This is a genomic window from Isoptericola sp. NPDC057559 (assembly GCF_042801555.1).
GTDB lineage: Bacteria > Actinomycetota > Actinomycetes > Actinomycetales > Cellulomonadaceae > Isoptericola.
In genome coordinates this window covers 59,341-115,907 of the sequence record NZ_JBHVFQ010000002.1, presented here as the reverse complement: position 1 = coordinate 115,907, position 56,567 = coordinate 59,341, and the positions used below count along the sequence as shown (strand labels likewise).

At 74.7% G+C, this 56,567-nt stretch carries 52 protein-coding genes (1 of these 52 running past the window's edge); 26 read left to right on the top strand and 26 right to left on the bottom strand.

The genetic code is table 11. From position 1 onward, the window contains the following. Together ACFU5J_RS03475 and ACFU5J_RS03470 are read right to left on the bottom strand one after the other, a co-directional pair. Positions 1-458 carry the 5' portion of a gamma carbonic anhydrase family protein gene (locus tag ACFU5J_RS03475; RefSeq protein ID WP_430574003.1) on the bottom strand. 142 nt of this gene lie to the left of the window's left edge, so the window shows 458 of its 600 coding nt (coding positions 1-458); it begins with the start codon at positions 456-458; its stop codon lies beyond the left edge, outside the window. Positions 459-486: 28 nt separating this feature from the next. Further along, the gene (locus ACFU5J_RS03470) at positions 487-2,379 is read right to left on the bottom strand and encodes an FAD-dependent monooxygenase (RefSeq protein WP_430577839.1); all 1,893 of its coding nucleotides are present in this window, start codon (positions 2,377-2,379) and stop codon (positions 487-489) included. Between the two features lie 127 nt (positions 2,380-2,506). Between ACFU5J_RS03470 and ACFU5J_RS03465 the strand changes: the two genes are divergently transcribed. Continuing rightward, entirely contained in the window at positions 2,507-3,211 is a 705-nt protein-coding gene (locus ACFU5J_RS03465; RefSeq protein ID WP_430574001.1) for an IclR family transcriptional regulator, read from the top strand. Between the two features lie 21 nt (positions 3,212-3,232). On the opposite strand, the gene ACFU5J_RS03460 is transcribed toward ACFU5J_RS03465, so the two are convergent. Next, a complete protein-coding gene (locus tag ACFU5J_RS03460; protein WP_430577838.1) occupies positions 3,233-4,729 on the bottom strand; it encodes a carboxylesterase/lipase family protein in 1,497 nt (498 codons plus the stop codon). A 90-nt stretch (positions 4,730-4,819) separates the two neighbouring features. Continuing rightward, on the bottom strand, positions 4,820-6,211 hold the full coding sequence (locus ACFU5J_RS03455) for an MFS transporter (protein ID WP_430573999.1): 1,392 nt from the start codon (positions 6,209-6,211) through the stop codon (positions 4,820-4,822). Positions 6,212-6,311: 100 nt separating this feature from the next. Here ACFU5J_RS03455 and ACFU5J_RS03450 point away from each other — a divergent pair, with 100 nt between their 5' ends. From ACFU5J_RS03450 to ACFU5J_RS03420, 7 genes are read left to right on the top strand one after another with little or no spacing between them, the layout of a single operon-like run. After that, a complete protein-coding gene (locus ACFU5J_RS03450; protein ID WP_430577837.1) occupies positions 6,312-7,760 on the top strand; it encodes a fumarylacetoacetate hydrolase family protein in 1,449 nt (482 codons plus the stop codon). Further along, complete coding sequence (locus ACFU5J_RS03445) at positions 7,757-8,452, top strand: GntR family transcriptional regulator (protein WP_430573997.1); 696 nt, start codon at positions 7,757-7,759, stop codon at positions 8,450-8,452. Before ACFU5J_RS03450 ends, ACFU5J_RS03445 begins: the two co-directional genes overlap by 4 nt. After that, the gene (hpaE, locus tag ACFU5J_RS03440) at positions 8,452-9,951 is read left to right on the top strand and encodes a 5-carboxymethyl-2-hydroxymuconate semialdehyde dehydrogenase (protein ID WP_430577836.1); all 1,500 of its coding nucleotides are present in this window, start codon (positions 8,452-8,454) and stop codon (positions 9,949-9,951) included. Before ACFU5J_RS03445 ends, hpaE begins: the two co-directional genes overlap by 1 nt. A gap of 30 nt (positions 9,952-9,981) precedes the next feature. Further along, positions 9,982-11,130 (top strand): 3,4-dihydroxyphenylacetate 2,3-dioxygenase, encoded by a 1,149-nt coding sequence (hpaD, locus tag ACFU5J_RS03435; protein WP_430577835.1) that lies wholly within the window; start codon positions 9,982-9,984, stop codon positions 11,128-11,130. Between the two features lie 8 nt (positions 11,131-11,138). Further along, positions 11,139-11,951 (top strand): 2-oxo-hept-4-ene-1,7-dioate hydratase, encoded by an 813-nt coding sequence (gene hpaH / locus ACFU5J_RS03430; protein WP_430575336.1) that lies wholly within the window; start codon positions 11,139-11,141, stop codon positions 11,949-11,951. Then, positions 11,936-12,778 carry an HpcH/HpaI aldolase/citrate lyase family protein gene (locus ACFU5J_RS03425; RefSeq protein WP_430577834.1) on the top strand — a complete coding sequence of 281 codons (843 nt, stop codon included), beginning with the start codon at positions 11,936-11,938 and terminating at the stop codon, positions 12,776-12,778. Before hpaH ends, ACFU5J_RS03425 begins: the two co-directional genes overlap by 16 nt. Continuing rightward, complete coding sequence (locus ACFU5J_RS03420) at positions 12,775-14,262, top strand: NAD-dependent succinate-semialdehyde dehydrogenase (RefSeq protein ID WP_430577833.1); 1,488 nt, start codon at positions 12,775-12,777, stop codon at positions 14,260-14,262. Before ACFU5J_RS03425 ends, ACFU5J_RS03420 begins: the two co-directional genes overlap by 4 nt. 90 nt (positions 14,263-14,352) lie before the next feature. Here the strand turns inward: ACFU5J_RS03420 and ACFU5J_RS03415 are convergent, their stop codons facing one another. From ACFU5J_RS03415 to ACFU5J_RS03395, 5 genes are all read right to left on the bottom strand, one after another. Continuing rightward, on the bottom strand, positions 14,353-15,846 hold the full coding sequence (locus ACFU5J_RS03415) for a dihydrolipoamide acetyltransferase family protein (RefSeq protein ID WP_430577832.1): 1,494 nt from the start codon (positions 15,844-15,846) through the stop codon (positions 14,353-14,355). Between the two features lie 20 nt (positions 15,847-15,866). Next, positions 15,867-16,868, bottom strand: a complete 1,002-nt coding sequence (locus ACFU5J_RS03410; RefSeq protein ID WP_430577831.1) for an alpha-ketoacid dehydrogenase subunit beta — start codon at positions 16,866-16,868, stop codon at positions 15,867-15,869. Then, a complete protein-coding gene (pdhA, locus tag ACFU5J_RS03405) occupies positions 16,865-18,028 on the bottom strand; it encodes a pyruvate dehydrogenase (acetyl-transferring) E1 component subunit alpha (protein WP_430573990.1) in 1,164 nt (387 codons plus the stop codon). Before pdhA ends, ACFU5J_RS03410 begins: the two co-directional genes overlap by 4 nt. Before the next feature lie 213 nt (positions 18,029-18,241). Then, a complete protein-coding gene (locus tag ACFU5J_RS03400; RefSeq protein WP_430573989.1) occupies positions 18,242-18,508 on the bottom strand; it encodes a hypothetical protein in 267 nt (88 codons plus the stop codon). A gap of 73 nt (positions 18,509-18,581) precedes the next feature. Continuing rightward, entirely contained in the window at positions 18,582-18,860 is a 279-nt protein-coding gene (locus ACFU5J_RS03395) for a hypothetical protein (protein WP_430577830.1), read from the bottom strand. Positions 18,861-19,012: 152 nt separating this feature from the next. Between ACFU5J_RS03395 and ACFU5J_RS03390 the strand changes: the two genes are divergently transcribed. From ACFU5J_RS03390 to ACFU5J_RS03345, 10 genes are all read left to right on the top strand, one after another. Further along, positions 19,013-19,411: a RidA family protein gene (locus ACFU5J_RS03390; RefSeq protein ID WP_430577829.1), complete on the top strand. Its 399-nt coding sequence runs from the start codon at positions 19,013-19,015 to the stop codon at positions 19,409-19,411. Positions 19,412-19,443: 32 nt separating this feature from the next. Then, positions 19,444-19,704, top strand: a complete 261-nt coding sequence (locus tag ACFU5J_RS03385) for a hypothetical protein (protein ID WP_430577828.1) — start codon at positions 19,444-19,446, stop codon at positions 19,702-19,704. A 107-nt stretch (positions 19,705-19,811) separates the two neighbouring features. Beyond that, on the top strand, positions 19,812-22,079 hold the full coding sequence (locus ACFU5J_RS03380; RefSeq protein WP_430577827.1) for an alpha-galactosidase: 2,268 nt from the start codon (positions 19,812-19,814) through the stop codon (positions 22,077-22,079). 105 nt (positions 22,080-22,184) lie between these two features. Continuing rightward, on the top strand, positions 22,185-23,132 hold the full coding sequence (locus tag ACFU5J_RS03375; protein ID WP_430577826.1) for a DUF1214 domain-containing protein: 948 nt from the start codon (positions 22,185-22,187) through the stop codon (positions 23,130-23,132). Between the two features lie 255 nt (positions 23,133-23,387). Further along, positions 23,388-24,314 carry a carbohydrate ABC transporter permease gene (locus ACFU5J_RS03370; protein WP_430577825.1) on the top strand — a complete coding sequence of 309 codons (927 nt, stop codon included), beginning with the start codon at positions 23,388-23,390 and terminating at the stop codon, positions 24,312-24,314. Continuing rightward, positions 24,311-25,246 carry a carbohydrate ABC transporter permease gene (locus ACFU5J_RS03365; RefSeq protein WP_430577824.1) on the top strand — a complete coding sequence of 312 codons (936 nt, stop codon included), beginning with the start codon at positions 24,311-24,313 and terminating at the stop codon, positions 25,244-25,246. The genes ACFU5J_RS03370 and ACFU5J_RS03365 overlap by 4 nt, the downstream gene beginning before the upstream one ends. Positions 25,247-25,308: 62 nt before the next feature. Further along, the gene (locus ACFU5J_RS03360; RefSeq protein ID WP_430577823.1) at positions 25,309-26,631 is read left to right on the top strand and encodes an extracellular solute-binding protein; all 1,323 of its coding nucleotides are present in this window, start codon (positions 25,309-25,311) and stop codon (positions 26,629-26,631) included. A gap of 71 nt (positions 26,632-26,702) precedes the next feature. Continuing rightward, on the top strand, positions 26,703-28,607 hold the full coding sequence (locus ACFU5J_RS03355; protein WP_430577822.1) for a BNR-4 repeat-containing protein: 1,905 nt from the start codon (positions 26,703-26,705) through the stop codon (positions 28,605-28,607). An 89-nt stretch (positions 28,608-28,696) separates the two neighbouring features. Then, on the top strand, positions 28,697-30,991 hold the full coding sequence (locus ACFU5J_RS03350) for an FAD-dependent oxidoreductase (protein WP_430577821.1): 2,295 nt from the start codon (positions 28,697-28,699) through the stop codon (positions 30,989-30,991). A 71-nt stretch (positions 30,992-31,062) separates the two neighbouring features. Then, positions 31,063-31,917, top strand: a complete 855-nt coding sequence (locus ACFU5J_RS03345; protein WP_430577820.1) for a LacI family DNA-binding transcriptional regulator — start codon at positions 31,063-31,065, stop codon at positions 31,915-31,917. A gap of 38 nt (positions 31,918-31,955) precedes the next feature. Here the strand turns inward: ACFU5J_RS03345 and ACFU5J_RS03340 are convergent, their stop codons facing one another. Beyond that, positions 31,956-32,753, bottom strand: a complete 798-nt coding sequence (locus ACFU5J_RS03340) for a DeoR/GlpR family DNA-binding transcription regulator (RefSeq protein ID WP_430577819.1) — start codon at positions 32,751-32,753, stop codon at positions 31,956-31,958. 127 nt (positions 32,754-32,880) lie between these two features. Between ACFU5J_RS03340 and ACFU5J_RS03335 the strand changes: the two genes are divergently transcribed. Next, entirely contained in the window at positions 32,881-33,921 is a 1,041-nt protein-coding gene (locus ACFU5J_RS03335; protein WP_430577818.1) for an acetylxylan esterase, read from the top strand. Here the strand turns inward: ACFU5J_RS03335 and ACFU5J_RS03330 are convergent. From ACFU5J_RS03330 to ACFU5J_RS03295, 8 genes are all read right to left on the bottom strand, one after another. Next, positions 33,893-35,158: an alpha/beta hydrolase gene (locus ACFU5J_RS03330; protein WP_430577817.1), complete on the bottom strand. Its 1,266-nt coding sequence runs from the start codon at positions 35,156-35,158 to the stop codon at positions 33,893-33,895. The two genes, ACFU5J_RS03335 and ACFU5J_RS03330, sit on opposite strands and share 29 nt — an antisense overlap. A gap of 67 nt (positions 35,159-35,225) precedes the next feature. Further along, positions 35,226-35,915 (bottom strand): response regulator, encoded by a 690-nt coding sequence (locus ACFU5J_RS03325; RefSeq protein WP_430577816.1) that lies wholly within the window; start codon positions 35,913-35,915, stop codon positions 35,226-35,228. After that, a complete protein-coding gene (locus tag ACFU5J_RS03320; protein ID WP_430573974.1) occupies positions 35,912-37,096 on the bottom strand; it encodes a sensor histidine kinase in 1,185 nt (394 codons plus the stop codon). Before ACFU5J_RS03320 ends, ACFU5J_RS03325 begins: the two co-directional genes overlap by 4 nt. Before the next feature lie 97 nt (positions 37,097-37,193). Continuing rightward, complete coding sequence (locus ACFU5J_RS03315; protein ID WP_430573973.1) at positions 37,194-37,637, bottom strand: SRPBCC domain-containing protein; 444 nt, start codon at positions 37,635-37,637, stop codon at positions 37,194-37,196. Positions 37,638-37,642: 5 nt separating this feature from the next. Then, positions 37,643-37,996 carry an ArsR/SmtB family transcription factor gene (locus tag ACFU5J_RS03310; protein WP_430577815.1) on the bottom strand — a complete coding sequence of 118 codons (354 nt, stop codon included), beginning with the start codon at positions 37,994-37,996 and terminating at the stop codon, positions 37,643-37,645. Then, on the bottom strand, positions 37,993-38,451 hold the full coding sequence (locus ACFU5J_RS03305; protein ID WP_430577814.1) for an SRPBCC family protein: 459 nt from the start codon (positions 38,449-38,451) through the stop codon (positions 37,993-37,995). Before ACFU5J_RS03305 ends, ACFU5J_RS03310 begins: the two co-directional genes overlap by 4 nt. Before the next feature lie 239 nt (positions 38,452-38,690). Continuing rightward, on the bottom strand, positions 38,691-39,917 hold the full coding sequence (locus ACFU5J_RS03300; RefSeq protein ID WP_430575335.1) for a pyridoxal phosphate-dependent aminotransferase: 1,227 nt from the start codon (positions 39,915-39,917) through the stop codon (positions 38,691-38,693). After that, positions 39,917-40,837: a helix-turn-helix transcriptional regulator gene (locus ACFU5J_RS03295; protein WP_430573970.1), complete on the bottom strand. Its 921-nt coding sequence runs from the start codon at positions 40,835-40,837 to the stop codon at positions 39,917-39,919. The genes ACFU5J_RS03300 and ACFU5J_RS03295 overlap by 1 nt, the downstream gene beginning before the upstream one ends. A 114-nt stretch (positions 40,838-40,951) precedes the next feature. Here ACFU5J_RS03295 and ACFU5J_RS03290 point away from each other — a divergent pair, with 114 nt between their 5' ends. Both ACFU5J_RS03290 and ACFU5J_RS03285 read left to right on the top strand, forming a co-directional pair. Then, positions 40,952-42,454, top strand: a complete 1,503-nt coding sequence (locus ACFU5J_RS03290) for an MFS transporter (RefSeq protein ID WP_430577813.1) — start codon at positions 40,952-40,954, stop codon at positions 42,452-42,454. Positions 42,455-42,699: 245 nt separating this feature from the next. Next, positions 42,700-43,380: an SDR family oxidoreductase gene (locus ACFU5J_RS03285; protein ID WP_430573968.1), complete on the top strand. Its 681-nt coding sequence runs from the start codon at positions 42,700-42,702 to the stop codon at positions 43,378-43,380. A 28-nt stretch (positions 43,381-43,408) separates the two neighbouring features. On the opposite strand, the gene ACFU5J_RS03280 is transcribed toward ACFU5J_RS03285, so the two are convergent. Further along, complete coding sequence (locus ACFU5J_RS03280) at positions 43,409-44,020, bottom strand: class I SAM-dependent methyltransferase (protein ID WP_430573967.1); 612 nt, start codon at positions 44,018-44,020, stop codon at positions 43,409-43,411. A gap of 113 nt (positions 44,021-44,133) precedes the next feature. Next, positions 44,134-44,751, bottom strand: a complete 618-nt coding sequence (locus ACFU5J_RS03275) for a TetR/AcrR family transcriptional regulator (protein ID WP_430577812.1) — start codon at positions 44,749-44,751, stop codon at positions 44,134-44,136. A 68-nt stretch (positions 44,752-44,819) separates the two neighbouring features. Between ACFU5J_RS03275 and ACFU5J_RS03270 the strand changes: the two genes are divergently transcribed. Then, positions 44,820-45,272 (top strand): DUF952 domain-containing protein, encoded by a 453-nt coding sequence (locus ACFU5J_RS03270; RefSeq protein ID WP_430577811.1) that lies wholly within the window; start codon positions 44,820-44,822, stop codon positions 45,270-45,272. Here ACFU5J_RS03270 and ACFU5J_RS03265 read toward each other — a convergent pair. Both ACFU5J_RS03265 and ACFU5J_RS03260 read right to left on the bottom strand, forming a co-directional pair. Beyond that, entirely contained in the window at positions 45,253-46,215 is a 963-nt protein-coding gene (locus tag ACFU5J_RS03265) for a transketolase family protein (RefSeq protein ID WP_430577810.1), read from the bottom strand. The genes ACFU5J_RS03270 and ACFU5J_RS03265 overlap by 20 nt on opposite strands. Next, positions 46,212-46,946, bottom strand: a complete 735-nt coding sequence (locus tag ACFU5J_RS03260; protein ID WP_430577809.1) for a thiamine pyrophosphate-dependent enzyme — start codon at positions 46,944-46,946, stop codon at positions 46,212-46,214. The genes ACFU5J_RS03265 and ACFU5J_RS03260 overlap by 4 nt, the downstream gene beginning before the upstream one ends. 130 nt (positions 46,947-47,076) lie before the next feature. On the opposite strand from ACFU5J_RS03260, the gene ACFU5J_RS03255 reads away from it, so the two are divergent. Beyond that, a complete protein-coding gene (locus tag ACFU5J_RS03255; protein WP_430573962.1) occupies positions 47,077-48,816 on the top strand; it encodes a pyruvate dehydrogenase in 1,740 nt (579 codons plus the stop codon). A gap of 10 nt (positions 48,817-48,826) precedes the next feature. Here ACFU5J_RS03255 and hisC read toward each other — a convergent pair whose 3' ends face one another. Beyond that, positions 48,827-49,927 (bottom strand): histidinol-phosphate transaminase, encoded by a 1,101-nt coding sequence (hisC, locus tag ACFU5J_RS03250; protein ID WP_430577808.1) that lies wholly within the window; start codon positions 49,925-49,927, stop codon positions 48,827-48,829. Positions 49,928-49,996: 69 nt separating this feature from the next. Between hisC and ACFU5J_RS03245 the strand changes: the two genes are divergently transcribed. Continuing rightward, positions 49,997-50,395 (top strand): phage holin family protein, encoded by a 399-nt coding sequence (locus ACFU5J_RS03245; RefSeq protein WP_430573960.1) that lies wholly within the window; start codon positions 49,997-49,999, stop codon positions 50,393-50,395. Between the two features lie 16 nt (positions 50,396-50,411). Here ACFU5J_RS03245 and ACFU5J_RS03240 read toward each other — a convergent pair whose 3' ends face one another. The 3 genes from ACFU5J_RS03240 to ACFU5J_RS03230 form a co-directional block, all read right to left on the bottom strand. Further along, entirely contained in the window at positions 50,412-52,115 is a 1,704-nt protein-coding gene (locus ACFU5J_RS03240) for a hypothetical protein (protein ID WP_430577807.1), read from the bottom strand. Continuing rightward, entirely contained in the window at positions 52,112-52,378 is a 267-nt protein-coding gene (locus ACFU5J_RS03235; protein WP_430573958.1) for a hypothetical protein, read from the bottom strand. The genes ACFU5J_RS03240 and ACFU5J_RS03235 overlap by 4 nt, the downstream gene beginning before the upstream one ends. A 111-nt stretch (positions 52,379-52,489) precedes the next feature. Next, positions 52,490-53,374 carry a sigma-70 family RNA polymerase sigma factor gene (locus tag ACFU5J_RS03230; RefSeq protein ID WP_430577806.1) on the bottom strand — a complete coding sequence of 295 codons (885 nt, stop codon included), beginning with the start codon at positions 53,372-53,374 and terminating at the stop codon, positions 52,490-52,492. A 119-nt stretch (positions 53,375-53,493) separates the two neighbouring features. Between ACFU5J_RS03230 and ACFU5J_RS03225 the strand changes: the two genes are divergently transcribed. Both ACFU5J_RS03225 and purB read left to right on the top strand, forming a co-directional pair. Continuing rightward, positions 53,494-54,879 (top strand): FAD-binding oxidoreductase, encoded by a 1,386-nt coding sequence (locus tag ACFU5J_RS03225; RefSeq protein WP_430577805.1) that lies wholly within the window; start codon positions 53,494-53,496, stop codon positions 54,877-54,879. A gap of 56 nt (positions 54,880-54,935) precedes the next feature. Beyond that, positions 54,936-56,432: an adenylosuccinate lyase gene (gene purB / locus ACFU5J_RS03220; RefSeq protein ID WP_430577804.1), complete on the top strand. Its 1,497-nt coding sequence runs from the start codon at positions 54,936-54,938 to the stop codon at positions 56,430-56,432. The last annotated feature ends 135 nt before the right edge of the window (positions 56,433-56,567 follow it).

The window sequence follows — 56,567 nt, the reverse complement described above, 5'->3', positions numbered from 1 at the left end:
TCGTCGTGGCTCCCGGGCGGCAGGATCCGGGCCGGGTCGCCCACGGCGACCCACCCGATCGGCACGACCGCGCCCGGCGGGAGGACGGTGTTGACGTGCACGACGCCGTGGATGCGCACCTCCGCGCCGGCGCCGACCCGGCTCCCCGGGAACAGGGCGGCACCGGTCGCGACGAACGCCTCGTCCTCGACCACGCTGCCGTTGACGTGCGCGTGCGGGCCCACCAGCACGGCGTCGCCCAGCCGCGCGTCGTGGCCGCGGCGGCCGCGCACGAGCGCCTGCTCCATGACCACGGTGTCGCGGCCGACGACGACGGCGCCGTCCTCCGCGGTGAGGACGGCGCCGTGCAGGATCCGGGCCCCGGCGGCGACGCGCACGTCGCCGACCAGCACCGCCGTCGGCGCGACGTACGCCGACGGGTCGACGGTGGGCGCGGTTCCTCGATGACGGATCAGCATGGCCCGGAACGTACCAGCGGGGACGGCGTCAGCGGCCGACGAACACCCCCGCGAAGAACTCGGCGAGCTCGTCGGTGGCGTCGAGCGGCAGCACGTGCGCCACGTACTGGTCGGGGCGCACGACGACCACCACCCCGTCGCGGGAGAGCTCTCGCTCGGCGAAGATGTCGTCCCCGGTCCAGACGGTGGGCCCGGCGGCGTACACCTTCTCCCAGTCGGTGAGCCCCAGGGGTCCGGTCTGCGGCCGGAACACCTCGGGGACCTCCGCGAGGTCCACGTCCTGGAAGGCCTGCTGGTAGACGACCTTCACGTCGAGGACGGCGTCGACGTCGGCGCCGTCCGGCGTGCACCGGGCCACGGGGGACTCCGGCGACGCCAGCCAGGCCGCCCACGAGTCGAGCGCGGACCGCGCCCCCGGGGCGGCGGCGTCGGCGAACGCGTAGACCCGCCACCGGCCGTCCGCCTTGGCGTGGTGGCCCAGGTGCACGGCGTTGCCGTCGCACACGCGCGTCACCTCGGCGGACTTGAACCGCTTGCCGAGCGGGAAGCCGGCCGCCAGCTCCTGCCGCGCGCCGCCGGCCACGATCGACGACGACCCGTACTGCGTCATGAACCCGGAGGGGAACTCCGACGTCGCGAGGTAGTAGTGGGCCAGCTCCTGCGGGTCGGAGATCTCCTCGGGCTTGCGGGCCATGAGGCTCGACCACTCGCGGTCGAAGTCGATGAGCTGCTGCGCCACGGGCTGCCGCTCGGTGGTGTAGGTGGCCAGGAGGGACTCGGGGCTGAGGCCGGTCAGCACGGACCCGAGCTTCCAGCCCAGGTTGAACCCGTCCTGCATCGACACGTTCATCCCCTGCCCCGCCTTGGCGCTGTGGGTGTGGCAGGCGTCGCCGGTGAGGAAGACGCGCGGGGTGCGGTGCTCCTCGCCGTCGGGCACGTCGTCGAACTTGTCGGTGACGCGGTGGCCGACCTCGTACACGCTGTGCCAGGCGACCTCCTTCACGTCCAGCGTGTACGGCGTGAGGATCTCGTTGGCCCGGCGGACGATCTCCTCGATCGGTGTCGTGCGCACCCGGTGGTGGTCGTCCGCGGCGACCTCGCCGAGGTCCACGTACACGCGGCAGAGGTACCCGCCCTCGCGCGGGATGAGCAGGATGTTCCCGGCCTCGGAGTTGATGGCGCACTTGGTGCGCCAGTCGGGGAAGTCGGTGTTGACGAGCACGTCCATCACGCCCCAGGCGTGCGCCGCGAACTCGCCGACGTGCTTGCGGCCGATCGCCTCGCGCACCGCGCTGCGGGCGCCGTCGCACCCGGCGACGTACCTGGCGCGTACGGTGCGCTCCTCGCCGGCGCGGTCGCCCGCGACGTGCCGCACGCGAACCTCGACGGGGTGCTCGTCGCCGTCGTGCACCGTGAGGCCGAGGAACTCGACGCCGTAGTCGGGCACGATGCGGGCCGGCCCGTGCGCGGCGGCCTCGGCGAAGTAGTCGAGCACGCGCGCCTGGTTGACGATGAGGTGCGGGTACTCGCTGATCTTGAGGCCGTAGTCCTCGGTGCGCGTGGTGCGCACGATGTGCTCCGGGTTCCGGGGGTCCGGGCCCCAGAAGTTCATCCAGCCGATGTTGTACGCCTCGGCGACGATGCGCTCCGCGAAGCCGAACGCGTCGAAGGTCTCGACGCTGCGCGGCTGGATGCCGTCGGCCTGGCCGAGCACCAGCCTGCCCTCGCGCTTCTCGATGATGCGCGTCGTGACCCCGGGGTACTGCGACATCTGCGCGGCGAGCAGCATGCCCGCGGGTCCGGACCCGACGACGAGCACGTCGACCTCGTCGGGCAGGTCGGCGGGCCGGTCCACACCGGTGCCGGCGGGCGGCAGCACCCGCGGGTCGCCGGACACGTAGCCGTGGTGGTGGAACTGCACGAGCTCTCCTCATCGTCGTCGATGCCCCCGACGTCCGCGTCGGGCCTTGCACGCTCGGCGGCGCCGTTCTATATTCGAACACGCCGTTCTACTATTGAATGCAGCCTAACCCACCGGAAGGACGCCGATGCCCGACGCCGGCCCCCCGCCGTCGCAGACCCTCAGCCGCGGGATCCGCATCCTCGAGACCCTCGCCGACGCCCGCGAGCCGCTCACCATCGACGACGTCGCCGGGCGGCTCGGCGTGCACCGGTCGATCGCGTACCGGCTGCTGCGCACCCTGGAGCACCACGGGCTGGTGGTGCGTGACGCGAACGGGCACGTCGCCCTCGGCGCGCGGATGGCGGCGCTGGCCGCCGGGGTCGCCCACGACCTGCAGGCCGAGGCGCTGCCGGAGCTCACCGCCGTCGCGAACGAGCTGGGGATGACGTGCTTCCTCGTCGTCCTCGACCACGACGAGTGCGTGACGCTCGTCAGCGTCGAGCCGCGCCACGCCGTCGCACCCGTGGCGCAGCGCCCGGGCACCCGGCACGCCGTCACCGCCGGGGCCCCCGGCAAGGCGATCCTCACGCTGGTGCCGGAGGCCGACTGGCCCGCCGGCATCCCGGCCACGCTGCGCGCCACCGTCGCCGAGGCCGCCGGGCGCGGGTGGGCGACCAGCCACGACGAGGTGATCCCCAGCCTCGAGTCCGTGGCCGTGCCGCTCGCGCTGCGCGGCCGCGGGCCGGCCGCGCTCGCCGTGGTGCACGTCGCGAGCCCCCTGGACCACCAGCAGGTGGCCGCCCGGCTCACCCGGTCCGCCGCCGCCGTCCGCGACGCCCTGGGCGGCTGACCCCCGGGCGGCGCCCGGCCCTCAGAGCAGGGGGCGCACCGAGGCGTAGGCGTCCGGCTCGTCGCGCACCGGCACGTCCCAGACGCGGGCGGTCCCGGCGTCGTCGTGACGCGGCCAGCCGGGGTCGCCGTCGACGACGAACGCCACCGCCGCGGCGTGGACCGCGTCGGCGAGCTCCTGCGGCGGGTGCGGGCCGGCGAGCGGCTCCGTCGCGGGCCCGTCGAGGCAGTCGAAGAAGAACGGCACGTCGAGGCAGTGCTCGGCGAAGCCGAAGGCGCCCGACGGCCACGCGAACCGGTAGAGCCAGGTCGCCGCGCCCCCGCGGTCGGCGGCGACGCGCAGCGCACCGGTCCGGAACATCCGGTCGGTGACGACGCGGCCCGCCAGCCGGACCTTCCCGAGCGCGACGACGTCCGCGTTGGCGTCCAGGTAGGCGCGGCGCGCCCGGGCCGGCACGCCCAGCCGGGACAGCAGCAACGACCGCGGCACCCAGCGCAGCGTCCGCGCGGCGCCCGCGAGCGCCATCGTGAACTCGTCGTCCGTGGTGCCGAGCACGAGGGGCTTGTCCGCGCCGACGCCGGCGCGCAGCGACTCGCGGGTGGGCCGCGGCAGGAGGTCGCCGTCGACGGCGGGGCCGAGCGGCAGCCCCTGCGAGATCACCGTGTCCAGCTGCCGGGGGTCGAGGTCGGTGGCTTCCTTCTGGAGGGCGAGGAGGCGCTCCTCGGGGACGGACGCCAAGCCCTCGCGCGTCGGCGCGACGCCGGCCCGCCGGGCGATGTCCTCGGCGAGCGCCCGCGCGCGCTCGTCGGACACGTCGGCGAGCGCGCCGGAGAGCGCGTAGACCCCGTGGAAGAGGTGCTGCGCGCGCTCCATGCCGAGCAGGGTGAGCACCGCGCCGCCTCCCGCCGACTGCCCGGCGACCGTCACGCGCGCCGGGTCGCCGCCGAAGGCCGCGACGTTCTGCTGCACCCACTCCAGCGCGAGGAGCCAGTCACGCACGCCGCGGTTGGACGGCGCGCCCTCGATCCGGCCGAAGCCGTCGAAGCCGAGGCGGTACGACACCGACACCGTGACGACGCCGTCGCGGTTGAAGGCGCGCCCGTCGTACCAGGGGCTCGCGGGCGACCCGGCGAAGTAGCCGCCCCCGTGGATCCAGACGAGCACCGGCAGGCCCGCGCCGGGAGACGCGGGCTCGGGCGAGGGCGTGAACACGTTGACGTTGAGCGTGGACTCCCCCGGCACGCTGGGCTCGGGGATGAGCGTGACGCCGGGGTCGCCGCGCTGGGCGGTGGCGCCGTGCTCGAGGGCGTCACGCACCCCGTCCCACGGGGCGTGCGGCACGGGGGCGGCGAACCGCAGGTCGCCCACGGGTGGCTCGGCGAACGGGATGCCCAGGAAGGCGGCGGAGCGCGGCGCCCCCGGCCCGGCGCCCGGACGCCAGCGCCCACGCACCCGGCCGGCGACGGTCCGCACCTCGACGAGGTCGGCCGGTCCGGACTGCCCGGTCTCGTTCGTCATCAGGACCTCCGCGCTCGTGACGGTGCACACCGGTGCACACCGTACGCGCCGACGCCGCGCTCCTGATCCTCCCCCGACGGGGGTGAGGCGTCAGGCGCGCGAGACCCCGTAGATCGGGCTGGCCGCCTGCTCCTCCTCGTGCTCCGGCCCCAGCGGGATGCCGGTGCGGTCGCGCAGCAGCAGCGTGGCGGCGAACGCCACCACCATGACGCCCGCGATGTAGAACGCGACGGACGTCGCGGTGCCGGTGCGCTGCACCAGCCAGGCCGCGATGGTCGGGGCGAACGCGCCGCCCAGGATGGCGCCGATCGCGTAGGTGATCGACACGCCGGAGTAGCGGATCGAGGCCGGGAAGAGCTCCGCGAAGTACGCGGCCTGCTGCCCGTACGTGAAGCCGTTGCCGATCGCGAAGAGCGAGACGCCGACGAACAGCAGCCAGGGGCTGCCCGTGTTCACCAGCGGGAACAGCAGGAACACCGTGGCCAGGAAGGCGACCCAGCCGATGATGTACGTGTTCCGGCGCCCGATGCGGTCGGAGACGGCGCCCGCCGCGAACGTGCAGGCCAGCCAGACCACGGACGCGCCCGCGACGGCGAGCAGCACCGGCGTGCGGTCCATGCCGACGAGGCCGCCGTCGGCGAGCGGCGTGGTCGCATAGTTCTGCAGGTACCCGCCGGTGGTCATGTAGCCGGCGGCGTTGTTGCCGGCGAAGGTGAGCGCGGCGAGCAGCACCAGCAGCCAGTGCTTGCGGAAGAGCGTGAGGATCGGCGTCTTCGCGGCCGCCTTCTTCTCCGCGATCTCGAGGAAGACGGGGCTCTCCTCGACCGACCGCCGCACGACGATGCCGACCAGGATCAGCACCACGCTCAGCAGGAACGGGATGCGCCAGCCCCACTGGAGGAAGGCGTCGCCCGGGGAGATGACGCCGGTCATGAGCGCCAGCACGCCGGAGGCGAGGAGCAGGCCGATCGGGACGCCGATCTGCGGGAACGCGCCCATGCGGCCGCGACGGCCGTCGGGCGCGTGCTCGACGGCCATGAGGACGGCGCCGCCCCACTCGCCGCCGGTCGACAGGCCCTGGACGATGCGCAGCAGCACGAGGAGCGCCGGGGCGGCGATGCCGATCGTGTCGTAGGTGGGCAGCAGGCCGATGAGGGTGGTGGCGCCGCCCATGAGGACGAGCGTGACGACGAGCATCGCCTTGCGGCCGATCTTGTCGCCGAAGTGGCCGGCGAGGAAGGCGCCGAGGGGGCGGAACAGGAAGCTGATCCCGACGGTCGCGAACGACAGCAGGGTGGCCGCGCTCTTGCCGGCCGGCTCGAAGAACAGCGTGCCGAACACCAGCCCGGCGGCGCTGGCGTAGAGGAAGAAGTCGTACCACTCGATGGTGGTACCGATGACGGTCGCGAACGCGACGCGGCGGAGCTCGCGGCGCTCGGTGGTCGGGGCGGCAGCGGTGCCGGTGGTCCCGGTGGTGGACATGGCGGGAGACCTCTCTGTCAGTCCGCGGGTGGTGCAGATCGCAGGATCGTATATCATCCGAGATACGACATGACAGCCTCGACCTGATAGTGGGGTGCCCGTGGTCACCGACGACCCGCCCAAGCCCGGCAAGATCATCGCCGTCCACCTCAACTACCCGTCGCGCGCGGCGCAGCGGGGCCGGACGCCGAGCCAGCCGTCCTACTTCCTCAAGCCCGCCTCGTCGCTCGCCGCGACCGGCGGCACCATCGAGCGCCCGCTCGGCACGGAGCTCCTCGCCTTCGAGGGCGAGGTCGCGATCCGCATCGGCACCGCCGCGCGCTGGGTCTCCCCCGCCGACGGCTGGTCGCACGTCGACGCCGTCACCGCGGCGAACGACTTCGGGCTCTACGACCTGCGCGCCGCCGACAAGGGCTCCAACCTGCGCAACAAGGGCGGGGACGGCTTCACGCCGCTCGGCCCGCGCTGGATCCCCGCCGCCGACGTCGACCCGGCCGGCCTGCGCGTGCGCACCTGGGTGGACGGCGAGCTGGTCCAGGACGACTCGACCGGCACCCTGCTGTTCGACCTCGGCCGCCTCGTCGCCGACCTCTCCCAGCACCTCACGCTCGAGCCCGGCGACGTGGTCCTCACCGGCACGCCGGCAGGCTCGTCGGTCGTGGGGCCGGGGCAGGTCGTCGAGGTCGAGGTGGACGCCCCCGACGCGCCCGGCGCCCCGTCCAGCGGCCGCCTCGTCACCACCGTCACCGCCGGCACGCGCGCCTTCGGCGACTTCGGGTCGAGGCCCGCCGTCGACGACACGCAGCGGGCGGAGGCCTGGGGCACCCCGGCGCCCGCGCCCGAGCCCGCGTTCGTCCTCACCGACGCGATGCGCGACCGGTTCGGAGGCGTCGCCGTCGCCACGCTGTCGGCCGCGCTGCGCAAGCGCGGCTACACCGACGTCTTCGTCGAGGGCGTGCACGGCAACCACCCGGGCGACCGGTTCGTGGGCACCGCCCGCACGCTGCGGCTGATCCCGTTCCGCCCGGACCTGTTCGCCTCCCACGGCGGCGGCTTCAACGCGCAGAAGCGCGCGTTCGACGCCGTCGGGCCGGGCGAGGTGATCGTGGTCGAGGCGCGCGGCGAGCGCGGCACCGGCACCGTGGGCGACGTGCTCGCCCTGCGCGCCCACGTGCGCGGGGCGGCGGCGGTCGTCACCGACGGCGGCGTCCGCGACGCCGACGCCGTGGCCGAGATCGGCATCCCCGTGTTCTCCCAGGGCCCGCACCCGTCCGTCCTCGGGCGCAAGCACGTGCCGTGGGAGACGGACGTGACCGTCGCCTGCGGCGGCGCCGCCGTCCAGCCGGGCGACGTCGTGGTGGGCGACGGCGACGGCGTCCTCGTCATCCCGCCCGCCCTCGTCGAGGAGGTGCTCGCCGAGGCCGAGGCCCAGGAGGCCGCCGACGCCTGGGTCGCGACCCAGGTCGCCGCCGGCGCCCCCGTCGACGGCCTGTTCCCCATGGACGCCGAGTGGCGGGCGCGGTACGAGCGCGAGACGGGCGCCCGATGACCGCCGTGACCGTGAGCAAGTCGCAGCGGGCGTACGCGTCCCTGCGCGAGCGGATCGAGGACGGCACGTTCGTGCCGGGCTACCGGCTGGTGCTGGCCCAGCTCGCCGGCGAGCTCGACATGTCCGTGGTGCCGGTGCGCGAGGCGATCCGCCGCCTCGAGGCGGAGGGCCTGGTGACGTTCGAGCGCAACGTCGGCGCCCAGGTCGCCCTCCTCAAGGAGACCGAGTACCAGCACACCATGGAGACGCTGGCGCTGGTGGAGGGCTTCGCCACCGCGCTGTCGGCCCCGCACCTGAGCGCCGCGCAGCTCGCGACCGCGCGCGAGGTCAACGAGCGGATGCGCGGCTGCCTCGCCGACTTCGACCCGCACCGCTTCACGGCGCTCAACCTCGACTTCCACGCCGTGCTGTTCGAGCCGTGCCCCAACCCGCACGTGCTCGACCTCGTGCACCGCGGGTGGCGGCGCATGACCGTGCTGCGCGACTCCTCGTTCTCGTTCGTGCCCGGCCGGGCGCGCGAGTCGGTCGCCGAGCACGACCGGATCCTCGATCTCGTCGCGGACCTGCAGGCCGGCACGGCCACCGCCACCGACGTCGAGCTCGCCGCCCGGCGCCACCGCACCGCCACCCTCGACGCCGTGCTCGCCTACCAGGCCGACCACCGTCCGCACTCCCAGTCCCAGGAGAAGTGATGACCGAGCAGTCCCACCGCCCCGCCGACCTGCCCGCCGCGATCCGGCACTACGTCGACGGCCGGTTCGTCGACTCCGCCGACGGCGCCACGTTCGACGTGCTGGACCCCGTCACCAACGAGACGTACCTGCAGGCCGCCGCGGGCAAGAAGGCCGACGTCGACGCCGCCGTCGCCGCCGCCCGCCGCGCCTTCACCGAGGGCCCGTGGCCGCGGATGCTGCCCCGCGAGCGCTCGCGCGTGCTGCACCGGATCGCCGACCTCGTGGAGTCCCGGGACGCCCGCCTCGCCGAGCTGGAGTCCTTCGACTCCGGCCTGCCGATCACGCAGGCGCTGGGCCAGGCCCGCCGCGCGGCCGAGAACTTCCGCTTCTTCGCGGACCTGATCGTGGCGCAGGCCGACGACACCTACAAGGTGCCCGGGCGCCAGATCAACTACGTCAACCGCAAGCCGATCGGCGTCGCCGGGCTCATCACGCCGTGGAACACGCCGTTCATGCTCGAGTCGTGGAAGCTCGCGCCCGCGCTCGCCACCGGGAACACCGTGGTGCTCAAGCCCGCCGAGTTCACGCCGCTGTCGGCGTCGCTGTGGGCGGGGATCTTCGAGGAGGCCGGCCTGCCGCAGGGCGTCTTCAACCTCGTCAACGGGCTCGGCGAGGAGGCCGGCGACGCGCTGGTGAAGCACCCCCACGTCCCGCTCATCTCCTTCACCGGCGAGAGCAGCACCGGCCAGCTGATCTTCGGCAACGCCGCCCCGTACCTCAAGGGCCTGTCCATGGAGCTGGGCGGCAAGTCCCCGGCGATCGTGTTCGCCGACGCCGACCTCGACGCCGCGATCGACGCGACGATCTTCGGCGTCTTCTCCCTCAACGGCGAGCGCTGCACCGCCGGGAGCCGCATCCTCGTCGAGCGCCCCGTCTACGACGAGTTCGTGGAGCGGTACGCCGCCCAGGCGAAGCGCGTGCGCGTCGGCTACCCGCACGAGAAGGAGACCGAGGTCGGCGCCCTCGTGCACCCGGAGCACTTCGCGAAGGTCATGGGCTACGTGGAGATCGGCAGGTCCGAGGGCCGGCTCGTCGCCGGCGGCGGCCGCCCCGAGGGCTTCGAGACCGGCAACTTCGTGGCCCCCACCGTCTTCGCCGACGTGAAGCCCGACGCCCGGATCTTCCAGGAGGAGATCTTCGGCCCCGTCGTCGCGATCACCCCGTTCGACACCGAGGCCGAGGCGCTCGAGCTCGCCAACGGCGTGAGGTACGGCCTGGCCGCCTACGTGTGGACGAACGACCTCAAGCGGGCCCACAACTTCTCCCAGGCCGTCGAGGCCGGGATGGTGTGGCTGAACTCGAACAACGTGCGCGACCTGCGCACCCCGTTCGGCGGCGTCAAGGCGTCGGGGCTCGGCCACGAGGGCGGCTACCGCTCCATCGACTTCTACACCGACCAGCAGGCCGTGCACATCACGCTCGGCAAGGTGCACAACCCCACCTTCGGCAAGAACTGACGCACTCGGTACACGAGCAAGGACGCTGACATGACCGACAAGAACGACCGCACCCTCACCTCCTCGGGCTTCTACGTCTCCCAGGAGGCGCCGATCCACGCGGAGAACCCGATCGCGACGCCGTCGAGCCCCGCGCCCGACATCCTGCGCTGCGCGTACATGGAGCTCGTCGTCACGGACCTCGCGGCCTCCCGCGAGTTCTACGTCGACGTGCTCGGCCTGTACGTCACCGCGGAGGACGACGAGAGCGTCTACCTGCGGTCCACCGAGGAGTTCATCCACCACAACCTCGTGCTCCGCAAGGGCACGGTCGCGGCGGTCGCGGCGTTCTCCTACCGCGTGCGCACGCCGGAGGACCTCGACAGGGCCGTCGCCTTCTACACCGAGCTCGGCTGCGAGGTGCGGCGCGAGCCCGGCGGGTTCACCCAGGGCATCGGGGACTCGGTGCGCGTGGTCGACCCGCTCGGCTTCCCGTACGAGTTCTTCCACGACGTGCAGCACGTGGAGCGGCTGTCGTGGCGCTACGACCTGCACACCCCCGGCGAGCTGGTGCGCCTGGACCACTTCAACCAGGTGACGCCCGACGTGCCCCGGGCCGTGAAGTTCATGCAGGACCTGGGCTTCCGCGTCACCGAGGACATCCAGGACGACGCCGGCACCGTCTACGCCGCGTGGATGCGCCGCAAGCCCACCGTGCACGACACGGCGATGACGGGCGGCGACGGCCCCCGCATGCACCACGTCGCGTTCTCGACCCACGAGAAGCACAACATCCTGGCCATCTGCGACAAGCTCGGGGCGCTGCGCCGCTCCGACTGCATCGAGCGGGGCCCCGGCCGCCACGGCGTCTCCAACGCGTTCTACCTGTACCTGCGCGACCCCGACGGCCACCGCGTCGAGATCTACACGCAGGACTACTACACCGGCGACCCGGACAACCCGGTCGTCACCTGGGACGTGCACGACAACCAGCGCCGCGACTGGTGGGGCAACCCCGTGGTGCCGAGCTGGTACACCGAGGCGTCCCTGGTGCTGGACCTCGACGGCGACCCGCAGCCCGTCGTCGCCCGCACCGACGACTCCGAGATGGAGGTGACGGTCGGCGCCGACGGCTTCTCCTACACCCGCAAGGACGACGACGGCGGGGTGCAGGGCTTCAAGCTGGGGGCGACGCTGTGACTCCCCCGGTGGGCGCGACGCCCGACGGCGAGCGCACGCTCGACGACGACGCCGTCGTCGCGATCGCGGACGAGCTCGCCGAGGCGGACCGCACCCGCACCCCCGTGCCGCTGCTCACCGCGCGGCACCCGGGCATGACGGTGGCCGACGCGTACGCCGTGCAGCGCACCTGGCGCGAGCGCGGCGAGGCGCGCGGGCGCCGCGTCGTCGGGCACAAGATCGGCCTGACGTCGAAGGCCATGCAGGCCGCGACCGGCATCACGGAGCCGGACTACGGCGTCATCTTCGACGACATGGTGCTCGAGTCCGGCGGCGTCGTGGAGCACGCCGCGTACTCGAACGTGCGCGTCGAGGTGGAGCTCGCGTTCGTCCTCGCCGAGCCCCTGGCGGGCCCGGGCGTCACCGTGACCGACGTGCTGCGCGCCACCGACCGCGTCGTGCCGGCGCTGGAGATCCTCGACGCGCGCGTCGAGATGCCGGGCCGCACCATCGTCGACACGATCAGCGACAACGCCGCCATGGGTGCCATGGTGGTGGGCGGGCGGCCCGTCCGGGTCGACGACGTCGACCTGCGCTGGGTGTCCGCCCTCCTGTACCGCAACGAGACCATCGAGGAGACGGGCGTGGCCGCCGGGGTGCTCGGGCACCCCGCCGCCGGCGTCGCCTGGCTCGCGAACAAGCTGGCCGCGCACGGCGACTCCCTCGCCGCGGGCGAGACCGTCCTCGCCGGGTCGTTCACCCGCCCCACGTGGGTGCACCCCGGCGACACCGTGCACGCCGACTACGGAAGCCTGGGGGCCGTGACATGCCGCTTCGTGTGACCGACGACCCGACCACCGACCGCTCGCTCGCCGCCCTGCTCGCCGGGGCCGCGGGCGAGGGCCGCCCCCTCGTCGGCGCGTGGTCGTCGATGGGCAGCCCCGTCGCCGCGGAGATCCTGGCCGGCAGTGGCCTGGACGTCGTGCTGGTCGACGGCGAGCACGGCCCGAACGACCTCACCACCGTCCTCGCGCAGCTCCAGGCCACGGCCGCGTACCCCGTGGCCACGCTGGTGCGGGTGCCCTCCGGCGACCCTGTCGGCCTCAAGCGGGTGCTCGACCTCGGCGCCACCAACGTGCTGGTGCCCATGGTCGACTCCGCCGCCGAGGCGGAGGCCGCCGTCCGCGCCGTGCGCTACCCGCCCGCGGGGGTGCGCGGCGTCGGCAGCGCGCTCGCCCGCTCCTCGCGGTGGAGCCGCGTGCCCGGGTACCTGGGCGGCGCGAACGACGGCATCACGCTGGTCGTGCAGCTCGAGACCCGGGCCGCGATCGAGGACGCCGCGGGCATCGCGGGGACCGACGGCGTCGGCGCCGTGCTGGTCGGGCCCGCGGACCTCGCCGCGTCCCTCGGCCACCTCGGGCAGCAGGACCACCCCGAGGTCGTCGACGCCGTGCTCGGCGCGATCGCCGCGTGCCGCGCGGCGGGCACGCCCGTCGGCGTCAACGCCTTCGACCCGGCCATGGCCGACCGCTATCTCGACGCCGGCGCCTCGTACGTCGTCGTCGGCGCCGACGTCACCCTGCTCGCGCGCGGCACGGAACAGCTCGCCGCGCGCGTCGCCTCCCGCACCCCAGCGACCGCACAGCCGAAGGACGGTGGACCCCGATGACGACAACCCCGACCACGACCGGACCCCGCGCACGGGCGGCCGAGCTCCTGGCCACCACGCCCACGGGGCTGCTGATCGGCGGCACCTGGCGCGACGCGTCGGACGGCGGCACGTTCGCCGTCGAGAACCCGGCCACCGAGGAGACACTGGTGCGCGTCGCCTCCGCGACCGCCGACGACGCGCGCGCCGCCCTCGACGCGGCCGCCGCCGCGCAGGCGTCCTGGGGCGCGACCCCGGCGCGCGAGCGCGCCGAGATCCTGCGCCGCGGGTTCGCCCTCGTGCAGGAGCGTCGCGAGGACCTCGCGCTGCTCATGACGCTCGAGATGGGCAAGCCGCTGGCCGAGGCGCGCGGCGAGGTGACCTACGGGGGCGAGTTCCTGCGCTGGTTCGCCGAGCAGGCCACCCACGACGACAGCCGGTACGCGCACAGCCCGGAGGGGACGCTCCGCCTGCTCGTGCAGCGCCGCCCCGTGGGCCCGTGCCTGCTCATCACGCCGTGGAACTTCCCGCTCGCGATGGCCACCCGCAAGGTGGCGCCCGCCGTCGCCGCCGGCTGCACCATGGTGCTCAAGCCGGCCCGCCTCACGCCGCTGACGTCGCTGCTGTTCGCGCAGCTCATGGTCGAGGCCGGCCTGCCGGACGGCGTGCTCAACGTGGTGCCCTCGGCCTCCGCGGCGGCCGTGAGCGAGCCGCTGATGGCGGACCGGCGGCTGCGGAAGGTGTCGTTCACCGGGTCCACCCCGGTGGGCCAGTCGCTGCTGCGGTCGGCCGCCGAGAACGTGCTGCGCACCTCCATGGAGCTCGGCGGCAACGCCCCGCTGGTCGTCTTCGAGGACGCCGACCTGGACGCCGCCGTCGACGGCGCCATGGCCGCCAAGCTCCGCAACGGCGGCGAGGCCTGCACCGCGGCCAACCGGTTCTACGTGCACGAGTCCGTGGCCGACGAGTTCGTCTCCCGGCTCGCCGAGCGCTTCCGCGCCGTCGTCGCCGGGAACGGCCTGGACGACGGGACGACGCTCGGCCCGCTCGTCGAGGCCAAGGCCGTGGACTCCGTCGCCGCCCTCGTGGACGACGCCGTCGCCCGCGGCGCGCAGGTCGTCGTCGGCGGCACCCGCCCCGACGGCCCCGGCCACTTCTACCCGGCCACCCTGCTGCGCGACGTCCCCGCCGACGCCCGCTGCATGACGGAGGAGATCTTCGGTCCTGTCGCCCCCGTCGCCACCTTCCGCACCGAGGACGAGGCCGCCGAGCTCGCCAACTCCACCGAGTACGGGCTGGCGTCGTACGTCTTCACCGCCGACGTGCGTCGTGGGCTCGCGTTCGCCGAGCGCCTCGAGTTCGGCCTGCTGGGCCTCAACGCGGGCGTCATCTCCAACGCCGCCGCGCCGTTCGGCGGGATGAAGCAGTCCGGCTCCGGCCGCGAGGGCGGCTTCGAGGGCATCGCCGAGTACCAGGAGACCCAGTACGTCGGCATGCCGCTCTGAACCACGAGATCGAGGTACCCGTCGCGAGGTCGACCTTCAGGAGGTCGATCTCGCGACGGGTACCTCGATCTCGTCGTGGTCCGGGACCCCTCAGCCCCAGACGAGCCCGCGGGCCGGGTCCTCGAGCACCTTCGCGACGTCGGCCAGGTAGCGGGCGGCGAGCTCGCCGTCCACGAGCCGGTGGTCGACGGACAGGGCGAGCTGGGTGACCCAGCGGGCCTTGATCTTGCCCTTGTGCACCCACGGCTGCTTCCGGATCGCGCCGAACGCGAGGATGCCGGCCTCCCCCGGGTTGAGGATCGGGGTGCCGGTGTCCGTCCCGAAGATGCCGACGTTGGTGATCGTGATCGAGCCGTCCGCCATGTCCGCCGGCTGCGTGCGCCCCGCGCGGGCGGTCGACGTCAGCGTGGCGATCGCCTTCGCGAGGCCGAGCAGGTCGAGGGTGTGGGCGTCCTTGATGTTCGGCACGACGAGCCCGCGCGGCGTCGCGGCCGCGATCCCCAGGTTCACGTAGTGCTTGTAGACGATCTCCTGCGACGCCTCGTCCCAGCTCGCGTTGATCTGCGGGTGCCGGTTCACGGCGAGCAGCACGGCCTTGGCCGCGACGAGCAGCGGCGTGACGCGCACGTCGGCGAAGTCGCGGTCCTCCTTGAGCGAGGCGACGAGCTTCATCGTCTTGGTGACGTCGACGGTCTGGAAGACGGTGACGTGCGGGGCGGTGAACGCGCTGGCCACCATCGCCTCGGCCGTGCGCTTGCGCACCGACTTCACCGGGACGCGCGTCTGCCGGCCGTCGCCGCTGACCGTGCCGGACGCGAGCCAGGGCCGGTCGTCGTCCGGGTAGGTGGCCAGGGCCTTCGGCGCGGCGCCCTCGGCGTGCGCGACGACGTCCTCCCGCGTGACGATCCCGCCCGGGCCCGTGGGGTGCACGGAGGCGAGGTCGACGCCGAGGTCCTTGGCGAGCTTGCGCACCGGCGGCTTGGCCAGCACGCGGGCGCTCTGCGCGCCCGCGGCGGACGACGCGGGCACGCTCGCCATCGGCTTCTCGATCGCCGGCCCGGCCGGGGCGGGCGCCGGAGCCGGAGCCTGAGCGGGGTCCGGTGCCGGTGCCGGTGCGTCGACGTCGGGGCGAGCGCTCGAGGTCGAGGTCCCGGACCTCGACGTCGGGCGCTTCGCCTCGACCTCGGCGGCCGGGGCGGCACCGCGGCGCCGACGTCGGCCACCGCCCGCGCCGTCGCCGGTGCCGTACCCGACGAGCACGGAACCGGAGCCCTCCCCCGACGCCTCGCCGGCGGCCGCCGCAGGCGCTTCGGGCGCGCCGCCCGACGGTGCACCGGCCGGCGCGTCGGTGGTGATCTCGATGATCGCCGTGCCGACGTCGACCGTCGTGCCCTCCTCCGCGAGCAGCGCCGTGACGGTGCCGGCCCACGGCGACGGCAGCTCGACGAGCGACTTGGCGCTCTCGATCTCCACGATCACCTGGTTGACGGTGACGGTGTCGCCGACGGCGACGCGCCACTCGACGATCTCGGCCTCGGTGAGGCCCTCGCCGACGTCGGGCAGCGGGAAGCGCTGGGTCGTCATCGTTCTCCTCAGCCTTGCTCTCAGTGGGCCAGGACGCGGTCGACGGCGTCCACGACGCGGTCGACGCTCGGCAGGTACTCGTGCTCGAGCTTCGCGACCGGGTACGGCGCGTGGAAGCCGCCCACCCGCAGGACGGGGGCCTCCAGCGAGTAGAAGCACTCCTCGCTGACGCGGGCCGCGACCTCGGCGCCCGAGCCGAGGAACGTGGGGGCCTCGTGCACCACGACGCAGCGTCCGGTGCGGCGCACGGACTCGGCGACGGCGGTGACGTCGAGCGGCGAGATCGAGCGCAGGTCGACGACCTCGGCGCTGGTGCCCTCGGCCGCCAGGGTGTCGGCGGCCTTGAGCGCCGTCGCGACGGTCGGCCCGTACGCGACCAGCGTGACGTCGGTGCCCGGCCGGGCGACGTGCGCCCGGTTGAGCACGTCCGCGGCCCCCGCGGCGTGCGCCGTCGGGTAGGGGCTGGTGGTGACCTCGCCCTTGGACCAGTAGCGGCCCTTGGGCTCGAAGAAGAGCACCGGGTCGGGCGACGCGACGGCGGCGCGGATCATGTCGTGGGCGTCCTGCGGGGTGGACGGCGACACGACGCGCAGGCCGGGCGTGTGCGCGAACAGCGCCTCCGGGCTCTCCGAGTGGTGCTCCACCGCGCCGATGCCGCCGCCGTAGGGGATGCGGATGACGACGGGCACCTGCAGCCGGCCGCGCGACCGGTAGTGCATCTTGGCCAGCTGCGTCGTGATCTGGTCGTAGGCCGGGAAGACGAAGCCGTCGAACTGGATCTCGCACACGGGCCGGTAGCCGCGCAGCGCCATGCCGATCGCGGTGCCGACGATGCCGGACTCCGCCAGCGGCGTGTCCACCACGCGGTCCTCGCCGAAGTCCTTCTGCAGGCCGTCGGTGACGCGGAAGACGCCGCCGTTGCGGCCCACGTCCTCGCCCATGACGAGGACCTTCGGGTCGGACTCGAGCGCGGAACGCAGGCCCTCCGTGATGGCGCGGGCGAAGGTGAGGGTCTCGCTCATCGGGTGGCCCCCGTCGTCTCGCTCGTCTCGTTCTCGTACTGCTCGAACCACGCCCGCTCGGCGGTGACCTGCGCGTGCTCGGTGGCGTACACGTGCTCGAACATCGTCGCGGTGGGCGGGGCGCCCAGCTCGCGGACCTCCGTGCGCAGCCGCTCGCCGAGCGCGTCGGCCTCGCGGTCGATGCCGGCCGCCCAGTCGTCGTCCCAGGCGTCCTCGGCGCGCAGCAGCGCGGCGAGGCGGTCGATCGGGTCGCGGCGGGCCCAGTAGTCCTCCTCGGCGCGGGACCGGTACCGGGTCGGGTCGTCGGAGGTGGTGTGCGCGCCCATCCGGTACGTGTACGCCTCGACGAACGTCGGACCGCCGCCGGAGTGGGCGCGCTCGATCGCCTCCGCCGTCACGGCGTAGCAGGCGAGCACGTCGTTGCCGTCCACCCGGACGCTGGGGATGCCGAAGCCCTCGCCGCGCTGGTACAGGGGCGAGCGCGTCTGGCGCGACGTCGGCTCGGAGATCGCCCACTGGTTGTTCTGCAGGAAGAACACGACGGGCGCGTTGTTCACGGCCGCGAACACGAGCGCCTCGCTCACGTCGCCCTGGCTGGTGGCGCCGTCGCCGAAGTAGGTGACGACGGCGGCGTCGCGCGCCGCGTCGCCGGTGCCGACCGCGCCGTCGCGCTGCACGCCCATGGCGTAGCCGGTGGCGTGCAGCACGTGGGAGCCGATGACGAGCGTGTACAGGTGCACGTTGTGCTCGTTCGGGTCCCAGCCGCCGTGGTCCTCGCCGCGGTACAGGCGGAGGCGGTCGACCGGGTCGACGCCGCGCGCCTGCAGCACCCCGTGCTCCCGGTACGAGGGGAACACGTAGTCCTGCGGCGACAGGGCGTACGCCGACCCGACCTGGGCTGCCTCCTGGCCACGGCCCTGCGCGTACAGCGCGAGCTCGCCCTGGCGCTGCAGGGCCGTGGCCTCGTCGTCGAACCGTCGCGTCAGCACCATGTCGCGGTACAGGGCGCGCAGATCCTCGGAGGTGAGGTGGTCGACACGCGAGCGGTAGGTCGCGTTGTCGGGTTCGACGACACGCTCGCCGGTGGGCGAGACGAGCTGGACGAGGGGATGGACGTCGGCGGGCACGACGTCGGGCTCGCCGGTGGTGGGCTGCGGCACGCGTTCTCCTTCGCTGGCGGCCCCGGGCGGGGCGGGCTGCTCCGGCACGGACGAGGTTCCGGCGGTGGACCCACCGGAACCTACGCCTTCGTAGCCTACGCCAGCGTAGGTTGCCGTCCATGGGGCGCACCCCCCAGCGGCGCTACCAATGTCCCCCCGCCCATTTTGGAGGGTTCCTCCAAAGCCGTCCGGGCCCGCCGCCGCCCCCGCAGGTCAGCGCGGGTACGCCTGGCCCACCCGCAGCGCGTCCCGCTCCCGCAGCACCGGCCAGCGCGCGAACGCGAAGACGAGGAACATCACCACGTTGAGGATCGGCACGATGCCCACGAGCACCCACCAGCCGGAGTAGCCCGCCTTCTGGATGATCCGGATGTACGCGACGAGGAAGAGCACGGCGATCGCGAGGTAGACGACGAGCGCGGCCGTGCCGAACAGCCAGCCGTAGTCGTCCGCGAGCTGGTCGTAGTCCCAGTTGTCCATGGTCAGCGAGTCTCCCCGGGCACGGCCGCGCCGCAACCGGTGGACGGTGCCCCGGACCCGGAGACCGACGACGTCATCGTCCCGCGTCGGGGCCCGCTCCGGCCGCCCCGCCCCGGTGCTTCGTCACGGCCTGCGTCGCCTGCCCCGCGCCGAGGCCGACGACGACGCCGGTGAGACCGAGCCCGAGCCCTTGCGTCTCGGTGGCAGAGAGCCCGCTCGAAGCACTGAGGGCCAACCACACGAACCATGCCGCGACGGGGACGCAGGCGAGCACCGTCCCCCGGAGCCGACCGGCGGATGCCGACGCCGCGCCGAACGTCAGCCCGACGACGAGCCCCAACGCGAGCGTCACTCCAGCCTCCTTGTGTCCTGGGAACGACGGCCGGTACCGAGCACGTCATGCGGCCCGCGCGCGGCGGTCCGCCCCCACCTTGACGTACGACGTCGCGCAGGTGTCGGTGGCGCGCGCGAGGATCGATGGACACCTCGACGAAGGGACGCTCCATGGCCGCGCAGTCGACGCCGACGCCCGTCAACCCGCCCGAGCTGCACCAGAACCCCGCGTTCGCGTGGGGCATGATCCTGCCCGCCGGGCGCACGCTGTACGTGGGCGGGCAGAACGGCACCGGCCCGGACGGCGCCCTCGTGGACGGCGGCCTCGGCCCCCAGACCGAGCAGGCGCTGCACAACGTGATCGCCGTGCTCACCGAGGCGGGCACCGACGTGGAGCACGTCGCGAAGCTGACGATCTACCTCGATCCCACGATCGACCCGAACGAGGCCTACGCCGCGTCCGGCCGGGTCTGGCAGGCGCGCACCGCCGTGACGGTCCTCGCCGTCGCCCCCGCCCGGCCCGGCGCGCTCGTGGAGGTCGAGGCGGTCGCGGCGGTCCCGGAGCCCTGACCGCCGAGCCCCGCGGCCCTAGGGTGGGCGCCGTGCGCAGTCGCCGAGGTCGTGGGCTCTTCCGGGCGGTGGCCGTCGTGGCGGCGTGCCTCGCGGTCGCCGACACGTTCCGCTGGGGCAACCGCTGGTACGTCTCGACGATGTTCGACGGCCCCGGCGACGCCGTCTACGCCCTCGACATCCTCACCAAGGCGCACGACGCGCTCCTGCACGGGCTCGCCTGGCTCGCCGTAGCGCTGCTCGCGGCCGCCGTGGGCTGGCGGCTGCGGGTGGTGCGGCGCGCCGCCGCCTGACCGGTCCGGCGGAGCGAGTCCGGTCCGCAGGCGCGGGATCGGTCGTGATCCTGACCGATCTCGCACGGTTGACCGATCCCACGGCCCGGAGGTGGCAGGCTCTGGCCGTGACCGTCACCGCCGACCCCGTCCTGCCCGCCGTCGACGCCCTCGTCCACCTGCGCGCGGACGGCGTCAGCGTGCTGATCGACGCCCGTGGCGGCGAGCTGCCCGCCGTCGTCCACTGGGGCGACGACCTCGGCCCGCTGGGCGCCGACGACGCGGCCGCGGTCGTCCTGGCCGCGACGGCCCCGCTGGTGAACAGCGGGCCGGACGAGCCGACGCGGCTGGCGCTCGTGCCGGAGCCCCGCACGGGCTGGCTCGGCCGCCCGGGGATCGTGGGCGAGCGCGAGGGCGACGCCTGGTCGCCGCGCTTCACGACGACGGTCGCGACGCTGTGCGGCGCGACGCTGGCCGGCGGCCTCACGGAAGGCGGAGCGGGGGCGCTGCGGGTCGAGGCGACCGACGCGACCGCGCGGCTCGCGCTCGTCCTCGACGTCGAGCTCACGCCCGACGGCGTGCTCCGTGCCCGCGCCACGCTGCGCAACGACGGCGCCCCGTACCGGCTGCACGAGCTCGCCGTCGTCCTGCCCGTGCCGCCGCGGGCGCGCGAGGTGCTCGACCTCACCGGCCGGTGGGGCAAGGAGCGCGTGCCGCAGCGGCACGACCTCACGGTGGGGACGCACCTGCGCGAGGGCCGCCGCGGCCGCACGGGCTTCGACGCGGCCACCGTGCTGACCGCGGGCGTGCCGGGGTTCGGCTTCGGGCACGGCGAGGTGTGGGGCCTGCACGTGGGCTGGTCGGGCAACCACCGGCACTGGGCGGAGCGGCTGCCCACCGGCGACCACGTGCTGGGCGGCGGGGAGCTGCTGCTGCCCGGCGAGGTGACGCTCGCGGCGGGCGAGGAGTACGAGACCCCGTGGGTGTACGGCGTGCACGGCCACGGCCTGGACGCGCAGGCCGCGCGGCTGCACCGGATGCTGCGCCGCCGCACCGCGCACCCGCGCACCCCGCGGCCCGTGACGCTCAACGTGTGGGAGGCCGTGTACTTCGACCACGACCTCGAGCGGCTCACCGCGCTGGCCGACGCCGCGGCGGAGCTCGGTGTGGAGCGGTACGTGCTCGACGACGGCTGGTTCCGCGGACGCCGCGACGACACCCGCGGCCTGGGCGACTGGTACGTCGACGAGGAGGTGTGGCCGGACGGGCTGGGCCCGGTCGCCGACCACGTGCACGGCCTCGGCATGGAGTTCGGGCTGTGGTTCGAGCCGGAGATGGTCAACCTCGACAGCGACCTCGCGCGCGCCCACCCGGAGTGGGTCATGGGCGCCGGCGGCCGCGTCCCGGTGCCGTCGCGGCACCAGCACGTGCTCGACCTGTCGAACCCGGACGCCGCCGCCTTCGTGCTGGACCGGATGAGCTCCGTCATCGGCGAGCACGGCGTCGACTACGTGAAGTGGGACCACAACCGCGACCTCGTCGACCCGGGCTCCGGGCGGGACGGGCGGCCGGTCGTGCACGCCCAGACGCTCGCCGCCTACGGGATCATGGCCGAGCTGCGGCGGCGGCACCCGGGGCTGGAGATCGAGTCCTGCTCGTCGGGCGGCGGCCGCGTCGACCTGGGCGTCGCCGAGCACACGCAGCGCGTCTGGGTGTCGGACTGCACCGACCCGCTGGAGCGGCAGCAGATGCAGCCGTGGACGGCGCAGCTGCTGCCGCTGGAGTACCTGGGGGCGCACGTCGCGGCGGACGTCAGCCACCAGACCCACCGCGCGCACACCCTCGCCTTCCGCGCGGCGACGGCCCTGTTCGGCCACTTCGGGATCGAGTGGGACCTCACGCGCTCGACGCCCGAGCAGCTCGCCGACCTGGCCGGCTGGGTCGAGCTCTACAAGGCCGAGCGCGGGCTGCTGCACACCGGCACCCTCGTCCGCCAGGACTCCCCCGGCCCGGACGACCCGCAGGTGTGGGGCGTCGTCGCGGCCGACCGCTCCCGCGCCCTGTTCCAGCTCGCGACCCTCGTCCGCCCGGCGTCCGCGCCGCCCGGCCGCTTCACGCTGCGCGGCCTGGACCCCGAGCGCCGCTACCGCGTCACGCCCCTGCCGCTGAGCCGCGAGGCCTTCAGCCTCTGGTCGGTGCCGCCGTGGTTCGGCCTGCCCTCCGCGGACGGCGCGACGGCGTCCGACGGCGTCACCGCCCAGCCCCAGGCCGCGCGGCCCGACGACGTGCCCCGCGGCACGGTTCTCACCGGCCGCGCGCTCGCCGTCGCCGGCCTGCAGACGCCCGAATCCGCACCCGGGTCGTCGCTGGTGCTGCTCGTGGAGGCCGTGGACTGACACGGGCGGGCCGAGGACGCCCGTTCGGCTCGCCCGGTCGCGCGGCCCGTGCTTCGCTTCCCCTGCCGCCGCCCGCACCCTGCGGGCCCGACCCCAGGGAGTGCCATGGGCCAGCACGTCGACGTCGACTCCTTCGTCCGCGCCGAGACCGACCGCATGTTCGCGGACCTGCAGCGCGACTCCGGAGGTGTCAACCGGTTCCGGCACAACCGCGCGCCGGCCTCCGTCGACGCGCAGACCGTGATCCGGCTGAACCGCGACACGCTGTACAGCTTCGCGGTGGTCGACCTCGCCGGTGGCGCGACCCTCGACCTTCCCGACGCCGGGGACCGGTACCTGTCCGCGATGGTCGTGGACAACGACCACCTGGTGAGCACGATCCTGCACGACCCCGGCGAGCACGCGCTCGACGCCGCCACGGTCGGGACCCGGTACGCGCTCGTCGCGGTGCGGACGCTGGTGGACCCCGACGACCCCGCCGACCTCGACGCGGTCGCCGCCGTGCAGGACGCCGTGTCTCTCACGGCGGCGTCGGCCGAGCCGTTCGTCTCCCCCGACTACGACGTCGCCAGCCTGGACGCGACCCGCACCGCGCTCCTGTCGCTCGCCTCGGGCCTGCGCGGCTTCGACCACATGTTCGGCACGCGCGCGGAGGTCCGGCCCGTGCACCACCTCATCGGGACGGCGGCAGGCTGGGGCGGGCTGCCCTCCTCGGAGGCGTCGTACGTCGGCGTCGACCCCCAGCTCCCGCCGGGTCGGTTCGCGCTGACGATGAAGGACGTCCCGGTGGACGCCTTCTGGTCCGTCAGCGTCTACGACGCCCGCGGCTTCTTCGCGCCCAACGCGCTGGACCGCTACAGCGTCAACAGCGTCACCGCCGTGCCGGACGCCGACGGCGGGGTCACCGTACGGTTCGCCGCGGAGGGCGACGTCGGCGACGAGCCGAACACGGTCCCCGTCCCCGAGGGCTGGAACTACCTGGTGCGCCTCTACCGCCCGCGCCCCGAGGTCCTCGACGGCACCTGGACCGTGCCGCCCCTGCGACCGCGCTGAGACCTGCAGGCCGGCGGGCCCACCACCCGCCCCCTTCCTCCACGAGGCCGCCGAGCCCGACTCCCCGTCGGGCTCGGCGGCCTTCGTCGTGTGCGGTTCGTGAACCGTTGTGTTTGTTCTTGTGATCTTTGAGGTCGTTTCGTTATCGCACCGCAACCGCAGGGGTTTGACCAGATCGGCCAAGTTCCGCCAGAGTGTGTCGCGGACACCAGATCATCACCCTCGTTGCCGAGGTTGACCCACAGGGACGTGGACATGTCGAGTTCACACACTCACACTATTGAACACAGAAAGTCACAGACGCCACCGCGTCGGCTCAGCGACGGGCAGTTCGCCGTCCTGCTGCTGCTGCCGGGCGTCGCCCTGCTCGCGGGCGTCGTGCTGTACCCGCTGGTCGCGGCGCTCGTCACGGCCTTCTTCGAGCAGAGCCTCGTGCTGCCCGGACGGACGTTCGTCGGGCTGCAGAACATCGTCGACGTGCTGCAGGGCGACTTCCTGCGCCTGCTGCGCCAGACGCTGGTCTTCACGCTCGGCACGACGATCCTGCCGTTCGTCATCGGGTTCGCCCTCGCGCTGGCGCTGAACACCAAGATCCGCGGGGCCAAGGTGCTGCGCGGCCTCATGCTCATCCCCTGGCTTGTGCCCGGCGTCGTCGTGTCGTTCCTGTGGATGTGGATCTTCAACGCCAACTACGGCGTGATGAACGCGCTGCTGCAGTCGATCGGCCTGATCGACGACCCGCAGGCCTGGCTGGCCCAGCCCGGCACCGCCATGGGCGCCGTCGTGCTGGCGAAGACCTGGCAGTCGTTCCCCTGGATGATGGTCATGCTGCTCGCGGGCCTGCAGACGGTGCCGGTCGAGCTGCACGAGGCCGCCGAGATGGACGGCGCCGGCACGGTCCGCCGCTTCTTCGCCATCACGCTGCCGCACCTCAAGGGCATCGTCGGCCTCGTGGTGCTGCTGGAGTTCATCTGGAACTTCCAGCACTTCGACATCATCTACGTCCTCACCGGCGGCGGCCCCGCGGGCGCCACCCAGACGTTCGCCACCGCGGTGTACGAGACCGCCTTCCAGGGCTTCGACCTCGGCAGGGCCGGCGCGCTCGGCCTGCTGTGGATGATCCTGCTCATGGCGCTCGTCGTCGTGTACGTCCGCTTCTCGGAGAAGGGAGAGGAGCGATGAGCGCGACGACGCAGCTCCCCGCCGCGCCCACCCCGCCCTCCTCCGCGACGGCCCCGGCCGCCGCACCGCACCCGCCGCGGCGCCGCCGTCGCAGCGCCCTGCGCTCCGAGCGGCCCGGCGTCCGGATCGCCGCCTGGGCCACCGTGGTCGTGTGCGGCGGCTTCGGCCTCCTGCCCGTCTACTGGCTGCTGGCGACCTCCCTCACGCCGCGCGACCAGGTCTTCGCGTACCCGCCGCGGTTCTTCCCGGCCGCGCCGACCCTGGACGCGTTCGCGTCGCTCGCCTCCAACGACCAGCTGTTCGGCTACCTGCGCAACAGCGTGATCGTCTCGGTGATCACGGCGCTGCTGTCGGTGCTGGTCTCGGCGTACATGGGGTACTCGTTCTCCAAGTTCCGCTACCGCGGCCGCCGCTCGCTGATGTACCTGGTGCTCGCGTCGCAGATGTTCCCGCAGGCGCTGCTGCTGGTCACCCTCTACAGCGTCTTCAGCGCGTACAACCTGCTCAACACGTACACCGCGCTGGTGCTGAGCTTCACCACGTTCACGCTGCCGCTCTGCGTGTGGATGCTCAAGGGCTTCTTCGACACCATCCCGGACGAGCTCATCGAGGCGGCCCGCGTCGACGGCGCCTCGCGCCTGCGGATCATCCACTCGATCGTGCTGCCGCTCGCGGCGCCCGGGCTGATCGCGGCCGGGCTGTTCGCCTTCGTCCGCGGCTGGAACGACTTCGTCTTCGCTCTCACCCTCGCGGGCCCGGAGAAGCAGACCCTGCCGCCCGGCCTGGTGAACACCTTCATCGGCGAGGCCTCCACGGCGTGGCCCGAGCTCATGGCGGCGTCGCTCGTCGTGTCGCTCCCCGTCGCGATCGCGTTCATCGCCCTGCAGAAGTACCTGGTCGGCGGCCTCACCGCCGGCGCCGTCAAGGGCTGACCGGCCCCCTCGAGCTCCATCCCCTTCCCCACCCCGAACGACCCTCGATGCGGAGGATCCCCATGTCCACGAACCCCCTGATGCAGTCGGCCGTCTCCCGCCGCCGCATGCTCCAGCTGCTCGGTCTCGGCGCCGGCACCGCCGCCCTCGCCGCGTGCGCGCCGTCCGCCGGCTCGTCGGCCGGCGGCGCCGCCTCGGCCGCCGCCACCGGCGGCGCCAAGACCGACTTCGCGTTCTCCTCCTGGTCCTTCACCGAGGAGGCCGCGGCGCCCGCCCTCGAGGCGATCGTCAAGGCCTACCAGGACAAGGCCGGCGTCACCGTCAAGGACGTCTCGTTCCCCTACAACGAGTACATCAACCAGCTCACCCTGCAGGTGAAGGGCGGCCAGTTCACCGGCGCCGCCCACGTGGACGTCGCGTGGCTCGGCTCGCTCGCCGCGATGGGCAAGCTGCAGGACCTGTCGGCGCTGACGGAGGGCCGCGGGTACACCGACGCCGCGCTGTCGGCCGCCCAGTTCGACGGCGTGCAGTACGGCCTGCCCTGGACGATCGGCGCCATCGGCCTCATCACCAACGCCGAGCTGCTGCAGAAGGTCGGGGTCGCCGACGACGCGTTCCCGACGACGATCGACGAGTTCGAGAAGACGCTCAAGGACCTCAAGGGCCTCGGCGGCGGGCTCATCCCCTACGCCGCGTCCACCAAGGCGGCCCAGCTCAAGGACATCCTCATCTGGATGCAGACCTTCGGCAGCCCGCTCGTCGACGGCGACACCGTCACCATCGGCGACGACGCCTCCGTCGAGGCCGTGACCTGGTACAAGAGCCTGTACGACCAGAAGCTCATCGCGGCCGACGTCGACCGCTTCGACGCCCGCTCGCTGTTCGCGCAGGGCCGCGCCGCGATCCTGGACGACGCCCCCGTCGGCCGCAACGCGATCACCGAGGAGTCCCCCGACAAGGACCTCGGCAGCAAGCTCAACCCCGTCTCGCGCCCGGTGCTCAAGGCCGGCGACACCCCCCGCGCCCTGGTGTGGGGCGGCGCGATCGCCGTCGTCGACGGCGAGGGCGCGGCCACCGCGGCCGACTTCGCGCAGTTCGCGACGTCCGACCTGGACACCGTGCTGGCGGACTACGAGGTGCGCGGCCTGCCGCCCGTGATCACCGAGGCGCAGCAGTCGGACGTCGTCGCGTCCGACACGTTCGGGTCGCTGTTCAGCGAGCGCATCACGGCGACCGCCTCGTCCAACCCGTTCTGGGCGTTCACCGCGTACTCGCAGATCGAGACCGTGATCGCCGAGCAGGTGCAGGCCGTGCTCGTCGGCAAGACCGACCCGAAGAAGGCCATGCAGAAGGCCGGCGAGGCCGCGCAGAAGCTCGTCGGCTGACGCCCCTGCGCGCCCCCGCCCCGCTCGCCCCCACCCATCCCGGAGTCACGACCACGGTTCGAGGAGGAACCATGCGACGACGTCCCACCCCGAGGCTGCGCACCGCCGCGGCCGCCCTCGCGGCGGCCGCGGTGGCCGCCGCCACCGTCCCCGCCGCGGCCGCCCTGGCGGCCCCGGCCACCCCCGGCAAGCACACCGAGACCGTGGAGCAGCTGCCGTTCCCGGTGGACCGCTCCAACAACGCGGGCTGGTGGACGCCGCTCGACGTGGTCGACGGCGTGACCTACATGGCGTTCGACTCGCCCGCCGCGGACCCGGCCCGCCACGAGGTGCACATCGCCGCGCAGGGTCCCGACGGCGGGTGGACCGCCGGCTGCCTGCGCGCCGACGACGGGGCGTGCGCGACGTTCCTCGACGACAGCGGGCACGACCAGCCGTCGATCGTCGTGGACGGCGAGGGCACGATCCACGCGTTCGTGTCGATGCACCACGTGCCGTGGCAGTACTACCGCTCCACGACGCCCGGCGACATCACGTCGCTGGTCGACGCGAGCGCGGACCTGCCCGACCAGGGCGTGCCGATGACGTACCCGGTCACCGCGCGCGGCACCGACGGCGACGCGTACGTCATGGTGCGCGGCGGGCGCGACGAGGCCACGGTGCGCGACGGGCGCCTGTACCGCTTCGACACGGCGACGGGCACGTGGTCCCGGGTGGCGGTCTTCGCCTCGGGCGTGGGCGCGTCGGTCTACCCGGACGACCTCGAGGTCGGCACGGACGGCCGCCTGCACGTGATGTGGGAGTGGCACCGCTGGGCCGCGGGCCCGTACCGGCACCTCGGCTCGTACGCGGTCTACGACCCGAAGGACGACTCGTGGCACGACGCCGCGGGGAGCCCCCTGAGCACGCCGATCGCCCCGTCCGCGGGCGGCGCCGTCGTCTACCAGCCGTTCGCCGACGGCGAGTCGCTCCAGACCGACGGCCCCACCGTGCAGACGGCCAAGCTGGCCGTGCACGGCGACACGCTCGCGGGCGTCGTCTACCGCTACGCCGCGGCGAAGGCCGACGGCACGCCGGACCGCTTCGACGTGCGCTTCGCGCGGTGGGACGGCGCCGCCTGGCAGCGGGAGACCGTCGTCGACGCCGACGACCTGGGCGCCGGGACCGACACCGTGGCCGCGCTCGACGCCACGTCCGCGGCGGGCACCACCCGCGCGTACGCGGTCGTGCAGGGCACGGTCGCCGGGCAGGTCCGCACGCAGGTGGTCCGCGCGGAGCGCGGGCTCGACGGCGGGACCTGGCAGTTCGCCGGGCTCGGCGACGTGCAGGTGGGCCAGCAGCGCCTCGCCGCGCGCACGATCCGCACCGGCCCCTCGTCGGGCACGGACGTCCTGTACGTGAGCGCCGCCGAGTCGGGCCCGACGTCGGGCACGCTGTTCCACGCCCGCGTGCCCCGCACGGGCGGTCCGCTGGTCGGCAGCCCGCTCGCGGACGTCGTCGCGGGGGTCCGCGACGACGACGGCGGCGACCCGGGGACCCCGGAGCCCACCGGCAACCTGGCGCTCGGCGGCACCGTCACCGCGTCGTCGGCGCTGCGCGCCGACACGGGCGGGGAGAAGGCCGTGGACGGCCGGCTCACCGACGACAGCCGCTGGATCTCCGCCGCGGACGACGCGACGCCCACCCTCACCGTCGCCTGGGACGACGCCGCCCCGGTGGCGTCGGTCCGGGTGCACAGCGGCTACCGCGCCGCCGTCGACCCCGCCTCGGCCGTGCTGCGCGACTTCTCCGTCGAGCTGCACACCACGGGCGGCTGGGTGCAGGTGGGCGCGGTCACCGGCAGCACGGTCGGGGTCGTCACCCTCCCCGCCGCCGGCGTGACGGCCGACCAGGCCCGCCTGGTCGTCACCGACCCGTCGGCGTCCGAGACGGACGTGGCCCGCGTCTTCGAGATCGAGGTGCTGGCCGCCGGCTGACGCCGCGACCCGCGCCGCACACCCACCCCCGCACCACCCGAACCACCACGTTCGACCAGCACAACCACCGGATTGAGGACTGAGAGATCATGCGTACGCAGACCGTCGAGGCGGACGTCGTCGTCGTCGGAGGGGGGCTCGCCGGCGTCAGCGCGGCGGTCGCCGCCGCGCGGCTGGGCCGCCAGGTGGTGCTGGTCAACAACCGACCGGTGCTGGGCGGCAACTCCTCCTCCGAGGTGCGGGTGTGGGTGTGCGGCGCCACCGCCCACGGCAACCAGCGCTGGGCCCGCGAGACCGGGATCGTCGGCGAGATGTACGTCGAGAACCAGTACCGCAACCCCGAGGGCAACCCCGTCTACTGGGACGACGTCGTGCTGGACACCGTCCGCCGGGAGACGAACATCCGGCTGTTCCTCAACACGGACGTGCGCGACGTCGTCGCCACCGGCCCCGAGGACGCCCGCCGCATCGAGTCCGTCACCGGCTGGACGATGGGCTCGGAGATCCTCACGACCTTCACCGCGCCGGTCTTCCTCGACTGCACGGGCGACGGGCTCGTCGGCGCCCTGGCCGGCGCCCGCTACCGGCTCGGCAAGGAGTCCCAGGCCGAGTTCGGCGAGGAGTGGGCGCCGCCGGAGCCGGTGCGCGAGTTCCTCGGCTCCACGCTGCTCTTCTACACCAAGGACCTCGGCCACCCGGTGAAGTACGTCGCGCCGGAGACCGCGATCGACATCACCTCCACGCCCATCCCCATGAACCGCGTCATCCGCAGCGGCGACTCCGGCGCCCACTACTGGTGGATCGAGTGGGGCGGCGAGATCGACATCGTCGACGACAACGAGCGCATCCGCGACGAGCTGCGCGGCGTCATCCTCGGCATCTGGGACTACATCAAGAACTCCGGCAAGTTCGACGCCGACAACCTCACCCTCGAGTGGATCGGCAACGTGCCCGGCAAGCGCGAGTACCGCCGGTTCGTCGGCGACTACACGCTGCACCAGGGCGACGTCGTCGACCAGACCGTCTTCGACGACGGCGTCGCGTTCGGCGGCTGGTCCATCGACCTGCACCCCGCCCAGGGCATGTACGCCGAAGGCGCGGGTGCGCTGCAGCGGTTCTCCGAGGGCGTCTTCGAGATCCCCTACCGCTCCCTGTACTCGGTGAACGTGGAGAACATGCTGTTCGCCGGGCGCGACGTCTCGGCCACCCACATCGCCTTCGGCGCGGCGCGCGTCATGGCCACCTGCGGCGCGATGGGCCAGGCGGCCGGCACCGCCGCGGCGCTGTGCGTGGAGCACGGCATCACCCCGCGCGGCGTCTACACCGACCACCTCGACGAGCTGCGCCAGACGCTGCTGCGCTGGGACGCGCCCGCCGTCGGCATCGCGAACGCCGACCCGCACGACCACGCGCGCCGCGCCGCCGTCACCGCCTCCAGCACGACGACGCGGATGGCCGCGCCCGTCGTCGAGCCGGCCGACGGCGACCCCTACGACGCGTACGACGTCTACGACCTCGACGTCGACCTCGGCATCGTGCTCCCCGTGGACCCGCGCCTCGACACGGTCGAGCTGCTCGTCTCCGCCCGCCGCGACACCACGCTCGCCGTCGAGGTGTACTCCACCGGCAAGCCGCAGAACGTGGTGCCCGCGCACCTCGAGGCCAAGACCGACGTGGTGGTGCCCGCCGGCGACGAGCGCTGGGTGACCGCCCACGTACCGTTCACGCCCGACGTGCCGCAGAACGCCGTCGTCGTGCTGCGCGCCAACCCCGACGTCGCCGTCCGCACCACCGCGCCGCTGCCCGCGGGCGTGCTCACGCTGGTGCACCGCGTCGACAACGACGACCAGAACGTGCAGATCAGCTCCGACGAGCTGCTGGTGCAGTGGCCCACCAAGCCCCTGCGCGGCCGCTCCGTCGTGTTCCGCGCCGGCCCCGACACCCGCGCCCTCGCCCCCGAGCGCGCCACGAGCGGGTACCACCGCAACCACGGCGGCCCGCACCTGTGGGCCTCGTCGCCGATGGCGCCCGGCCGCGACGAGTGGCTGCGCCTCGACTGGGACGAGCCGGTGACGGCGCGCGAGGTGCGGGTCGTGTTCGACGACGACCTCGACGTCGAGCTCAACACGCTGCACCACCACCGCACGCCCCACGAGACCATGCCGACGCTCGTCAAGGACTACCGCCTCGAGGTGCTGCCCGCCGGCGGCGTCCCCGCCGAGGACCGGTGGGTGACCGTCGCCGCCGAGACCGACAACCGGTGGCGCCTGCGCGTGCACCCGCTGCCGGCCGACCTCGGCCCGCTGCGCGCCGCACGCCTCGTCGTCGGCGCCACGAACGGCGCAGCGCAGGCCCGCGTGGTCGCGCTGCGCGTGCAGGAGTGACCGTGCCGCACGCCGGACTCGCCCGCCCCGCGCGCGGCGCCACGACCCAGGCCCGGGCTACGCTGACCGCCGTGCACAGGAAGGAGCGCACCGGCATCGTGGCGCTCGCCGTGCCGGACCTCGAGGAGCCGTACTTCGCCGAGCTCACGGCCCTGCTGGTGCGGCGCGCCGACGAGCGCGGGCTGTCGATCCTCATCCAGCAGACCGCGGGCGACCACGAGCGCGAGGTGGACGTCGCCAACGGCATCGGGCTGCCCCCGACCGACGGCCTCATCCACATCCCGCGCGCGCTGTCCGTGGCCGACCTGACCCGGCGCACCTCCCCCGGGCCGCTGGTGCTGCTCGGCGAGCACATCCTCGTCAGCCCGTTCACGCACGTGACGATCGACAACCGGGCCGCGTCGTACGCCGCCACGGAGCACCTGGCGTCCGTCGGGTGCCGGCGGGTCGCGTTCGTCGGCCCCCGCGACGCCCGTCCCTCGGACGCCGCGGACCGCCGGTACGCCGGCTACCGCGAGGCCGTGGCCGCGGTCGGCATCGCCGACGACCCGGACCTCGTGGCCCAGGTCGAGGCGTTCACCCCCGCCGAGGGGCAGCGCGCCGTGCGCGGCCTCCTGGAGCGGGGCGTCGAGCTCGACGGCATCGTCTGCTCCAACGACTCGGTCGCCTTCGGCGCGCTGCCCGCCCTTCACGAGGCGGGGCGGCGCGTGCCCGCGGACGTCGCCGTGGTCGGTATCGACGACGTGCGCGGCGCCCGGTTCACGACGCCGTCGCTCACCTCCGTGTCCCCGGACAAGGAGGCGCTGGTCGAGCGCGCCCTGAGCGAGCTGGAGCGGCAGATCGCGACGCCGCCCGGCGCCAACCTGCCGGTGCAGCACGTGGTGGTCCCGGCCCGCGTCGTGGCCCGCGCGAGCACCGCCCGCTGAGCCTCCCGGTGCGGGCGCGTGGGCGGGGGGCGCCGCCGTCAGTCGGAGCCGGCGGGGACCACCCAGAGCTCGCCCACGTGCGCCTCCAGCAGCTCGCGGGCGTCGGCGTCCAGGCCGTCGTCGGTGACGAGGCGCTCCACCTCGTGCAGGTCGACGATGGTGGTCAGGCCGACGACGCCCCACTTGGTGTGGTCGGCGAGCACGACGGCGTCCTGGCCGGCGGCCAGGAGCGCGCGGTCCGTCTCCGCCTCCAGCAGGTTGGGCGTGGTGAGGCCCGCGTGCAGGTCCAGCCCGTGCACGCCGAGGAACGCGACGTCGAGGTGCAGGTGCTCCAGCGAGCGCACGGCGACCGGGCCCACCAGGGCGTCGGACGGGGTGCGCACGCCGCCGGTGAGCACCACGGACTGCGTGTACGGCTCGTCGGCGCGGTCGGGGCGGCGGAACGCCTCGGCGACGGGCAGCGAGTTGGTCACGACGGTGAGGTCCGGGACGGCGCGCAGCTCCTGCGCGAGCACCCACGTCGTCGTGCCGCCGGAGAGGCCCACCGCCATGCCCGGCTCCACCAGCTGCGCCGCGCGGCGCGCGATGGCCTGCTTGGCCGCGACCTGCTGCTGCACCCGCGACGCGAAGCCCCGCTCCTGCGCCCCGCCGGCGTCCCCGCGGGTCGTGGCGCCGCCGCGCACCCGGTCCAGCTCTCCCGCGTCCGCGAGCGCCTCGATGTCCCGGCGCACCGTCATCGCGCTGACGCCCAGCTCCTCGGCCAGCTCGGTGACGCTCGCGGCGCCCCGACGGCGCACCTCGGCCACGATCCGTGACCTGCGTTCTGCGACGAGCACCCGCTCCCCTTTCGACCCGCGGCACAGTCTGTCACGCGCCGCCGTGACCGGCCCCGCTCCCCGTCGAGCCCTGTCCAGCCCTGTCCAAGCCCTGCCCAGCCCCGTCCTGTCCCGCACTGGAGATCCCGTGACGCTGCCCGCCCCCTACGACGCCTGGTTCCCCGACAGCCCGATCGACGGCACGTACGGGTACGACCGGGACGGCCTGCTGGCCCTTCCGCCCGCCGCGGAGCCGGACGGGTTCGCGGACCTGTGGCGGTCGTGGCACGACGAGGCGCGGCGGGTGCCGGCCGACGTCGTGGCCGAGCCGGTGGGACGGCAGGGGACGCACGAGGTGTCCGTGGTGTCGTTCACCGCCGCAGGAGGCCTGCGCCTGCGTGCGTGGCTCGCCCTGCCGGTGGGGGCGGAGGTGCGGGTCGGGATCGTGCACGGGCACGGCTACGGCGGCCGCGAGGCGCCGTCCTTCGAGCGCGTGCCGCACGACGCGGCCGTGATCTTCCCGGTGGCGCGCGGTCTCGGGGCCCTCAACGCGGGGCTCGGCGCCCCGGACGTGAGCAGCGAGCACGTGCTCGCCGGCATCGAGGATGTGGAGACGTACGTGCTGGGCCGCTGCGCCGTCGACCTGTGGCACGCGGCCACCGCGCTGCAGGAGGAGCTGGCGGCCGTGCCGGGCGTCCCCGCCGACCTGCCCCTGTACTACGTGGGCACCAGCTTCGGCGGCGGCGTCGGCGCGCTGGCGGTGCCGTGGGACGACCGGTTCGTGGGCGCCACGCTGGAGGTGCCGAGCTTCGGCCAGTACGACGAGCGCCTCGCCGTGCCGTGCACGGGCAGCGGCGAGGCGCAGCGCGGGTACGTGGCGGAGCACCCGGAGGCCCGCGCGGTCCTCGCGCTCACCGACGCGTCCGTCGCGGCGACGCACCTGCGCGTCCCGACGCGGGTCGAGTGCGCCCTGTGGGACGCGCACGTGCCGCCGCCGGGCCAGTTCGGCGTCGCGGCCGGCGTCGCGGCCGCCGAGCGCGCGGGCACCGGGGCGGAGCTGGAGCTGGCGGTGCACTCCGCCGGGCACGCGGAGTACCCGGGCCAGGCGCGCGAGATGGCGGCGGCGTTCGCCGCCACCCGCGCGCACGTGGAGCGGTCGGTCAGCCGCGCCCGCCGTCCTGGCCTGTGATGTCGCCGTCCGTGAGGAAGTCGAGCAGGATCTGGCGGCTGGCCTGCGACGTGAGGCTGCCGTAGGCGTCGTCGAACGCGTGCTCGGCGTAGGGCAGCACCTCGACGCGGGTGTCGACCCCCTGCGCGGCGAGGGCCTCGCCGAGGCCGGTGACGGTCCCCGGCCGGGCGCTGCGGTCGCGGTCGCCGACCACGAGCAGGGTCCGGGGCAGCCCGGGCCCGACGGCGGCGGTCGGCGACACCTCGCGGTAGCGCTCCGGGTGGTCCTGCGGCGTGCCGCCGGTGAACAGCTCGGCGGCCTCGCGGGTCCCGGCCACGTCGTCCTCCCACATCCCGGCGACGTCGGTGCCGGGGTAGAAGCCGATCACGGAGGCGGGCGGCCCGACGGCGTCGCCGTCGGCGGTCGCGAGGGTGCCCTCCTGGAGGCGGTAGGCGGCGTTCAGCGCGAGCGTGCCGCCCGCGGACATGCCGCCGAGGGAGACCTGCGCGGGGTCGACGCCGTACTCGTCGGCGTGCTCCCGCACCCAGGCGAGCGCTGACGCGAGGTCCTGCGGTGCCTTGTCCCAGGTGGGCCGGTCGGCGCGGGCCAGCCGGTAGTCGACGGCGAACACGGCCACGCCGTGGTCGGCCAGCCAGCGGCCCGTGCCGCGCAGGTCACCCTTGTCGAAGGTGTGGAAGCCGCCGGCGTGGGCGAGCACGACGGCGGGCGCCGCCTCCCCCGCCCCGCCTGCGGGCAGGTACGCGTCGACGTCGAGCGCCTCGCCGTCGGGGCGGGCGAACGTGGCGGTCGTGTCGGGCTGGACGTCCGGGTAGCCGAGCCCTCCGGCCACCTCGCCCCACGAGACGTCGGCGCCGACGCTCCGCGCGGCCTGGAGCTGGACTCCCCCGATGGCAAGGGCCCCCACGGCGGCGGCCGCGCCGACGACGGCGACCGCGCGGCCCCAGCGCACCGTCCCGCCGGCCCAGGCAAGGGCCGCGAGGGCGGCGGCCAGCACGGCCAGCAGCGCCACGTGGAACGGGTACTGCCCGCCCAGCACGGGCCCGATCACCCCGATCTTCGGGATCGCCGGGACGTACGCGCCCAGGACGATCGCGACGGCGAGGAACGCGAGGACGGACGCCGCGAGAGCGCTCAGGGTCCGCAGGACCCGGACGGGCCGGGACCGCCGGCGGTCGGGACCGCGGCGGGCGCGCGGTGCGGGCGGGGCAAGGACGGGGTAGGTCACGGGGGAGGTCATGCCACGACGCTAGGAACGGGTCACCCCCTCGCACCTCCCGCCACGGAGCCAACGTCGGGCCTGGCTCTCAGGTAGGGGGTGTCCGCGGGTGGGCGCGTCCCGGGGCGACGAGGCCGGACTCGTAGGCGTAGACGGCCGCCTGCGTGCGGTCCCGCAGCTGCAGCTTCTGCAGGATGTTGCCCACGTGGGTCTTGATCGTCTGCTCCGCGACCACGAGCTCTGCGGCGATCTCCGCGTTCGACAGCCCCTGGGCCACACAGGTGAGCACCTCGGTCTCGCGGCCGGTGAGCGCCTCGACCCGCACCCCGGGGACGGGCCGGCCCGGGCCGCTGAGCCGCGAGAACTCCGTGATGAGCCGGCGGGTGATCTCCGGGGACAGCAGCGCGTCGCCCGCGGCCACGACGCGCACCGCCTCCGCGAGCTGCGCCCCCGAGGCCTCTTTGAGGAGGAAGCCGCTGGCGCCCGCGCGCAGGGCCTCGTACACGTACTCGTCGAGGTCGAACGTGGTCAGCACGAGGATCTTCGTGGCCAGGTCGGGGTCCCCCACGATCTGGCGGGTGGCCTCGATGCCGTTCGTCCCCGGCATCCGGATGTCCATGACGACCACGTCGGGCCGCAGCTCCCGTGCCCGGACCACGGCCTCCGCACCGTCGGCCGCCGTCGCGACCACCTCGACCCCCGGCTGGGCGCCGAGCAGCACCGAGAAGGCCTCGCGCACCATCGCCTGGTCGTCGGCGATCATCACCCGGATCGTCATGCGGAGCGCTCCTCGCCGGTCGGCGCCGCGAGCCGGGCGGCGACCTCGTATCCGCCGTCGGGCGTCGGGCCCGCGGTCAGGTCCCCGCCGAGCATGGCAGCCCGCTCGCGCATGCCCGGGATCCCGTGCCCGGCGCCCGGGAACACCGTGGCCGGGCGGCCGCCGGGCCCGTTGACCACCCTCAGGCGCAGGACGTCCGGGGCGTAGTCGAGCTCGACGCGCGCCGCGGCGCCGGGGGCGTGGCGGAGGGTGTTGCTCAGCGCCTCCTGCACGATCCGGTACGCCGACAGCTCCACGCCGTCGGGCAGGCGGCGACGGGCGCCGGAGACGGTGGTCGTCACGTCGAGGCCGGCGGCCTGCACCCCGGCGACCAGCTCGTCGAGGTGGTCCAGGGTGGGTTGCGGCGCCCCGGGCGCGCCGGTGTCAGGGCGCTCCTCGGAGCGCAGCACGCCGAGGATGCGCCGCAGCTCGGTCAGCCCGGACAGCGCACCGGTGCGGATGTCGGCGAACGCCCCGACCAGCTCCGCCGGCGGGTCGGGCACGCGGAGCGGGGCCGCGTCCGCCTGGATCGCGATGACCGACATGTGGTGCGCGACGACGTCGTGCAGCTCGCGGGCGATGCGGGCGCGCTCCTCCAGCACGGTGCGGTGCGCGCGCTCCTGCGCGAGGGCGACCTCCTGCTCCGCGAGCCGGGAGCGGACCTCCCGCGTGCCGCGCGCCCCGGCCGCGGCGCCCACGGCGACGGCGATCATCGCCAGCGCGATGAGCGTGAAGCGCCCCGGGCCCATCTCGCCCGCCGCCAGCAGCGCACCCAGCACCAGCAGGGTCAGCCCGACCGTCTCGACGACCACCCGCCACGGGTTCCGCAGCGCCACCAGGAACAGCAGCCCGGCGTGCACGGCCCACGCCCAGCCCACGTAGGTGCCGAAGGACGGGACGAGGGCGAGCACCGGCAGCGCCACCAGCGAGACCCACCACGCCGGGAGCGGCCAGCGCAGCGCCACCACGAGCAGCGCCACGTGGAGCACCGCGACGACCCGGGTCCCGACGTCCTCGGTGGCCGTGACGGCCGCGAAGGCCGCCACCGCGACGACCGCCACGTGCGGCAGCCGGCGGAGCGCCCGCGGGCCGCGCATCGGCGGCATCGGCTGCGGAGCCAGGGTCAGCAGGTCGCTGCGCACCGTGCTCCACGCAGTGCTCAGCGCACCGCGAACCCCGCCGCCCCCGACCATCCGCTCAGTATGGCCGGTGACGGCGGGGCGACCGCCGACCGTGGCGTCAGTTCCAGTTGTCGATCTTCACGTCCCGGGGCGACGGCGCGGCGTCGTCGCCCTCGACCAGGGCCTTGAGGCTCTGCAGGAACGTGGCCCACTTGGTGCTGCAGTGGTGCATGAACTCGACGGGCTCGCGCCAGCCGCGGTGCGCGAACAGCAGGATGGTCCAGTCGCCGTCCTGGCGCAGGTCCCACTCGATCGTCGTCCCGACCCACTCCTCGGGGCCGTCGACCACCCGCCACACCACGCGGCGCAGCGGGACCGCCTCCTCGACCTCCATGTCGAACCCGCCGTCGGGGAACCGGAACTCGACCCGTCCGCCGAGGCCGGCGTCGCCCGTCGTCTTCTCGGTCCACCAGCCGGCGAGGCCGTCGATCGTCGTCAGCGCCTCGTACATCGACGCCGGCGTGGGGGTCGTGGCCCCGATCCGGTGCAGGATGTCCACCATCGTGATCAGCTCCTTCTCGTGGTCTCGATCGCCTCGGCGATCGCCTTGATGCGGTGCAGCCGGCGGTCCCACGCCCGGCCGACGGACGCGAGCTGGTCCGCCGCCCGCTCGAGCTGGGCGGCGTCCACCTGGCACTGCTTCTCCCGGCCCACCGCGCTCGAGCGGACCAGGCCGGCCCGGTCGAGGACGTCGAGGTGCTTGGCCACGGCCTGCCGGGTCACCGGAAGCTGCCGGCTGAGCGACGTGGCGGTGCCGCCGCCGTCGGCCAGCAGGAGGTCGAGGATGCGGCGCCGCGTGGGGTCGCCGATCGCCGACCAGAGGTCGTCGTCCACGGACGACGGCGGTGCCGGCGCCGTCACGACCGCACCCCGAGGCTCTCGGCGTACGGCGCCAGGCGCGGCAGGTAGAAGGCCCAGCCGTCCACGTGCTCGGAGTACCGCTGCTCGAGGACGGCGATCTCCCAGCCCATCTCGCGGAAGCCGGTCTCCGTCATCCGCAGCAGCGTGCCGTCGCCGGACGGGACCAGCTCGAACGTCACGAGCAGCGAGTTCCCCGCCCGCGCCTCCTCGCCGGCCGGGTGCGTCCAGCGGAACGAGAACGCCCGCGGCGGCAGCGACTCGACCACGGTGAACGACTCGACGGTCCGGTCGGGGCCGTCGCCGAACGTGATGCTTCCCGCTCCCCCGGGCTCCGGCTCGAAGTCCGCGTCGTCGGGCCACCACTGCCGCACGTGCTCCGGGCGGCTCACCACCTCGAAGACGACGTCCGGCGACGCCTCCACGTACAGCTCGCGCTCGATGCTCCCCAGCTCCATGGCTCCTCCTGCAACTATTGGTTGCACATCAAGGTAGCCCGGGAGCGAGCGATGCGCAACCATTGATTGCATATGCGGTCGCGGGGCGTCCGCGCGCGGGAGATCGCGGCAATCCTGAGCCGTCGCCTCGCCGACGCTGACGCGTTCCTGAGGAGGCCGTCGCACGCTCGTCGTGGGTGAACCCACGAGCATGGCGCCACCCCGACTCCCCCTTCGCGGGGCGGCGCCGTGCCCACCCGCTACCGGCGGCGCGTGGCCAGGAACTCCCCGATGCGGCCGATGGCCTCGGTGAGGATCTCCTCGTCGGGCAGCGTGACGAGGCGGAAGTGGTCGGGCTCGAACCAGTTGAACCCGGTGCCGTGGGTGACGAGGATCTTCTTGGCCCGCAGCAGCTCGATGACGAACTGCTGGTCGTCGTCGATCGGGTACATCTCCGGGTCGAGGCGCGGGAAGCAGTACAGCGCGCCGCGCGGGCGCACCGACGTCACGCCGGGGAGCTCGTTGAGGAGCTTGTCGGCCAGCATCGCCTGGTCGTAGAACCGGCCGCCGGGCACGATCAGCTCGTCGATCGACTGGTACCCGCCGAGCGCGGTCTGGATGGCGTGCTGCGCGGGCACGTTGGCGCACATGCGCATGTTGGCGAGCAGGGTGAGGCCCTCGAGGAACTCGGCGGCGTTCTCCTTGGGGCCCGAGATCATGACCCAGCCGGCGCGGTAGCCGCACACGCGGTACGCCTTCGACAGGCCGCTGAACGTCAGGCACAGGACGTCGTCACCCGCGGCGGCCGCGGCGTGGTGGTGCGTGGCGCCATCGAACAGGATCTTCTCGTAGATCTCGTCGGTGAGGATCACGAGGTCGTGGCGGCGCGCGATGTCGACGAGCGCCTCGACCATCTCCTTGGAGTACACGGCGCCCGTGGGGTTGTTCGGGTTGATGATCACCATGGCGTGCGTGTTCTCGGTGATCTTCGACTCGATGTCCTCGAGGTCCGGCATCCAGCCGTTCGCCTCGTCGCACCGGTAGTGCACGGCCGTGCCGCCGCACAGGGTCACCGCGCCCGTCCACAGCGGGTAGTCGGGCGCCGGGACGAGGATCTCGTTCCCCTCGTCGACGAACGCCTGCAGCACCATCGAGATGAGCTCGGAGACCCCGTTGCCGATGAACACGTCGTCCACCGTCGTGTCGCGCAGGCCGCGCGACTGGTAGTACTGCGCCACCGCCGTGCGCGCCTCGTAGATGCCGCGCGAGTCGCTGTACCCCTGCGCCTCCGGCAGGTGGTGCACGACGTCCGCCTGGATCGCCGCCGGTGCCTCGAAGCCGAACGGTGCCGTGTTGCCGATGTTCAGCTTGAGGATGCGGTGCCCCTCCGCCTCGAGGCGCTGCGCCTCGACGAGGATCGGGCCGCGGACGTCGTAGCGGACGTTGAGGAGCTTCTTGCTCTGCCGGATGGTGCGCACGGGGTCCATCATCCCCCCGCGTCCCCCGTGCCCGACACGGCCATTCCACGACGAGCGGACCCCGCGTCGTCCCGCGTGGTGGTCGCGGGCGCCGCGCCCACCAGCGCGTCCAGGCGCTCCAGCCGCTGCCGGGTGGCGTCGTCGGCCGGGGTCATGAGGATGACGCGGTCGCCGCGGGCGCGGTCCAGCCACAGGCTCTGGAAGTGCACGTCCAAGCGGCCCACGCGGGGCGACCGGTAGCGGCGCAGCTGGGTGCCGTCCCCCGCCACGTCGTAGGACTCCCAGTGCCGGACGAAGTCTGGGGACGCGTCACGCAGGCGCGTCAGCAGCGCCGTCCAGCGCGGGTCGTCACGGTGCTCGGGCTCCCGGGCGCGAAGCCGGGCGGCGATGTTGTGCAGCACCGTGTCCTCGGCGTCGCCCAGCGCCCCGCGCCACCGCGGGTCGGTGAACATCAGCCACGCGCAGTTGCGGTCCTCGGCCGGGCGGGCGTCGAGGTCGTCGAACAGGTACCGGTACGCGCGGTTGGCGGCGAGCAGGTCGTAGCTGTCCGTCTGGATCGCGGCCGGGTAGGGCAGCAGGCGCTCGAGGACGGCGAGCTGCTCCGGGTGCACTTGGGGCGGCGGCCCCGGCGCGACGGCCGGCTCCCGGCCGGCCAGCGCCAGGAGGTGGCGGCGCTCGGCGGCGTCGAGCCGGAGCACCCGGGCGACCGCGTCGAGCACCTGGTCGGACACGTTCCGCGCCCGGCCCTGCTCCAGCCACGTGTACCAGGTGACCCCCACCCCGGCGAGCTGCGCCACCTCCTCGCGGCGCAGCCCCGGCGTGCGGCGGCGGCCGCTCGCGGGCAGCCCCACGTCGCCGGGCCCGATCCGGCCGCGCCGCTCGCGCAGGAACTCCCCGAGGGCGGCCCGGTCGGGCGAGGTGGCGGTCATGACGACCAGTGTCGCCCGGCCCGCCCCGCCGGACCAGCGTCGAGCCAGGTGGTGCCGGTACCACGATCAGCAGGCTCCTGGTACCAGGATGAGCGGGGGCGCACCGTCGTCGTCATGACCACGACCAGCGCGCCCGCCGCGCGCACCGCCCGAGCCGGTGCACCCGCGCCCGCGGCGCCGCACGGCGACCCCGCACCCCGCGACCTCCCACCCCGCGCCCTCCCACCCCGCGCCCTCACGGGCGTCGGCCTCGCCGTCCTCCTCGTCGCCTACCTGCCGGTCAACATGACGTTCGGGTCCGTCAACCTGCTCGCCCCGGCGATCACGGCGGACCTCGGCGCCGCGACGTCGGGCGGGCAGCTCGTCCTCTCCGCGTACACGACGACGTTCGCCGCGACGCTCGTCGTCGCCGGGCGGCTCGGCGACCGGTACGGCCGGCGCCGGCTGCTCGCGGTCGGGCTGGTCGCGTTCGCCGTGCTGTCCGCCGCGGCCGCCGTCGCGCCGGGCCTGGCGACGCTGGTCGCGCTGCGCGCCGGGCTCGGCGTCGCCGCGGGCCTGTTCACGCCGCAGGTGCTCTCCACCATCCAGGCCGCGGCGCCCGACCGGCTGCGCGCGCTGGGCGTGACCCTCTTCACCGCCGTGAGCGGCGCCGCGACCATCGCCGGGCAGGTCCTGGCGGGCGCGGTCGCCGGCGCCGCCGGCCCGCACCTCGGCTGGCGGGCGGTGCAGGTCGTCACGGGGGTGATCGCGGCGGCGGCGCTCCTCGCGCTGCGGACCGTCCCGGAGTCCCGGTCCACGGCGCCGCTGGCCCTCGACCTGCGCGGCGCGACCCTCCTGGCCGCGGGCCTCCTGCTGTTGGTCGTGCCGCTGACGCTCGGCGCGGCGGCGGGGTGGCCGCCGGTGCTCCTCGGGATGCTCGCCGCCGCGGGCGCCGTCCTCGCCCTGTTCGCCCGGTCCCAGCGCGCGGCCGAGCGGCGCGGCGAGCTGCCGGTCGTGCCGCCGAGCGTGCTGCGCACGCCGGCCGTGCGGCACGGCCTCGTCATGACGCTCCTGTTCTTCACCGGCTACGGCGCGTTCCTGTACGAGGTGTCGGCGCTCGCGCAGGGCGCGCTCGGCGCCGACGCCTGGGGCACGGTGGTGCTGCTCCTCGGCTTCGGCGGCGCGTTCATCGCCACGGCCCTCGCCCTCCCGGCGATCGAGCGCCGCACCGGCCGGTGGACGATGACGGGCGCGGCGCTGGCCCAGACGGGGGTGCTGCTCGCCCTCGGGCTCGTGGTCGGCAGCGGGCACGGCGGCTCGACGGCGGCCCTGCAGCCGCTGCTCATGGCCCTCGGCGCGGCCCAGGCGCTCATGTACGGGCCGGTGCTGCGCACGGTCCTGCTCCGCACCCCCACCTGGGCGGCGGGTGTCGCGGGCGGGCTGTTCACCACGCTCCAGCAGCTCGGGCTCGGCCTCGGCGTGGCCGTGCTCGGCGGGCTGTTCCAGGCCGTCGCCGCGCGGGCACCCGGCGGCGTGGCGGCGGGGCTGCCCCGCGGCTTCGCGGTCGCCGTCGTCGTGCAGGCCGGGCTGGCGCTCGCCTTCGCCGCGCTGGCCGCCCGCATCGCGCGGGCCCGCTGACCCCGGGCCGAGACGGCCGGGACATACGCACGGCGCCGCCCCGCGACGGGGAGTCGGGGTGGCGCCGTGCTGGTGGGGGTCAGGGGATTCCCCCACGACGAGCGTGCGACGACCACCTCAGGATCGGCCCAGGTTCCGCCGCGGGCTTCGCTCAAGATCGCCGCGCGCCATGCCCGCAGGTTGCCGTCCGGCGACCCGGTGGGCGACGGTGGGAGTCCGGTCCGTCGCCCCGTTCGGAGGTCGTCATGAAGGTCGTCGTCATCGGTGCGCTCGGCAAGGTCGCGCGCCAGCTGGTCCCGCTGCTGGCGGACGGCGGCACGGGGCCGGTGGTCGACGTCGTCGGCGTGGTCCGCAAGCCCGAGCAGACCGACCGCGTCGCCGACCTCGGCGCCGACCCGGCGCTCCTCGACGTCGAGCACGCGACCACCGAGGAGATCGCCGCGGTCCTGGCCGGCGCGGACGCCGTCGTCTGGTCCGCCGGCGCCGGCGGCGGGAGCCCCGAGCGCACGGACGCGGTCGACCGCGCCGCCGCGATCCGGTCCATGGACGCCGCCGCGAGCGCCGGCGTGCGGCGGTACGTGATGGTGTCGTGGATCGGCTCGACCCCCGAGCACGGCGTCCCCGAGAGCGCGGGCTTCTTCGCCTACGCCGACGCCAAGCTGGCCGCCGACGACCACCTGCGCACCACCGACCTCGACTGGACGATCCTCGGCCCCGGCACCCTGACGGACGAGCCGCCCACCGGGCGCATCGCGCTGTTCCCGGAGACGGGCCCCGTGCCGCGCGGCACCGACACCAGCGTGCCGCGGGCCGACGTCGCGCAGGTCGTCGCCCGGACGCTGCGCGAGCCCGCGACGGTCGGCCGGTTCGTGCGCTTCTCCTCGGGGGACACGCCGATCCCCGCCGCGCTGCGCGACCTGGGGTAGACCGCGCGCCTCGACCAGGGTTCCCTGCTCAGGCGATGAGCCCTGCCCGACGCCGCGCGGTGACCGCGCCGTGCGGGCGGTGGCCGGGGTCGGTGCGCTCGGCGGTCGCCACGACGTCGAAGCCCGCGCGGTCGAGGCGCTCCGCGAGCTCGTCGGGCGGCCAGAACCACGCCGTCGTGACCTGGTGGTCGAACGGCTCCACGCGCGGGCCGCGGAAGTAGCCGACCAGCAGCCCGCCGCCGGGGGCGAGGGCGCGGGCGAACTCGGCCAGCACGTCGTCCACACCCTCGGGCGGGGTGTGGATGACGGAGTACCACGCGAGCAGCCCGCCGAGGCCGCCGTCGGGCACGCCGAGGTCGTCCAGCGCGGCCCGGCGGAAGGGGACGCCGGGGTACTCCGCGCGGGCGCGCTCCAGGAACGGCTCGGCGAGGTCCACGCCCTCGGCGTCCAGCCCCTGCCGCGCGAGGAAGTCCGTCCACTGCCCGGGCCCGCAGCCGGCGTCGACCACGCGGCCCGCCAGCCCGGCCGCCCAGCGCGCGACGAGGTCGCGGTCCTCGTCGTGCACCGACGCCATCGACCCGAAGAGGTCGGTGTACTCCTGCGCGCGCGCCGCGTACGCGGCGCTGGCCTCACCCGTCATGGCGGCCACCCTAGGGACCGGGTCGGACGCGGCCCGGTCGGACGCGGCCGGGCCGGGGCGGCCGGGCCGGGGCAGCCGGGCCGGGGCGGCCGAGCCGGGGCGGGGCGGGGCGGTCAGTCGCGGCCGGGGACCCGACCGGCGACCGTGCGGAGCGCGCGCCGGGCGTGCGCGCGGGCCGCGGCGGGTGACGGCGCGGGCTCCAGGCCGAGCAGCCGGCGGCGGTGCGCCTCGCCGAGCAGCAGCGTGTACAGCTCCTCGGCGCGCCGGGGCAGGTCGTCGAGGCCGGGGTGCTCGGCCGCGAGGAGCGTCGCGAGGGCGTCGACGGTGCGCGCGGGGCCGTTCGCGTAGAAGTCCGCGGCGAGCCGCGGCAGCTGGCGCGCCTCCGCGACGACGAGGCGGTGCAGCGTCACGGCGTCGTCGCCGTGCAGCGTCCGCACGACGCGGGTGGCGACCTCCTCGAGGTCGTCCCCCGCGTGCAGGCCCTCCTGCTCGTGCCGGTGCAGGCGCTCGACGGCGGCGAGGAAGAGGCCCTCCTTGTCCGTGAAGCGGGCGTAGATCGTGCGCTTGGTGACGCCAGCCGCGGCCGCGACGCCCTCGATCGTCGTGCCGGCGAACCCGTGCTCGGCGAGCTGCGCGGTGGCCGCGTCGAGGATCGCCTCGCGGCGCGCCTCGGCCTCGTCGCGGCGGGGGCGCCCGCGGCGGGCGGGGGGCCGGCCGGTCTCCGTGTCCATGCTCTAATGATACGGCACCGTTTCATTATGGCGTGGCATCACGACGCCGCACCACACGAGGAGGACCGATGGGTGGACGACGGCTGCTGCACGTGGCCTTCAGCGACGACTGGGAGGCGTGCGGGCGGTTCGGGGAGTACGACGTCGCCACGCGGCGCACCCTGTTCGACGACGCGGGCCACATCCACGCGACCACGGCGGGCGGCCTGCCCGCCGTGCTGCGCGACGTCTACGGCGACGCCACCGAGGCGCTGGTGCTCGCCGTGATCGACGAGGACGCTCTCGCCGACCAGGGGATCCCGGTGCGCTGGGAGCCCGCGGCGGGCGGGCCCGCGCCCCGCATCGGCGCCGTGCTGCCGATGGACCGCGCGACGGTGGTCGCCGTCCTGGAGGTCGGGCGCGGCCCGGACGGGTGGGCCGCCCCCGACCTCTCCGGCCTCGACGTCCGCGAGACGGCCCCCGAGGCGACACTCGAGGCGGCGCGCGAGGCCGGCCCGGGGGTCAGCCCAGCAGGGTCGTGACCCGGCGGCGCACGCCCGCCGCGTCGAGGCCGTGCGCCGCGGCGTGGTCGCGCGGCGTGCCGTAGCGGCGCAGCTCGGCCTCGCCGGGGACGCCCACGTGCAGCACGCGGCTCGGGCGGTCGGCCAGCGCGGCCGCCACGGCGGCGGCGCTCGTGCCCTCCAGGTACGGCTCGACGACGGCGAGCGACGGCGCCGCGCCGGGGCCCGCGGGCAGCAGGGCGCGCAGCCCCTGCGCGTCGAGCGGGTGCGGGGTGGCCGTCCACGCCACGCGGACGGGGAGGTCGGCGGTGGCCTCGAGGACGGTGTCGAGCATCGGCCCGACGGCGACGACGAGGGGCGCCTCGCCGGCCTCGACGCCGGCGCGGTCGCGCACCAGGTGCAGCCGGCCGTCGACGGGCCCCGGGCGGGCGTTGCGCTGCCCCGACAGGCGCACGTAGACGCGCCCGGTGCCCGCCGCCTCGCGGTGCAGGATCTCCGCGACCTCGTCGGCGTGGCCCGGCACGTGCACCGTCCAGCCGGGCAGCGCGGAGATCAGCGCCACGTCGGCGGGGGCCTGGTGGGTGCGGCCGCCCGCGGACACGTCGTAGGACGCGCCCGCGCTCACGAGCACGGCGCCGACGTCCTGGTGGCCGAGGTCCAGCTTGACCTGCTCGTACGCCCGCTCCACCAGGAACGACGCGAACGTGTGCACGATCGGGCGGCGGCCGGCCAGGGCGAGCCCCCCGGCCACGCCGACCAGCGCCTGCTCCCGGATCCCGACGTCGATCACGCGGTCCGGGTGCCGCTCGATCGCGCGGCCCAGGTACCCCGAGCCGATGACGGCCAGGACCACGTCGACGTCCGGGTGCGCGTCCAGCACCGGGCCGAGCTCGGCGTAGAACCGGGCACGCTGGTCCGGCTCGGGGGCCGCCGCCACCTGCCGGGCCTCCACCTGCGCGGTCATGCCGCCACCCCGTTCGCGCGGGCCGGGGTGGTGTCGACCACCACGACCGTCGGCCGGTCGGGCTCCGCGTGCCGCAGCGCGGCGGTCAGGCGGGGCGTGTCGGACGTGCGCGCCTCCGCCGCCGCCCAGCCCTCGAGCGCGAACCGGGACGCGATGCCGCCCGGCCAGCCCAGGCTGTCGCTGTGGTTGTCCACCACGACGCACGTGAGGTTGCCGAGGCCGAACCGGCCGGCCACCTGGATCGCCTCGGCGTTGCTGCCCTCGTCGAGCTCGGCGTCGCCCACCAGCACCACGACGCGCGCCGGCGACCGACCGCGCAGCCCGAGGGCGAGGCCGACCCCGATCGGCAGGCCGTGCCCCAGCGAGCCGCTGCCGATCTCGATGCCCGGCACCAGGGTGCGGTCGGGGTGGTGGCCCAGCGGCGAGTCGAACGACGCGACGTCGTCGAGCCACGCCGTCGGGAAGAACCCCTTCGCGGCGAGCACGGCGTAGGTGGACGCCGGGCCGTGCCCCTTGGAGAGCAGGAAGCGGTCGCGGTCGGGATCGTCCGGGTGCGCCGGGTCGACGCGGAGTACCCGGTCGTACAGCGCCCACACGACGTCGAGCGTCGAGTGCGCGCTGGGGTCGTGCTTCTCGTCGCCGGTCACGCGGGCGACGAGGTCGCGCACGTGCTGCGGGACGCTCACGGGGGCCTCGACCGGCCCGGCCGGCGGGGTGCTTGTCGTCGTCATGCTTCGATGCTGCGACCTCAACCATTGTTGAGGTCAAGAGGTGGGCGACGTCACGCCGGACGTCCTGCGGAACCCCGCCGCCCGGGGCAGGATCGAGACGGACCCACCGCCGTCACCAGGAGGTCTCGTCATGGCCCGCACCGTCGCCGAACACCTCGTCGACCAGCTCGTCGCCGCCGGAGTGAAGCGCATCTACGGGATCGTCGGGGACTCCCTGAACCCCGTCGTCGACGCCGTGCGCCGCACCGAGGGCATCGACTGGGTGCACGTGCGCCACGAGGAGGCCGCCGCCTTCGCGGCCGCCGCCGACGCGGAGGTCACGGGCGAGCTCGCCGTCTGCGCCGGGTCGTGCGGGCCGGGCAACCTGCACCTCATCAACGGCCTCTACGACGCGAACCGGTCCCGGCTGCCCGTGCTCGCCATCGCGTCGCACATCCCCAGCCCGCAGATCGGCACGCAGTTCTTCCAGGAGACGCACCCCGACCGCATCTTCACCGAGGCCTCGGTGTTCTCGGAGATGATCTCGACGGCGGCCCAGCTCCCCCGCGTCACGCGGTCCGCCATCCAGCACGCGCTCTCGGCCCCGGGCGTCGCGGTGCTGACCCTGCCGGGCGACGTCGCCGACCAGCGCGTGCCCGACGACGCCGCCCCGATCCTCGTGCCCGGCGCCTGCCCGGCCCGGATCGTGCCGAACGACGCCGACGTCGGGGCCCTGGCCGACGCGATCAACAAGGCCAGGAAGGTCACGCTGTTCGTCGGCGCCGGCGCACGCGGCTCGCGCGAGGAGGTGCTCGAGCTCGCCGACCTCGCCGCCGCGCCGATCGGCCACTCGCTGCGCGGCAAGGAGATCATCCAGTACGAGAACCCCCACGACGTCGGCATGTCCGGGCTGCTCGGCTACGGCTCCTGCCACGAGGCGATGCAGTCCGCCGACCTGCTGATCCTCGTCGGCACCGACTTCCCCTACGACTCGTTCCTGCCGAGCGACGTCCGGACCGCGCAGATCGACGTCGATGCCTCGCACCTGGGCCGCCGCACCCGGCTCGACCTGCCCGTGCACGGCGACGTCGGCGAGACCCTCCGGATCCTCAACCCGTTGATCCAGCGCAAGCGGGACCGCAAGTTCCTGCGCTCGATGGTCGACAAGCACGCCGGGATCATGACCAAGGTGGTCGGCGCGTACACGCGCAACGTGGAGAAGCACACGCCCATCCACCCCGAGTACGCGGCCGTGCAGCTCGACGAGACCGCGGCCGACGACGCCGTGTTCACCGTCGACACCGGCATGAACAACGTGTGGGCCGCCCGGTACCTCACGCCCAACGGGAAGCGGCGCGTCATCGGGTCCTTCATCCACGGGTCGATGGCGAACGCCCTGCCGCACGCCATCGGGGCCGCGTTCGCGCAGCCCGGGCGGCAGGTCGTGGCGCTCGCCGGCGACGGCGGCCTGTCCATGCTGCTCGGCGAGCTCATCACCGTGCGCACCTACGACCTGCCGGTGAAGGTCGTCGTCTTCAACAACGCGACGCTCGGCATGGTGAAGCTCGAGATGCTCGTGGAGGGCCTGCCCTCCTACGGCACCGACTCCCCGCCGGTGGACTACCGCGCGATCGCCACCGCCATCGGCATCCCCGCCGTGCGCGTCGAGCGGCCGAAGGACCTGCGCCGCGCCCTCAAGGACGGCCTCGACCGCAAGGGCCCCGCGCTGATCGAGGTGGTCACCGACCCGAACGCCCTGTCGATCCCGCCGTCCATCACGTCCGGCCAGATCCGCGGGTTCGCCACCGCCATGACCAAGGAGATCTTCGGCGGCGGCATGGGCGAGGTCATGTCCCTGGCCCGCTCGAACCTGCGCAACCTGCCCCGCTGACCGCCCGTCGTCACCGCCAGGCGGCGGCGACGGCGAGGAAGGCGTCGTTCGCCTCGATCTCGCCGATGCTCACGCGCAGGCCGTCGCCGGCGAACGGCCGCACGAGGACGCCGGCGGCGGTCGCCTCGGCCGCGCGGGCCATGGTCTCCTCGCCCAGGGGGAACCACACGAAGTTGGCGTGCGTCTCGGGCAGGTCCCAGCCCTGCTCGCGCAGCGCGGCGGTCACGCGGTCGCGCTCGGCGACCAGCGCGTCGACGCGCACGCGCAGCTCCTCCTGCGCGACGGGCTCCAGCGACGCGAGGGCGGCACGCTGGGCGATGTGGTTGACGCCGAACGGCGTCGACACGGCGCGGATCCCGGCGGCCAGGCGCGGCTCCGCGACCGCGTACCCGACGCGCAGGCCCGCCAGGCCGTACGCCTTCGACAACGTGCGCAGCAGGACGACGTTCGCGTACCGGCGCAGGAGGTCGACGCCGTCGGGCGCCTGCGGGTCGCGGACGAACTCGAGGTACGCCTCGTCGACGATCACGAGCACGTCGCGCGGCACCTCGGCGAGGAACGCCTCGAGCTCGTCGGCGTGCACCACCGGGCCGGTCGGGTTGTTGGGCGTGCAGACCATGACGACGCGGGTGCGCGGCGTGACGGCGGCGGCCATGGCGGGCAGGTCGAGCCGGCCGTCGGCGGCCACGGGGACGGTCACGGCGGTGCCGCCCGCGACCGCGACCACGATCGGGTACGCCTCGAACGAGCGCCACGGGAACACGACCTCGTCGCCGTGCTCCACGACCGCCTGCAGCACGTGCCCGAGCACGGCCACCGAGCCGTTGCCCACCACGACCTGCTCGGCCGGCACGCCCACGTGGTCCGCGAGCGCCTCGACCAGCTCCGTGGCGTACATGTCCGGGTAGCGGTTGGTCTGCTCCGCGGCCCGGGTGATCGCCTCGAGGACGGAGGGCAGCGGCGGGTACGGGTTCTCGTTCGACGACAGCTTCCACAGCTTCGCGCCCTCGGCGGGCCGGGCGCCCGGCACGTACGCGGGCAGCGCGGCGACGGCGGCGCGCAGGGGGACGGCGGGGCTCTGGACGACCGGCGAGTCAGCGGGGGAGGTCACAGCGGTCAAGGATGCCACCCCGCCGCCACCCTCCCCCAGGTCCGGGCGCTGACGTGCCACGATGGCCGCATGAACTTCATCGTCCGCACCCTTGTCACGGCTGTGGCGTTGTGGCTGAGCGACCTGATCTTCACCAACCTCGAGATCAAGCCCGCGTACGACGGCGACAACCTGCTGACCTACGTCCTCGCGATCCTCGGCGTCGCGCTGGTGTTCACCATCATCAGCAGCTTCGTGAAGCCGATCGTCAGCATCATCTCGATCCCGCTCCTCATCCTCACGCTGGGGCTCTTCTACCTCGTCATCAACGCCTTCGTGCTGTGGCTCACCACCTGGATCACCGACCAGGGATGGTTCGGCGACTGGGGCGTCGACGTGAGCGGCGGCTTCTGGTGGTTCATCTGGATCGCCCTCATCCTCGCGGTGCTGCAGGCGATCATCGGGGCGTTCGCCCCCAAGCGGGGCTGACCGCGCCCCGCTCGCCTCAGTGCAGCGTCGCCCCCGTCGGGACTCCCGGCGGGGGCGTCGTCGTCCCGGGCGCCAGCACCACCGGCGGATCCGCGTCGGCCCGGCGGGCGGCGTAGAGCCTCGTCCGGGCCCGGGTGCCGCCGAGCAGCCGCTCCAGCCGCCGCGTCACGCCGGCCGCCGGCACGTTGCCGGACCGCTCGACCGCGGCGAGCGTGCGCAGGTGCGTGGGCAGCGCGTGCGCCAGCGTGGCGCCCCCCGACGCCGTGCGGTCGGCCGGGTCGGCCGAGTCCAGCAGCCGCCGCGCCACCGTGACGCGGTCGACGGACGCCGGGTTGTGCACGGCGGAGCGCCCGTCCAGCGCCGACACCGCCTCCTCGTCGTTCTCCAGGTGCAGCACCGGCACCCCCGCCGGCGTGGCGAACGTGGCCGTCGGGGAGCCCGCGGTCACGACGCCGCCCACCGGGTGCTTCGCGCGGAAGCTCGGGGACGCCGCGAGCGCCGTCGCCGCAATGCCGCCCAAGCTGTGCCCGACCAGCACCACCGGCTCGTCGTCGGCCGCGCCCGCCTCGTCGAGGGCCCGCTCGACCGCCTCGGACACGTCGGCGCCCTCGTGCGCCATGAGCCGCAGGTCGGTCGCGCCGTCGAACGGGTTCGTGGTCGACAGCAGGGGCTGCGTCCCGGGGATCAGCACGGTCCACGACGTCGTCCCGTCGGCGTGGGTCACCCGCTCCACCGCGAGGGTCCCGCCGGGCGCCCCCGCCGCCCGGCGGCCGACGATCCCGCTGCCCTGGGGATAGAGGTCGCCGAGTCGGGCGAGCGCCTCCGCGACGGTGCCCGACGGCGCCCCGGCCCAGGGCAGCGGGGGCCCGGCCAGGTCGGCGTCCGTGAGCGGCAGCACCCGCACCTCGGACGCCGGCAGCAGCGCGTCGACGAGGTCGGCGAGCCCGCCGGCGCCCCGGGTGGTGCCGTCGACCATGGCGGCGGGCCCCTCGCGCAGCCCGCGCTCGAGGTCACGCCACCGCCACGGGACGGAGAGCGAGTAGCCGGCCGCGAAGCCGCTGACCAGCTCGTCGGCCTGGGGCGCGAGCACCCGCCAGGCGTTCGCCGCGTCGCTGTCGTGCCCGCCGACCACCTCCGCGGTGGGGGGCGAGGGCGGGGCGACGCCCCGCGGCCGCGACTCGTCCCCTGCCTCGGCCTCGGCCTCGGCCTCGGCCCCCGACGGGACCGCGAACCCCAGCCGGTCCACGGTCCTGGCCCCGGCCGCCACCCCCTGCAGCGGGAGGAGGCGCACTCCCACCCACGCGCCGCCGAGGGTGGCCAGCAGCCTGGTCCCGGCACCGGCGGCGCGCTCCGCCAGGGTCTCGGCCGCACGGTAGAGGCCGGCGGCGATCCGCAGCCGGCGCGCGCAGCGGTCGGCGCTCGACGCCCGGTGGTGCAGCCGCGCCGCCGCGTCGTCGAGCCGGGCCGCGGCCGCGGCGCCGACGACGGCCTCCTGCGCCGTGGGCGACGCCGGGAACAGGCCGTCCGTAGGGTCGTGCTGCCACTCCTGCCGTTGCAGGACGGTCCGGGCGGCGAGGCACCGCACGGCCGCCCGGCGCAGCCGGTCCGCGGTGTCGTCGAGGACGAGTGCTGCGCCCTGCACGGCGTCGGCGTCCACGCGAGCGAGCCCGCGTCCGCCCGTGACGGACAGCGTCTCGGCCGGGGGAAGTCGCTCGCTCACCGGGCCAGCACCGCCGCCGCCTCCTCCACGAGCTGCCGGTCGGCTCCGAGGCCGGACAGCAGGGACGCGACCTCCTGCCGGAACCGGTCCGCCGCGTCCGACTCCCAGGAGACGGCGAGGCTTCGGCGGGCGCCCGCCGCGGCGTCGTCGACCTCGCGGCACGCCATGACCGCGAGCGCCCTCGCCTCGGCGGCCGGCGCGATGCGGAGGGCGGCGGTCGGGACGGGCGGGCCGGGCGGGCACGGGGAGGGCGGCGAGGACATGCCCAGGACGCTAGGCGGACGGACGTGCCGACCGCGCCCGTTCCCCGCTCCCTGTGGACAACGGTCGACTGGGGGCAGCGCGCACGACGCGAGGCGCCGCGGAGACGTCCTCTACCGAGCCAGCACGCCGCCGAGCCGCTCAGGGTCGGAGAGGATGTCGATGCCGACCACCCGGCCGTCGCGCACGGTGAACGCGAGCACGGAGTAGACCGTCCCGTCCTCGACGACCGTGACGAGCCCGGGCGACCCGCCCACCAGGGCGAGGCGCGAGAACCGCGCGGTGCCGAAGTGCAGGCGCGCCTGCCCGGCCACCGCCGCGGCGCCGCGCAGCACCCGCGACAGCTCGCCCGGACCGTAGTCGAGACGCAGGGTGACCTCGGGGTCGAGGAGCGCCACCAGCCCCTCGAGGTCGCCCGCCCGCGACGCGGCGAGGTAGGCCGACACGACCTCCCGCCGGCGCGCGACGTCGTCCTGCGCGGGCACGGCGTCCCGCACCTTGCGCCGCGCCCGGCTGGCGAGCTGGCGCGTCGCGGGGAGCGACCGGTCCACGAGGGGCGCGATCTCCTCGAACGGCACGGCGAACTGGTCGTGCAGCACGAAGGCGACGCGCTCGGCCGGGGCCAGCGTGTCCAGCACGACCATCAGCGCGGCGCCGACCTCGTCCGACTCGACCGCTCGCCGCTCCGGGTCGTCCAGCTCGTCGACCGGCGTCACCAGCAGGCCCGGCAGGTGCCCGTCCCAGCCGGGTCCTTCCCAGGCCGTCTCGCGGCGCGTGGACCGCGAGCGCAGCAGGTTGAGGGCCACGCGGCCGACGATCGTCGTGAGCCAGCCGCCGAGGTTCTCCACCCCCGCGGTGCCCGCGGCGTGCGCGCGCACCCACGCGTCCTGCACGGCGTCCTCGGCGTCGGCGGTGGAGCCCAGGACGCGGTAGGCGACCGCGCGCAGGTGCGGCCGGAACGTCTCGAACTGGTCCGCCATGAGCTGGTCCGTGCTCACCGGTCACACTCCTTCGGCCCGCCGTGTCAGAGGGATGACAGCAACCACTGCCGGTACCTGCCGAGCCGTGCTCACCCAAGCACAGGTCGCCGACACCGGCTCATGACCGAGGAGCCCGCATGACCCCCCTGACCTCGAACGACACCGCGGCCCGTGCCCTGTCCGCCGCCCTCTCCGCGGACCTCACGGCGGACCTCTCAGCGGACCTCACCGGCCGGCTGCTGCTGCCCGGCGGCGACGCGTTCGACGGGGCGTCCACGCCGTGGAACCTCGCGGTGCGGCAGCCGGTCGCGGCGGTCGTGGAGGCGGCCGACGCCGACGACGTCGCCGCCACCGTGCGGCACGCGGCGGCCGCCGGGCTGACGGTGGCCGCCCAGTCCACCGGGCACGGCGCGTCCGGCGACGTGGCGGGCACCGTCCTGCTGCGCACCGGCCGCCTCGCCGACGTCCAGGTGGACCCGCTGCGCCGCACGGCCCGCGTGGGCGCGGGCGCGTCGTGGGGCGCGGTGCAGGCCGCCGCGGCGCCGCACGGCCTCACGACCCTCCTCGGCAGCGCCCCCGGCGTGGGCGCCGTCGGCTACACCCTCGGCGGCGGGCTCGGCTGGTTCAGCCGGGTGCACGGCCTCGCCGCGGACCACGTGCGGTCGTTCGACGTCGTCGACCCGGCGGGCACGCGGGCGACCGTCACGGCCCAGTCCGACCCGGAGCTGTTCTGGGCGCTGCGCGGCGGGGGCGGCGACCTCGCCGTCGTGACCGCGATGGAGATCGACCTGGAGCCGGTGCCCGCGTTCTCGGGCGGCAGGGTCGCGTGGCCGGCCGGGCACGCCGCCGAGGTGCTCGCCGTCTTCCGCGAGGTCACCGCGGCGGCCCCGCCGGAGCTCACCGTGTGGCTCTCGCGGGTGGAGGCGCCGGGCGCGCCGGCCGTCGTCGTCGTGCACGCCGCCCACCTGGGCGACGCCGCGGAGGCACGCGAGCTGCTGCGACCGTTCGCGGCCGTGCCCGGCGCGCTGGGGCCGGGCGTGGACGCCGCGATCGGCCCGGTCGGGCTGGCGGACGTCGGCGACATCACCGCCGACCCCACGGACCCGGCCGCCGGGAAGGGGCGCTCCGAGCTCCTCCGAGGCATCGGCGGGGAGGCGGTGGAGCGCCTGTTCACGACGTCGGTCGCGCCGCTCCTCGTGGTCCAGCTGCGGCACCTGGGCGGCGCGCTCGCCGCGCCCGGGGACGGGGCGGGCGCGCTGGGCGCGATCGCCGAGCCGTACCTGCTGTACGCGTTCGGCCTGGCCTTCGAGCCGGGGGTCGCGGCCGCCGTCGGCCACCGCCTCGAGGCCCTGCCCGCCGAGCTCGCGGGCGTCGCCACGCTGCGCAAGCCCGCCACGTTCCTCGCCCCGGGCGAGAGCGCCGCGGCCGCGTACGACGACGCCGCCCTCGCCCGGCTGCGCGACCTCAAGCGCTCCCGCGACCCGCGCGGCGTCGTTCGCGGGAACTACCCCCTGCTCGGCTGAGGCGCTCCCGCCCCGTCGTGAACACCCTCGCGGCGGGGCGGGGAGCCCGTGGGAGAATGACGGCCGTGACCTCCCCCGCGCCGCAGACCTCGCCGTCCGACGTCCAGACCCGCGTCAACCTCGCGGACGTCACCCCGCCGATCGCCCTCGGGCCGCTCGACGGCCGCTACCGCGGCGCCGTCGCGCCGCTGGTGGACCACCTCAGCGAGGCCGCGCTCAACCGGGCGCGCATCCACGTCGAGGTCGAGTGGCTGGTCACGCTGTGCAACGGCACGTCCGCGGCACCCGGCGCCGTCGTGCCGGGCGCGCCCACCCTGACCGACGCCGAGATCGCCTACCTGCGGCAGATCCCCGCCACGTTCGGCGCGGACGAGATCGCCGAGCTGGCCGCCATCGAGCGGGAGACCGTGCACGACGTCAAGGCCGTCGAGTACTTCATCAAGCGCCGCATCGCCGTCGCCCCCGAGGCGCTGGGCCACGCGACGAGCCTGCCCGCCGCGAGCGAGCTCGTGCACTTCGCGTGCACCAGCGAGGACATCAACAACCTGTCGTACGCGCTCATGGTGCAGGGCGGCGTGCGCGACGTGTGGCTGCCCGCCGCGACCGCGCTGACCGACCAGCTCGCCGGCATGGCCCGCGAGCACGCCGAGGTCCCGATGCTCAGCCGCACGCACGGGCAGCCCGCCACGCCGACGACGATGGGCAAGGAGCTCGCCGTCCTCGCGCACCGCCTGCGCCGCCAGCTGCGCCGCGTCGAGGGCGCGGATTACCTGGGCAAGCTCAACGGCGCCACCGGCACCTACGGCGCGCACGTCGTCGCCGTCCCGGGCGCCGACTGGCCCGCCGTGTCCCAGGCGTTCGTCGAGCACCTGGGCCTGGTCTGGAACCCGCTGACGACGCAGATCGAGTCGCACGACTGGCAGGCGGAGGTCTACGCCGACGTCGCCCGCTTCAACCGCATCCTGCACAACCTCGCGACCGACGTGTGGACGTACATCTCGCTGGGCTTCTTCACGCAGATCCCCGTGGCGGGCGCCACCGGCTCGTCGACCATGCCGCACAAGGTCAACCCGATCCGGTTCGAGAACGCCGAGGCGAACCTCGAGATCTCGTGCTCGCTGCTCGACACCCTGTCCGCGACGCTCGTGACGTCCCGCCTGCAGCGCGACCTCACCGACTCCACCACGCAGCGCAACATCGGCCCGGCGTTCGGCCACTCGCTGCTCGCGATCGACAACGTGCGCCGCGGCCTCAAGGCCCTCAACGTCAACGCCGCCCTCATGGCCGACGACCTCGACCACAACTGGGAGGTGCTCGGCGAGCCCGTCCAGTCGGCGATGCGCGCCGCCTCCGTCGCCGGTGTCGAGGGTATGGAGAACCCGTACGAGCGCCTCAAGGAGCTCACCCGCGGCCAGCGCGTCGACGCTGCGCGGATGCGCGAGTTCGTCGCCGGCCTCGGCCTGCCCGACGACGTCGCCGCCCGCCTCGCCGAGCTCACGCCCGCGTCGTACACCGGCATCGCCGCGCGACTCGTCGAGGACTACCTGGCCTGACCCGGCACCACCCCCGGTCGCCGAACAGGCAGTTGGTCCCCGGTATTTGGGCGGGAGAAGCCCAAAGACGGGGCCACAGCCCGGTAGGGGTCGGCGGTAGGGGACGGCGCCGGGGGGGCAACCGCCGCCCGGGCC

Coding starts and splice junctions, on each gene's coding strand:
- ACFU5J_RS03465 (WP_430574001.1), top strand. CDS start 2,507: ATGCCCGACGCCGGCCCCCCGCCGTCGCAGACCCTCAGCCGCGGGATC.
- ACFU5J_RS03460 (WP_430577838.1), bottom strand. CDS start 4,729: ATGACGAACGAGACCGGGCAGTCCGGACCGGCCGACCTCGTCGAGGTG.
- ACFU5J_RS03455 (WP_430573999.1), bottom strand. CDS start 6,211: ATGTCCACCACCGGGACCACCGGCACCGCTGCCGCCCCGACCACCGAG.
- ACFU5J_RS03445 (WP_430573997.1), top strand. CDS start 7,757: ATGACCGCCGTGACCGTGAGCAAGTCGCAGCGGGCGTACGCGTCCCTG.
- hpaE (WP_430577836.1), top strand. CDS start 8,452: ATGACCGAGCAGTCCCACCGCCCCGCCGACCTGCCCGCCGCGATCCGG.
- hpaD (WP_430577835.1), top strand. CDS start 9,982: ATGACCGACAAGAACGACCGCACCCTCACCTCCTCGGGCTTCTACGTC.
- ACFU5J_RS03425 (WP_430577834.1), top strand. CDS start 11,936: ATGCCGCTTCGTGTGACCGACGACCCGACCACCGACCGCTCGCTCGCC.
- ACFU5J_RS03420 (WP_430577833.1), top strand. CDS start 12,775: ATGACGACAACCCCGACCACGACCGGACCCCGCGCACGGGCGGCCGAG.
- ACFU5J_RS03415 (WP_430577832.1), bottom strand. CDS start 15,846: ATGACGACCCAGCGCTTCCCGCTGCCCGACGTCGGCGAGGGCCTCACC.
- ACFU5J_RS03410 (WP_430577831.1), bottom strand. CDS start 16,868: ATGAGCGAGACCCTCACCTTCGCCCGCGCCATCACGGAGGGCCTGCGT.
- ACFU5J_RS03400 (WP_430573989.1), bottom strand. CDS start 18,508: ATGGACAACTGGGACTACGACCAGCTCGCGGACGACTACGGCTGGCTG.
- ACFU5J_RS03390 (WP_430577829.1), top strand. CDS start 19,013: ATGGCCGCGCAGTCGACGCCGACGCCCGTCAACCCGCCCGAGCTGCAC.
- ACFU5J_RS03375 (WP_430577826.1), top strand. CDS start 22,185: ATGGGCCAGCACGTCGACGTCGACTCCTTCGTCCGCGCCGAGACCGAC.
- ACFU5J_RS03370 (WP_430577825.1), top strand. CDS start 23,388: ATGTCGAGTTCACACACTCACACTATTGAACACAGAAAGTCACAGACG.
- ACFU5J_RS03365 (WP_430577824.1), top strand. CDS start 24,311: ATGAGCGCGACGACGCAGCTCCCCGCCGCGCCCACCCCGCCCTCCTCC.
- ACFU5J_RS03360 (WP_430577823.1), top strand. CDS start 25,309: ATGTCCACGAACCCCCTGATGCAGTCGGCCGTCTCCCGCCGCCGCATG.
- ACFU5J_RS03355 (WP_430577822.1), top strand. CDS start 26,703: ATGCGACGACGTCCCACCCCGAGGCTGCGCACCGCCGCGGCCGCCCTC.
- ACFU5J_RS03350 (WP_430577821.1), top strand. CDS start 28,697: ATGCGTACGCAGACCGTCGAGGCGGACGTCGTCGTCGTCGGAGGGGGG.
- ACFU5J_RS03330 (WP_430577817.1), bottom strand. CDS start 35,158: ATGACCTCCCCCGTGACCTACCCCGTCCTTGCCCCGCCCGCACCGCGC.
- ACFU5J_RS03325 (WP_430577816.1), bottom strand. CDS start 35,915: ATGACGATCCGGGTGATGATCGCCGACGACCAGGCGATGGTGCGCGAG.
- ACFU5J_RS03315 (WP_430573973.1), bottom strand. CDS start 37,637: ATGGTGGACATCCTGCACCGGATCGGGGCCACGACCCCCACGCCGGCG.
- ACFU5J_RS03305 (WP_430577814.1), bottom strand. CDS start 38,451: ATGGAGCTGGGGAGCATCGAGCGCGAGCTGTACGTGGAGGCGTCGCCG.
- ACFU5J_RS03300 (WP_430575335.1), bottom strand. CDS start 39,917: ATGGACCCCGTGCGCACCATCCGGCAGAGCAAGAAGCTCCTCAACGTC.
- ACFU5J_RS03295 (WP_430573970.1), bottom strand. CDS start 40,837: ATGACCGCCACCTCGCCCGACCGGGCCGCCCTCGGGGAGTTCCTGCGC.
- ACFU5J_RS03290 (WP_430577813.1), top strand. CDS start 40,952: ATGACCACGACCAGCGCGCCCGCCGCGCGCACCGCCCGAGCCGGTGCA.
- ACFU5J_RS03285 (WP_430573968.1), top strand. CDS start 42,700: ATGAAGGTCGTCGTCATCGGTGCGCTCGGCAAGGTCGCGCGCCAGCTG.
- ACFU5J_RS03280 (WP_430573967.1), bottom strand. CDS start 44,020: ATGACGGGTGAGGCCAGCGCCGCGTACGCGGCGCGCGCGCAGGAGTAC.
- ACFU5J_RS03275 (WP_430577812.1), bottom strand. CDS start 44,751: ATGGACACGGAGACCGGCCGGCCCCCCGCCCGCCGCGGGCGCCCCCGC.
- ACFU5J_RS03270 (WP_430577811.1), top strand. CDS start 44,820: ATGGGTGGACGACGGCTGCTGCACGTGGCCTTCAGCGACGACTGGGAG.
- ACFU5J_RS03265 (WP_430577810.1), bottom strand. CDS start 46,215: ATGACCGCGCAGGTGGAGGCCCGGCAGGTGGCGGCGGCCCCCGAGCCG.
- ACFU5J_RS03260 (WP_430577809.1), bottom strand. CDS start 46,946: ATGACGACGACAAGCACCCCGCCGGCCGGGCCGGTCGAGGCCCCCGTG.
- ACFU5J_RS03255 (WP_430573962.1), top strand. CDS start 47,077: ATGGCCCGCACCGTCGCCGAACACCTCGTCGACCAGCTCGTCGCCGCC.
- ACFU5J_RS03245 (WP_430573960.1), top strand. CDS start 49,997: ATGAACTTCATCGTCCGCACCCTTGTCACGGCTGTGGCGTTGTGGCTG.
- ACFU5J_RS03235 (WP_430573958.1), bottom strand. CDS start 52,378: ATGTCCTCGCCGCCCTCCCCGTGCCCGCCCGGCCCGCCCGTCCCGACC.
- ACFU5J_RS03225 (WP_430577805.1), top strand. CDS start 53,494: ATGACCCCCCTGACCTCGAACGACACCGCGGCCCGTGCCCTGTCCGCC.
- purB (WP_430577804.1), top strand. CDS start 54,936: ATGACGGCCGTGACCTCCCCCGCGCCGCAGACCTCGCCGTCCGACGTC.